At 37.1% G+C, this 57,671-nt stretch carries 57 protein-coding genes and 1 riboswitch (1 of these 58 running past the window's edge); of the genes, 48 read left to right on the forward strand and 9 right to left on the reverse strand.

From position 1 onward, the window contains the following. The first annotated feature begins 289 nt into the window (after positions 1 to 289). Entirely contained in the window at positions 290 to 754 is a 465-nt protein-coding gene (gene tnpA / locus EGT49_RS00005; protein ID WP_135370904.1) for an IS200/IS605 family transposase, read from the forward strand. 142 nt (positions 755 to 896) lie between these two features. Here the strand turns inward: tnpA and EGT49_RS00010 are convergent, their stop codons facing one another. The 3 genes from EGT49_RS00010 to EGT49_RS00020 all read right to left on the reverse strand — a co-directional run bounded on the left by EGT49_RS00010 (position 897) and on the right by EGT49_RS00020 (position 3,019). Then, positions 897 to 1,370, reverse strand: a complete 474-nt coding sequence (locus EGT49_RS00010; protein WP_135370905.1) for a universal stress protein — start codon at positions 1,368 to 1,370, stop codon at positions 897 to 899. 76 nt (positions 1,371 to 1,446) lie between these two features. After that, entirely contained in the window at positions 1,447 to 1,725 is a 279-nt protein-coding gene (locus EGT49_RS00015; protein ID WP_135370906.1) for a hypothetical protein, read from the reverse strand. 7 nt (positions 1,726 to 1,732) lie between these two features. Continuing rightward, positions 1,733 to 3,019 (reverse strand): replication-associated recombination protein A, encoded by a 1,287-nt coding sequence (locus EGT49_RS00020; RefSeq protein WP_135370907.1) that lies wholly within the window; start codon positions 3,017 to 3,019, stop codon positions 1,733 to 1,735. A 51-nt stretch (positions 3,020 to 3,070) separates the two neighbouring features. Here EGT49_RS00020 and EGT49_RS00025 point away from each other — a divergent pair, with 51 nt between their 5' ends. Continuing rightward, complete coding sequence (locus EGT49_RS00025; protein ID WP_135370908.1) at positions 3,071 to 3,670, forward strand: DUF1054 family protein; 600 nt, start codon at positions 3,071 to 3,073, stop codon at positions 3,668 to 3,670. Between the two features lie 752 nt (positions 3,671 to 4,422). Here EGT49_RS00025 and rpsD read toward each other — a convergent pair. After that, a complete protein-coding gene (gene rpsD, locus EGT49_RS00030; RefSeq protein ID WP_135370909.1) occupies positions 4,423 to 5,034 on the reverse strand; it encodes a 30S ribosomal protein S4 in 612 nt (203 codons plus the stop codon). 324 nt (positions 5,035 to 5,358) lie between these two features. On the opposite strand from rpsD, the gene EGT49_RS00035 reads away from it, so the two are divergent. The 12 genes from EGT49_RS00035 to thiT all read left to right on the forward strand — a co-directional run bounded on the left by EGT49_RS00035 (position 5,359) and on the right by thiT (position 19,561). Then, on the forward strand, positions 5,359 to 7,047 hold the full coding sequence (locus tag EGT49_RS00035) for a septation ring formation regulator EzrA (protein ID WP_135370910.1): 1,689 nt from the start codon (positions 5,359 to 5,361) through the stop codon (positions 7,045 to 7,047). A gap of 75 nt (positions 7,048 to 7,122) precedes the next feature. Then, the gene (locus EGT49_RS00040) at positions 7,123 to 8,268 is read left to right on the forward strand and encodes a cysteine desulfurase family protein (protein ID WP_135370911.1); all 1,146 of its coding nucleotides are present in this window, start codon (positions 7,123 to 7,125) and stop codon (positions 8,266 to 8,268) included. Positions 8,269 to 8,277: 9 nt separating this feature from the next. Then, positions 8,278 to 9,495, forward strand: coding sequence for a tRNA uracil 4-sulfurtransferase ThiI (gene thiI / locus EGT49_RS00045; protein ID WP_135370912.1), 1,218 nt, complete (start codon positions 8,278 to 8,280; stop codon positions 9,493 to 9,495). 657 nt (positions 9,496 to 10,152) lie between these two features. Further along, a complete protein-coding gene (locus tag EGT49_RS00055) occupies positions 10,153 to 12,801 on the forward strand; it encodes a valine--tRNA ligase (RefSeq protein ID WP_135370913.1) in 2,649 nt (882 codons plus the stop codon). A gap of 73 nt (positions 12,802 to 12,874) precedes the next feature. Further along, the gene (locus EGT49_RS00060; protein ID WP_135370914.1) at positions 12,875 to 14,140 is read left to right on the forward strand and encodes a bifunctional folylpolyglutamate synthase/dihydrofolate synthase; all 1,266 of its coding nucleotides are present in this window, start codon (positions 12,875 to 12,877) and stop codon (positions 14,138 to 14,140) included. 9 nt (positions 14,141 to 14,149) lie between these two features. Continuing rightward, on the forward strand, positions 14,150 to 14,788 hold the full coding sequence (gene radC, locus EGT49_RS00065; RefSeq protein WP_135370915.1) for a RadC family protein: 639 nt from the start codon (positions 14,150 to 14,152) through the stop codon (positions 14,786 to 14,788). A 93-nt stretch (positions 14,789 to 14,881) separates the two neighbouring features. Beyond that, complete coding sequence (locus EGT49_RS00070) at positions 14,882 to 15,883, forward strand: rod shape-determining protein (RefSeq protein ID WP_135370916.1); 1,002 nt, start codon at positions 14,882 to 14,884, stop codon at positions 15,881 to 15,883. Between the two features lie 45 nt (positions 15,884 to 15,928). Continuing rightward, on the forward strand, positions 15,929 to 16,789 hold the full coding sequence (gene mreC / locus EGT49_RS00075; RefSeq protein ID WP_135370917.1) for a rod shape-determining protein MreC: 861 nt from the start codon (positions 15,929 to 15,931) through the stop codon (positions 16,787 to 16,789). Continuing rightward, positions 16,789 to 17,328 carry a rod shape-determining protein MreD gene (mreD, locus tag EGT49_RS00080; RefSeq protein WP_135370918.1) on the forward strand — a complete coding sequence of 180 codons (540 nt, stop codon included), beginning with the start codon at positions 16,789 to 16,791 and terminating at the stop codon, positions 17,326 to 17,328. Before mreC ends, mreD begins: the two co-directional genes overlap by 1 nt. Further along, a complete protein-coding gene (locus tag EGT49_RS00085; protein ID WP_135370919.1) occupies positions 17,329 to 17,997 on the forward strand; it encodes a septum site-determining protein MinC in 669 nt (222 codons plus the stop codon). A gap of 2 nt (positions 17,998 to 17,999) precedes the next feature. Then, entirely contained in the window at positions 18,000 to 18,797 is a 798-nt protein-coding gene (gene minD, locus EGT49_RS00090) for a septum site-determining protein MinD (RefSeq protein WP_135370920.1), read from the forward strand. A gap of 32 nt (positions 18,798 to 18,829) precedes the next feature. Then, positions 18,830 to 18,931: riboswitch (TPP riboswitch) on the forward strand. 48 nt (positions 18,932 to 18,979) lie between these two features. After that, a complete protein-coding gene (gene thiT / locus EGT49_RS00095) occupies positions 18,980 to 19,561 on the forward strand; it encodes an energy-coupled thiamine transporter ThiT (RefSeq protein WP_135370921.1) in 582 nt (193 codons plus the stop codon). Positions 19,562 to 19,615: 54 nt separating this feature from the next. Here the strand turns inward: thiT and EGT49_RS00100 are convergent, their stop codons facing one another. Then, positions 19,616 to 19,744, reverse strand: a complete 129-nt coding sequence (locus EGT49_RS00100) for a DUF4044 domain-containing protein (protein WP_425456234.1) — start codon at positions 19,742 to 19,744, stop codon at positions 19,616 to 19,618. A 221-nt stretch (positions 19,745 to 19,965) separates the two neighbouring features. Here EGT49_RS00100 and mraZ point away from each other — a divergent pair, with 221 nt between their 5' ends. The 26 genes from mraZ (at position 19,966) to recD2 (ending at position 46,219) form a co-directional block, all read left to right on the forward strand. Next, a complete protein-coding gene (gene mraZ / locus EGT49_RS00105; RefSeq protein WP_135370923.1) occupies positions 19,966 to 20,397 on the forward strand; it encodes a division/cell wall cluster transcriptional repressor MraZ in 432 nt (143 codons plus the stop codon). Next, positions 20,387 to 21,337, forward strand: coding sequence for a 16S rRNA (cytosine(1402)-N(4))-methyltransferase RsmH (gene rsmH / locus EGT49_RS00110; protein WP_135370924.1), 951 nt, complete (start codon positions 20,387 to 20,389; stop codon positions 21,335 to 21,337). Before mraZ ends, rsmH begins: the two co-directional genes overlap by 11 nt. A gap of 12 nt (positions 21,338 to 21,349) precedes the next feature. Continuing rightward, a complete protein-coding gene (ftsL, locus tag EGT49_RS00115; protein ID WP_135370925.1) occupies positions 21,350 to 21,712 on the forward strand; it encodes a cell division protein FtsL in 363 nt (120 codons plus the stop codon). After that, positions 21,703 to 23,877 (forward strand): penicillin-binding transpeptidase domain-containing protein, encoded by a 2,175-nt coding sequence (locus tag EGT49_RS00120; RefSeq protein WP_167849708.1) that lies wholly within the window; start codon positions 21,703 to 21,705, stop codon positions 23,875 to 23,877. Before ftsL ends, EGT49_RS00120 begins: the two co-directional genes overlap by 10 nt. Before the next feature lie 14 nt (positions 23,878 to 23,891). Beyond that, positions 23,892 to 24,857: a phospho-N-acetylmuramoyl-pentapeptide-transferase gene (gene mraY, locus EGT49_RS00125; protein WP_135370927.1), complete on the forward strand. Its 966-nt coding sequence runs from the start codon at positions 23,892 to 23,894 to the stop codon at positions 24,855 to 24,857. A gap of 16 nt (positions 24,858 to 24,873) precedes the next feature. Continuing rightward, positions 24,874 to 26,247 carry a UDP-N-acetylmuramoyl-L-alanine--D-glutamate ligase gene (murD, locus tag EGT49_RS00130; RefSeq protein ID WP_135370928.1) on the forward strand — a complete coding sequence of 458 codons (1,374 nt, stop codon included), beginning with the start codon at positions 24,874 to 24,876 and terminating at the stop codon, positions 26,245 to 26,247. An 8-nt stretch (positions 26,248 to 26,255) separates the two neighbouring features. Next, entirely contained in the window at positions 26,256 to 27,356 is a 1,101-nt protein-coding gene (gene murG, locus EGT49_RS00135; RefSeq protein WP_167849709.1) for an undecaprenyldiphospho-muramoylpentapeptide beta-N-acetylglucosaminyltransferase, read from the forward strand. A gap of 18 nt (positions 27,357 to 27,374) precedes the next feature. Continuing rightward, positions 27,375 to 28,070 (forward strand): cell division protein FtsQ/DivIB, encoded by a 696-nt coding sequence (locus EGT49_RS00140; protein WP_167849703.1) that lies wholly within the window; start codon positions 27,375 to 27,377, stop codon positions 28,068 to 28,070. Positions 28,071 to 28,146: 76 nt separating this feature from the next. Further along, positions 28,147 to 29,475 carry a cell division protein FtsA gene (gene ftsA, locus EGT49_RS00145; protein WP_135370931.1) on the forward strand — a complete coding sequence of 443 codons (1,329 nt, stop codon included), beginning with the start codon at positions 28,147 to 28,149 and terminating at the stop codon, positions 29,473 to 29,475. A 47-nt stretch (positions 29,476 to 29,522) separates the two neighbouring features. Further along, positions 29,523 to 30,761, forward strand: a complete 1,239-nt coding sequence (gene ftsZ / locus EGT49_RS00150; protein WP_135370932.1) for a cell division protein FtsZ — start codon at positions 29,523 to 29,525, stop codon at positions 30,759 to 30,761. A 14-nt stretch (positions 30,762 to 30,775) separates the two neighbouring features. Then, positions 30,776 to 31,180 carry a cell division protein SepF gene (locus EGT49_RS00155; RefSeq protein WP_135370933.1) on the forward strand — a complete coding sequence of 135 codons (405 nt, stop codon included), beginning with the start codon at positions 30,776 to 30,778 and terminating at the stop codon, positions 31,178 to 31,180. Positions 31,181 to 31,196: 16 nt separating this feature from the next. Beyond that, on the forward strand, positions 31,197 to 31,463 hold the full coding sequence (locus EGT49_RS00160) for a YggT family protein (protein WP_135370934.1): 267 nt from the start codon (positions 31,197 to 31,199) through the stop codon (positions 31,461 to 31,463). A 1-nt stretch (position 31,464) separates the two neighbouring features. Beyond that, a complete protein-coding gene (locus EGT49_RS00165; protein ID WP_135370935.1) occupies positions 31,465 to 32,259 on the forward strand; it encodes a YlmH family RNA-binding protein in 795 nt (264 codons plus the stop codon). 12 nt (positions 32,260 to 32,271) lie between these two features. Continuing rightward, positions 32,272 to 33,009, forward strand: coding sequence for a DivIVA domain-containing protein (locus EGT49_RS00170; protein WP_135370936.1), 738 nt, complete (start codon positions 32,272 to 32,274; stop codon positions 33,007 to 33,009). Positions 33,010 to 33,184: 175 nt separating this feature from the next. Continuing rightward, the gene (gene ileS / locus EGT49_RS00175; RefSeq protein WP_135370937.1) at positions 33,185 to 35,962 is read left to right on the forward strand and encodes an isoleucine--tRNA ligase; all 2,778 of its coding nucleotides are present in this window, start codon (positions 33,185 to 33,187) and stop codon (positions 35,960 to 35,962) included. A gap of 12 nt (positions 35,963 to 35,974) precedes the next feature. After that, the gene (locus EGT49_RS00180; RefSeq protein ID WP_135370938.1) at positions 35,975 to 36,190 is read left to right on the forward strand and encodes a cold-shock protein; all 216 of its coding nucleotides are present in this window, start codon (positions 35,975 to 35,977) and stop codon (positions 36,188 to 36,190) included. A 34-nt stretch (positions 36,191 to 36,224) separates the two neighbouring features. Continuing rightward, on the forward strand, positions 36,225 to 37,646 hold the full coding sequence (locus EGT49_RS00185) for an MFS transporter (protein WP_135370939.1): 1,422 nt from the start codon (positions 36,225 to 36,227) through the stop codon (positions 37,644 to 37,646). After that, on the forward strand, positions 37,639 to 38,208 hold the full coding sequence (locus EGT49_RS00190; protein WP_135370940.1) for an NUDIX hydrolase: 570 nt from the start codon (positions 37,639 to 37,641) through the stop codon (positions 38,206 to 38,208). The genes EGT49_RS00185 and EGT49_RS00190 overlap by 8 nt, the downstream gene beginning before the upstream one ends. Further along, a complete protein-coding gene (locus tag EGT49_RS00195) occupies positions 38,209 to 38,493 on the forward strand; it encodes a hypothetical protein (RefSeq protein ID WP_135370941.1) in 285 nt (94 codons plus the stop codon). It begins immediately after the preceding gene. Between the two features lie 10 nt (positions 38,494 to 38,503). Beyond that, a complete protein-coding gene (locus EGT49_RS00200; protein WP_135370942.1) occupies positions 38,504 to 39,193 on the forward strand; it encodes a 5'-methylthioadenosine/adenosylhomocysteine nucleosidase in 690 nt (229 codons plus the stop codon). A gap of 12 nt (positions 39,194 to 39,205) precedes the next feature. Then, a complete protein-coding gene (locus EGT49_RS00205) occupies positions 39,206 to 40,357 on the forward strand; it encodes a cysteine desulfurase family protein (protein ID WP_135370943.1) in 1,152 nt (383 codons plus the stop codon). A 46-nt stretch (positions 40,358 to 40,403) separates the two neighbouring features. After that, a complete protein-coding gene (locus tag EGT49_RS00210; RefSeq protein WP_135370944.1) occupies positions 40,404 to 40,739 on the forward strand; it encodes a hypothetical protein in 336 nt (111 codons plus the stop codon). A gap of 13 nt (positions 40,740 to 40,752) precedes the next feature. After that, positions 40,753 to 41,871, forward strand: coding sequence for a tRNA 2-thiouridine(34) synthase MnmA (gene mnmA, locus EGT49_RS00215; protein WP_167849704.1), 1,119 nt, complete (start codon positions 40,753 to 40,755; stop codon positions 41,869 to 41,871). A gap of 661 nt (positions 41,872 to 42,532) precedes the next feature. Further along, positions 42,533 to 43,183, forward strand: coding sequence for a histidine phosphatase family protein (locus EGT49_RS00220; protein WP_135370946.1), 651 nt, complete (start codon positions 42,533 to 42,535; stop codon positions 43,181 to 43,183). Positions 43,184 to 43,191: 8 nt separating this feature from the next. Further along, positions 43,192 to 43,857, forward strand: a complete 666-nt coding sequence (locus EGT49_RS00225) for a tetratricopeptide repeat protein (RefSeq protein ID WP_135370947.1) — start codon at positions 43,192 to 43,194, stop codon at positions 43,855 to 43,857. Continuing rightward, positions 43,844 to 46,219, forward strand: a complete 2,376-nt coding sequence (gene recD2 / locus EGT49_RS00230) for an SF1B family DNA helicase RecD2 (protein ID WP_246013762.1) — start codon at positions 43,844 to 43,846, stop codon at positions 46,217 to 46,219. The genes EGT49_RS00225 and recD2 overlap by 14 nt, the downstream gene beginning before the upstream one ends. A 371-nt stretch (positions 46,220 to 46,590) precedes the next feature. Here the strand turns inward: recD2 and EGT49_RS00235 are convergent, their stop codons facing one another. The 4 genes from EGT49_RS00235 to def all read right to left on the reverse strand — a co-directional run bounded on the left by EGT49_RS00235 (position 46,591) and on the right by def (position 50,181). Then, positions 46,591 to 47,526 carry a diacylglycerol/lipid kinase family protein gene (locus EGT49_RS00235; protein ID WP_135370949.1) on the reverse strand — a complete coding sequence of 312 codons (936 nt, stop codon included), beginning with the start codon at positions 47,524 to 47,526 and terminating at the stop codon, positions 46,591 to 46,593. Between the two features lie 53 nt (positions 47,527 to 47,579). Further along, positions 47,580 to 49,271 carry a ribonuclease J1 gene (rnjA, locus tag EGT49_RS00240; protein ID WP_135370950.1) on the reverse strand — a complete coding sequence of 564 codons (1,692 nt, stop codon included), beginning with the start codon at positions 49,269 to 49,271 and terminating at the stop codon, positions 47,580 to 47,582. A gap of 3 nt (positions 49,272 to 49,274) precedes the next feature. Further along, positions 49,275 to 49,487, reverse strand: a complete 213-nt coding sequence (locus tag EGT49_RS00245) for a DNA-directed RNA polymerase subunit epsilon (RefSeq protein ID WP_135370951.1) — start codon at positions 49,485 to 49,487, stop codon at positions 49,275 to 49,277. Positions 49,488 to 49,620: 133 nt separating this feature from the next. Next, a complete protein-coding gene (gene def / locus EGT49_RS00250; RefSeq protein WP_135370952.1) occupies positions 49,621 to 50,181 on the reverse strand; it encodes a peptide deformylase in 561 nt (186 codons plus the stop codon). A 226-nt stretch (positions 50,182 to 50,407) separates the two neighbouring features. Between def and EGT49_RS00255 the strand changes: the two genes are divergently transcribed. From EGT49_RS00255 to typA, 8 genes are all read left to right on the forward strand, one after another. Continuing rightward, the gene (locus EGT49_RS00255; protein ID WP_135370953.1) at positions 50,408 to 51,406 is read left to right on the forward strand and encodes a D-2-hydroxyacid dehydrogenase; all 999 of its coding nucleotides are present in this window, start codon (positions 50,408 to 50,410) and stop codon (positions 51,404 to 51,406) included. A gap of 147 nt (positions 51,407 to 51,553) precedes the next feature. Then, positions 51,554 to 52,657 carry a thiamine pyrophosphate-dependent dehydrogenase E1 component subunit alpha gene (locus EGT49_RS00260; RefSeq protein ID WP_135370954.1) on the forward strand — a complete coding sequence of 368 codons (1,104 nt, stop codon included), beginning with the start codon at positions 51,554 to 51,556 and terminating at the stop codon, positions 52,655 to 52,657. 2 nt (positions 52,658 to 52,659) lie between these two features. After that, entirely contained in the window at positions 52,660 to 53,637 is a 978-nt protein-coding gene (locus EGT49_RS00265) for an alpha-ketoacid dehydrogenase subunit beta (protein WP_135370955.1), read from the forward strand. 25 nt (positions 53,638 to 53,662) lie between these two features. Further along, positions 53,663 to 54,949 (forward strand): 2-oxo acid dehydrogenase subunit E2, encoded by a 1,287-nt coding sequence (locus EGT49_RS00270; RefSeq protein ID WP_135370956.1) that lies wholly within the window; start codon positions 53,663 to 53,665, stop codon positions 54,947 to 54,949. A gap of 6 nt (positions 54,950 to 54,955) precedes the next feature. Continuing rightward, on the forward strand, positions 54,956 to 56,383 hold the full coding sequence (lpdA, locus tag EGT49_RS00275) for a dihydrolipoyl dehydrogenase (RefSeq protein ID WP_135370957.1): 1,428 nt from the start codon (positions 54,956 to 54,958) through the stop codon (positions 56,381 to 56,383). Between the two features lie 137 nt (positions 56,384 to 56,520). Next, the gene (locus tag EGT49_RS00280; RefSeq protein ID WP_135370958.1) at positions 56,521 to 56,814 is read left to right on the forward strand and encodes a UPF0223 family protein; all 294 of its coding nucleotides are present in this window, start codon (positions 56,521 to 56,523) and stop codon (positions 56,812 to 56,814) included. Then, complete coding sequence (locus tag EGT49_RS00285) at positions 56,798 to 57,577, forward strand: inositol monophosphatase family protein (protein WP_135370959.1); 780 nt, start codon at positions 56,798 to 56,800, stop codon at positions 57,575 to 57,577. The genes EGT49_RS00280 and EGT49_RS00285 overlap by 17 nt, the downstream gene beginning before the upstream one ends. Before the next feature lie 55 nt (positions 57,578 to 57,632). Next, on the forward strand, positions 57,633 to 57,671 hold the 5' portion of the coding sequence (gene typA / locus EGT49_RS00290; RefSeq protein ID WP_135370960.1) for a translational GTPase TypA. The gene runs 1,821 nt beyond the window's last position; the window shows 39 of its 1,860 coding nt (coding positions 1-39); its start codon is at positions 57,633 to 57,635; its stop codon lies off the right edge, out of view.

Raw genomic sequence — 57,671 nt, forward strand, 5'->3', positions numbered from 1 at the left:
AAAGTTGGCAAGATTATTATCATATCCAACTGAATACCAAAAAAACACGATAGGAATTCCATATTTTATGGAAATTTCTATCGTGTTTTTTTAGAATCGGGAGTTATGTCCCGAACTCTCTTTTTGTATGAATATGCCTTTAGGCCTAGTTGAGTGCGCCAAAGCGTGCGAAACAAAAATCCACCTGCTGTGCGGGTGGGCGTTAATTCGTTATACGAAAACGCCTCCATTAGTTATAAAATGTAGGTGCTGAAGCCAAACATTTTAAAAACCAAAGGAGACGCTTATTATGGCGAATAAACTCAATAGTCTTGCGCATACCAAATGGTTGTGCAAATACCATATCGTATTCATTCCAAAGTATAGAAGAAAAATCATTTACAATCAATATCGAAGAGATTTACAAGAATATATAAGACTTTTGTGTAAGTACAAAGGTGTAGAAATAATTGAAGGTCATATGATGCCGGATCACGTACATTTGTTGTTAAGTATTCCACCCAAAATAAGCGTAGCGAGTTTTATGGGATATTTAAAAGGTAAAAGTGCATTGATGATGTTTGATAAACATGCAAATTTAAAATATAAATTTGGAAATAGACATTTCTGGGCAGAAGGATATTACGTGACTACCGTGGGCTTAAATGAGGCAACAATTACGAAATATATTCGTGATCAAGAAAAGAAAGATAGAGTAACAGATAAACTGATATCTCACGAGTATGAAGACCCCTTTAGGGGTGGCAAGAAGTAAGAACACCACTTAAAGTGGTAAGCAATAGAGATAAGAGCAGTTTGGCTTTAGTGGAACACAAAAGCCAGCGCCTTGAGACGCTGGCTGGTAATAGAGGCTTATAGCCTCAGAGAAAACCACCCGTTTTACGGGTGGTTTTTATTTATTTTCTAGGTTTCTTGATAGATTTGTTATCAAGATCAGTTCTAACTACTAGTACATCACAAGCAGCTGTTCTAGTTACATATTCAGTAACTGAACCGATCAATAATCTTTCCATAGCGTTGAGACCAGTAGCACCGATCATAATCAAATCAACGCCTAACTTCTTTGGAAAATCAGTTGCGATGATTGATTTTGGAGCACCGTATTCAATACTATAGTCAATTTCGTCTAATCCGGCATCCTTAGCCGTTTTAACGTAACTTTTTACGGTTTCCTTAGCTTTTTCTGTAATTTGTTCAACCATTGTTGAATCGAAGCTAGAGACGTTCTGAAAGGCCCTAGTATCGATAACGTGAAGTAAGTGGACGGCAGCGTTATTTCTTTTGGCTACTTCGACCGCTTTCTTGAAAGCTAATTCTGCCTCAAATGAACCATCAATTGGTACGAGAATGTTTTTATATTGTTGTAACATAAGTATCACCCCGTTAGTGTAGTATTACTGCTTTTATACTTTCATTTTAGTTGATTGAGACCAATAAATACAGTCATCAGCGAATATTTGCCAAATAAATTGAAAAGGCTGCCGCAATCAAACTACCCAAGATTAAAGTAATTAGATTCATTTCCTTAGTTCCAATCAATAAAACGACAACGCCTAAAATTGATACTAATACTAGTAAGACACTAGTAAAGCGCATGATATTTTTCATCGTCAAATTTTCATTAGGCGAATAGATCAAAAACTTTTTATCACTGTGAGACCACAATGTGTATGCTAATGCTAAGAGAAAAATAATAAAAAATATCATTAGTACTTTAATTATCATGAATATTCTAACCCCGTTTTGAATTCTTTTTCCATTCTTGTATTTGTTGCAGACGCATGTTTAAGGCCTGCTCATATTTACCAGTCGCGTTTGGTTGGTAATATTTCTTATTAACCAAATTATCGGGTAAATATTGTTGATCGACCCAAGAATTAGGATAATTATGAGGATATTTATAGTCAATCCCGTGACCTAACTTTTTAGCACCAGAGTAATGAGCATCCTTTAAATCATCCGGAATTGAGTTTGCGTGACCACTACGAACGTCAGCTAACGCACTATCGATTGCTGCCATACCAGAATTTGATTTTGGACAAAGACATAAATCGATAACAGCATCTGCTAACGGAATCCTAGCTTCCGGCAAACCGACCATTTGTGCAACCTGTGCGGCTGAAACTGCTCGGGTACATGCTTGCGGATTGGCTAATCCAACATCTTCATAAGCACAAACTAGTAAACGTCTGATGGCACTAGTCAATTCACCGGCCTCAAGTAAACGAGCCAAATATAAGAGAGCAGCATTTGGATCACTGCCACGAATTGACTTTTGAAAGGCTGAAATAACGTCGTAATGGCTGTCACCATTTTTATCAGCGGAAATAGCCTTTCTTTGGATTGATTCTTCAATTGCCTGTAAGTCGATGTGAATCAAATCATTTTCATCGGGTTTAGTTGATAAAACCGACAATTCCAGACCATTTAAGATGCTTCGTAGGTCGCCATTGGTTGAATTAACTAACAAATCTAAGGCATTTTCATCTAATTCGACGTTGTACTTGCCTAATCCATTCTTATCGTCATTTAAAGCACGTTTAACAGCTTTTTTTAGATCAGCACTATCAAGTGGGTGCAATTCGAAAATTTGCACACGAGAGCGAATAGCAGGGCTAATGTTGATATATGGATTTTCAGTAGTGGCACCGATTAAAATAATTGAACCACTTTCTAGTAATGGTAAGAGAAAATCTTGTTTGGTTTTGTCTAGGCGGTGAATTTCGTCAAGCAACAAAACTACCGTGCCACTCATTTTTGCTTCTTCAGCAACGATTTGCAGATCTTTTTTGCTGTCAGTTGCAGCATTTAGTTTTCTAAAAGCGTATTTGGTGCTTCCAGCAATTGCACTAGCAATACTAGTTTTACCAATCCCAGGAGGACCGTAAAGAATCATTGATGAAAGCATCTTGGCTTCAACCATGCGCCGAATAATTTTATGTGGACCGACTAAGTGTTGTTGCCCAACGACTTCATCAATATTTGTCGGTCGCATTCGATATGCTAATGGTTTTTGCATAATTCCTCCTATATAATTAATATGTATATTTTACATCAAAGGACTGAGAACATGTTTGATAAAAAAGATTTTCAAGTTTTCAATGATGATACTTTGGACGGACGATTGAATTTGATCAAAAGCCAACTTGATCCTAAATTCGAGTTATTCGGTCAAGACTTATTGAAAGCACTCGAAACAGAATATCAGCAACAGTTTTTTATGAAGATTGCTAAGCACCAACGTCGGACAAAAAATCCACCTCCCGATACTTGGTTAGCAATCAATCAAGATAAAAAGGGCTATAAGAAGACGCCTCACTTGGAATTTGGCTTGTGGCCTGATCGATATTTCATTACGTTTAGCTTGTTGGCAGATATTCGTAATAGAAATAATTATTATCCAATATTAAATGAGTATCAAAATAAAATCATAACAGAAGGTTGGGGAGTGTCAAATGATCATACCTCCAGCACTTTGAAAAAGTCAGCTGATTTTGAGCAAGTAATTGCCCATTATCAAAAAGTTAAGTCGAGTGATTTGGTGGTTGGTTTCGAGTTACTCAAAGATGATCCAATCGTTTCAGAAGGAAACTATGATCAGATGCTAAAAGATAAATTTCTTCAATTGAGTAAGTATTTAGTTATTTTTAACCAGGAAGTAGATAGATAAATTTTAGAAAGTGTAATTCTTTTGTTATTGTAGGTGGTTAAATGCCGTCTTCCGCAACAGCTCGGGGAAACGCTGGAACGCTGTGGGCACGACTTGAAACTACCGCAAAGTGCGCGGCATTTCCAAGCTCGGCCTTCTACGTAAGCGCTGAAGCGCTAAGTAGAATTTCACGGCTGAGCATTTCCCCGAGCTGTTGCTCCAGACTGGATTTCAGATTTTTGCGGTATTTCTGTAAATTCTGAAGTGAATTCGATTCTATTCAGAATTAATGGAAAATTGGTTTATGGTCTGGATACGTTATTGTGTTTCAAATTTTAATTGATTTAATTTAGTAAAAAAATAATAGAGGGTCTTACTAGAATTGCGATAAATGCATAAGTAAGATCCTCTTTTTTATTGCTGTTACGTATATTTTGAATAGGGAAGATAATGACAATTAAGATACAAAGCTCCAAATTCGAATAGAACTACTATTTTTAAAGGAATGGAAAGCAAATAAACTATAAAAGTGAAATTCAGTCCGGAATAGCAAAGCCGATTTGGCTCAGCCGCCAAATTCTTGTTAGTGCTTTAGCACTTACAAGAAGGCCTAGTTTTGAGATTTTGCGTACTTTGCAAAAGCTCAAAATAGTGCCGGCAGCGTTCCAGCCAAAATCGGCTTTGCTATGGAGGACGGCATACTTCACGCCCCCCAAAAAAAACAACAAAAAAAATACATCCACCAATAAGTGAATGTATTTTTGACCAAAATATTAAAGAATTTGGTTGTAGTATTCAACGATCAATGATTCGTCGACATTTGGTTCTAGTTCGTCACGTTCTGGAACACGTACAAGTGAACCAGTCAATGTGTTGTCATCGAAAGTAACGAAACCAGGACGACCAACAACGTTTTCAAGGTTATCCTTAACGATTGCAAGGTCCTTTGACTTTTCACGAAGGCTGATCTTTTGACCAACTTTAACTTCGTATGAAGGAATATCAACGCGTTTGCCATCAACAGTGATGTGACCATGGTTTACAAGTTGACGAGCTTGTGGACGTGAGCTTGCTAAACCTAAACGGTAAACTAAGTTATCCAATCTTTCTTCAAGAAGGATCATTAAGTTAACACCGTGGATTCCTTCCATTTTACCGGCACGGTTAAATAGGTTACGGAATTGACGTTCGTTAACATCATACATGAAACGTAACTTTTGCTTTTCAGCTAATTGTTGACCGTATTCTGAAATCTTACGACGGCCACCGTTTGGTCCATGTTGACCAGGGGCGTAGTTTCTACGGGCAATTTCTTTACCTGTACCTGAAAGTGAAATTCCTAAACGACGTGATAATTTCCAACGAGGTCCTGTATATCTTGACATAAAATAAATTCCTCCAAAATGTTTGTCTGGAGTAAAATAATTAACTAGGACTTAGCATTCGTGCAGTTATCGTTACAAGTTTCGCCGTGCGCAGCCACAGGTTACTAATTGAACTAAATCGTCGATAACTGTTGACGTTCTTGCCGTCCTTTGCTGCATATTTTACACGAAGACTAGTGTAACGTGATTGATATCAATTGTCAAAGGTAATTTTTTTCTAATAGTTTAAAACTTTATTATGAAAATTCGATAGCACTAATAATAGTAATAATATTTGGTATAATTTCTTAAAGATAAGACTGAATTGTCATTAGGGGTGTAAAAGTGTTTGCAATTATTATTGGAATAATCTTAGTCATCTTGGTCTTCTTATGGTATATGTGGTTCTTGCAGAAGAAGAATGCCGCCACACTGAATAAGTTAAAGGATCAGACCGACCGATTAAAAAAAGCTAAATTAGATGAAAAAATTGAAAAACTTGAGCAAATGAAGCTAGCCGGAGCAAGTAGTGATCGTTTCCACCAACTAGAAACTTCCTATAGAAAACAAATCGATCAAGTTTTTCCAGATATTTTAAAGGAAATCAGAAGTGCTGAGTATAAGAATACTGAATTTAAAGTCTTTGGCTCTGCTAACGAATTGAAAAAGGTAACTTCTGAAGTTGATAGTTTTGAAAAAGAATTAAGTGAAACTTCTAAAGGATTTGAAGATCTCTTAGTCAGCAATGAACTCAATGCAACTCACAGTGAAGAATTGCAAAAGCAATATCAAACCCTCAGAAAACAAGTTTTAACACAATCCTTTAATTATGGTCCGGCAACAGAACGTTTGGAAGATGAATTGTCAGAGATTGCCAATTTGTTAGACAAAGAGAAACAATTGACTAATAAAGGGGATCACATTGAGGCAAGTCAATATTTAGATGATGTTAAGTTGAAATTAGGATTAATTACTGATCAATTAAAGGTGATTGAACCTTTGTATCATGATCTCAATGAAGTTTTCCCAGGTCAAATCGATGAAATCAAGTTTGTCTATCAAAAAATGGTTAAGCAATATTATCAATTTCAGGCTGATATCGATCAATTGATTGCCGACGTTCAAGCGGAACTCGATGAATCTAATACTAAATTAGGTGATTTAAATTTTGACGCCGTCAATACTAATAATGAAGATATTAAACAAAGAATCGACGACCTTTATGAAACTTTGACTTTGGAAATTGATGGTAAGAAGTCGGTTCTAAAGGAACAAAAACCAGTTTTAGACTATTTGAATCATGCAGTTTTCCAACACAATCGCTTAGATAAGCGAATTCGTAAATTGCAAGAAGGCTATATTTTAACGGACAAAACAGTTAAGACGTTTAATGACAATTTGCAATTACTCAATGAAGTTCGCAGTGAATATGATAGTGATGTGCAAAGTATCGCTGACAAACAAGTGATCTTTTCAGAAGTTAAGGAAGACTTCAAAGAAATTGTGAAACATTTGGATGATATTGAAGCCAGTGAAAAAACAATCAATGATGACTTGAATCAAATGTTATCAAGTGAACAAATTGCACGTGGTAGTGTTGATGATTATGCCAAACGTTTAGAGATTCAAAAGAAAATGGTCGAACAGTTGCGTTTGAATGGTTTGCCAGATGACTATTTGGATTATTTCTACATGGTTTACGATGAAATCAACAAATTGTATGACGAATTAGATGCAGATCAGATTAATATGGAAGATATCAGTAAACAAGTCATCGTTACCCAGGAAGATTTGAGCAATCTAATCGAAAAGACTAAGAAGTTGAAGTATAACGTCTTACTTTGTGAGAAACTCTTGCAATATGCTAACCGTTACGCCAATAAGAACCCTGAGTTTACAGATCAGTTAGTTAGAGCTCGAGCACTGTTTGATACCGATTATAATTATGATGAAGCTGTGGAAGTGATTTCAAAAGCACTTGAGGAAGTTGAATCAGGTTCAGTTGCTCGAATAAAAGAAACAATTAATGCATAATGGTATAGTTTTGTGTTAAGTTATAAGAGATAAAATTTTAGGCCTTCTAGGCCTTTTTATTTTGGTGAGGCAGAAATGATATATTTTGATAATAGTGCAACAACAAAAGTTAATGATTCTGTTTTGAAAACTTACAATGCTGCTAGTGAGCAATACTTTGGTAATCCTTCTAGTTTGCATAAATTAGGTTTGAAAGCATATGAATTGTTAGAAACTTCTCGTAAACAAATTGCGAGTCAATTAGGTTTTAAACAAGATGAGGTTGTTTTCACCAGTGGTGGTACAGAGGGGAATAACTGGATCATCAAAGGTACAGCATTCAAGAAGCGTGAATTCGGTAAACATATTATCACTACTGAAATTGAGCATCCTTCGGTCCTTAATACGATGCATCAGCTTGAAGAATTAGGATTTGAAGTGACTTATTTACCAGTTGATAAAACTGGTCACATTAGTGCGGATGATTTGAAGAAAGCTATCAGAAAAGATACAATTCTAGTTTCGACTATGGCTGTCAACAATGAAATCGGGGCAATTCAACCAATTCATGAGATTGCTAAGGTTTTGAAAGATTATCCAAGTATCAGTTATCACGTCGATTCAGTCCAAGCAATTGGTAAGAATCTACAGGATAAATTTATGGATCCAAGAGTTGATTACTATACTTTCTCTGGTCACAAGTTCCATGCACCACGTGGAATTGGTTTTATTTACATGAAGGAAGGTAAGCAATTGGAGCCACTGATGGCAGGTGGTGGTCAAGAATCTAACCTTCGTAGTGGAACTGAAAATACCCCTGCAATTGCCGGAATGGCTAAAGCTATTCGGTTGTTGAAGGAAAATGAAGCTCAAAAAGCTGACAAGATGGAACACCTAAAGGAAAAATTAGTTAACCACTTGAAGACTTTGGATAACGTTCACGTATTTTCACAAATTGGCGATGATTTTGCCCCACACATTATTTGTTTTACTTTAGATGGTGTTCGTGGTGAAACGATTGTCCATACTTTTGAGGAACGTGATATTTACATTTCCACAACTAGTGCTTGTTCTTCTAAAAAAGGCTTGGAATCTGGTACTTTAAAGGCAATGAATGTTCAAGAAAAAGTTGCTACTAGCGCAGTACGTGTCAGTCTTGACGAAAGCAATACTGAAAGTGAAATGGATGAATTTATTAAGAATTTGGATGAGATTCATGATCATTTCCAAATTTTGAATTAGGAGATTTAAATGGAATATACTGAAATTATGGTTCGTTACGGCGAACTATCAACTAAGGGTAAGAATCGTAAGAGCTTCATTGACCGCCTACACGGTAACGTCGCTAAAGTGCTCAAGAATTACCCAGATCTTAGAATGAAACCACATCGTGACCGTCTACACATTCAATTGAACGGTACCGATGCAAAACCAGTCATGGAAAAGTTAAAGAATGTTTTCGGAATTCAAACTTTTTCACTCAGTGTTAAAGTGTCACGTGATTTTGAAGATGTGAAGAAAAAAGCCGTTGAAATGATGCATGAGGCTTACAAACCTGGCATGAGTTTCAAAGTTGGAACTAAACGTGCCGATCACACTTATGAATTCGATACTAATCAAATCAACTTACAACTAGGGGATGCAATTTGTGAAGCCTTTCCTGGTATTGATGTTGAAATGAAAAAGCCCGATATCAAAATTTCGGTCGAAGTCAGACAAGATGGCATTTATCTGTCTTATTTGACAATCAAGGGTGCCGGCGGTTTGCCAGTTGGTACAGCTGGAAAAGCTATGTTAATGCTATCTGGCGGAATTGATTCACCCGTTGCAGGTTACTTAGCTATGAAGCGTGGTGTTGACATCGAAATGGTTCACTTCTTTAGTCCACCATATACTTCAGAACAAGCTTTGAATAAAGCCAAGGAATTAACTTCTAAATTGACTGCCTTTGGTGGCAACATTAAATTTATCGAAGTTCCTTTTGCCGAGATTCAAGAAACTATCAAAGCTGGAGTTCCTGAAGGTTACTTGATGACAATTCAACGTCGTTTCATGTTGAGATTGACTGATTTGATCCGTGAAAAGGAAAATGGTCTAGCAATCTTTAATGGTGAGGCAGTTGGTCAAGTGGCTTCTCAAACACTTGAGAGTATGGCAGCTATCAATGACGTAACGACTACACCAATTTTGCGTCCCGTAGCAACGATGGATAAGACAGAGATCATTCGTTTGGCTGAAAAAATCGATACCTTCAATTTGTCGATTCAACCATTCGAAGATTGCTGTACCGTCTTTGCCCCACCAGCACCAAAGACCCGTCCTAATATCGAAAAGACTCGTAAATTTGAAAGTTCTCTCGATATTGACGGCTTGATTCAACGAGCAATGGACGGAATTAAGATCACAACTATCGAACATGGCGACAAGTTCATGGAAAGTGATCAAGAAAACATCAATAGTTTACTGTAAAAATTAATTGACGTTTCACAAAGAATGATTTATCATCAGTTTATCAGCTATGACCAGGAGGGTTGATTAGTCAGATTTCAGAGAAGGCATGTGGTTGCGAATTGCCGAATCAAGCTAATCAATTGTTACCTGTGAGCTATCTAAATGATCGGGCCACCGTTATCTGTTGAGTGAAGAGTCAATTTGACTCTTAATTTAGGTGGTACCGCGAGTCTTCGTCCTATTGGGATGAAGGCTCTTTTTTGTATAGTAGGTTTTTTGAGGATTCTTTTTAAGTTAAGACCGTACTAGTTGGAATCAACTAGATTGCAATCTTTTAAACTTTTATTTTAAATTTTTTAAATTGTGTTCAACATTAGGATAACTTCTCTCTTATTGAATTAAGTAAAATTAAGTAATAAGGGATGTTATCTAGTCTGGAGCACAAGCCCTGTGATGACTCAGCCGCCAAATTCTTGTTAGTGCTTTAGCACTTACAAGAAGGCCTAGTTTTGAGATTTTGCGTACTTTGCAAAAGCTCAAAATAGTGCCGGCAGCGTTCCAGCTCATCACAGGGCTTGTGCGGAAGACGGAATCTTACGCTATCCAAAATAAAGAAAGAATCTATAAATACATACATACTTTTTAATTAATATAATCAAACACGGAGGAATCAACATGAGAGAAATTGATATGGATACAAAATACAACCCTCAAGAAGTTGAAGCTGGTCGTTACCAAACTTGGTTAGATGACGATGATTTCAAACCTTCTGGAGACAAGAAAGCTAAACCTTATTCAATCGTTATCCCACCACCAAATGTTACTGGTAAATTGCACTTAGGACATGCTTGGGATACAACGATTCAAGATACTTTGATTCGTTATAAGAGAATGCAAGGTTTCGATACACTTTATCTTCCAGGAATGGATCATGCCGGTATCGCTACGCAGGCTAAAGTTGAAGCAAAATTACGTGAACAAGGTGTAACTCGTTATGACCTTGGTCGTGAAAAATTTGTTCAAGAAGTATGGAACTGGAAAGATGAATTCGCCAAAATTATCAAATCACAATGGGGTAAATTAGGTTTATCACTTGATTACTCACGTGAACGTTTTACCCTTGATGAAGGTTTATCTAAAGCTGTTCGTAAAGTCTTTGTTAAGTTGTACAACGAAGGTTTGATCTATCGTGGCGAATACATTATCAACTGGGATCCACAACTTCAAACAGCTTTGTCAGATATTGAAGTTATTCACCAAGATGATCAAGGTGCCTTCTATCACGTTAAATATCCATTCGCTGACGGTTCAGGTTTCATTGAAATTGCGACAACTCGTCCCGAAACAATGTTTGGTGATGTTGCTGTGGCTGTTGCACCAGATGATGAACGCTACAAGGATATTGTTGGAAAAGAAGTTGTTGTGCCACTAGTTGATCGTAAGATTCCAATCATCACTGATCACTACGTTGATAAGTCATTTGGTACTGGTATGGTTAAGATCACACCTGCTCATGACCCTAACGACTTTGCTGTTGGAAATCGTCACGATCTCAAACGAATCAACACAATGAATGCTGATGGAACAATGAACGAAAATGCTGGTAAATACAATGGCATGGATCGTTTTGACGCCCGTAAGGCAATCGTTAAGGACTTACAAGACCAAGGCTACATGATCAACATCGAACCATATGTTCACAGTGTTGGACATTCAGAACGTTCCGGTGTTCAAGTTGAACCAAGACTATCAACCCAATGGTTCGTTAAGATGAAGCCACTTGCTGAAATGGCTTTGAAGAATCAACAAGGCGACAATAAGGTAAACTTTGTTCCCGATAGATTCGAAGATACATTCACGCAATGGATGGATAACGTTCATGACTGGGTTATCTCTAGACAATTGTGGTGGGGACATCAAATTCCTGCTTGGTATAACAAGAAGACTGGCGAAACTTATGTTGGTGAAGAAGCTCCTAAGGATATTGAAAACTGGGATCAAGAATCAGATGTGCTTGATACATGGTTCTCAAGCGCTTTGTGGCCATTTTCAACGATGGGTTGGCCTGATACTGACTCAGCAGACTTCAAGCGTTACTTCCCAACTAATACCTTAGTTACTGGTTACGATATTATCTTCTTCTGGGTTTCTCGAATGATTTTCCAAAGTTTGAAATTCACTGGTGAAAAGCCTTTTGATCATGTAGTTATTCACGGTTTGATTCGTGACGAACAAGGTCGCAAGATGAGTAAGTCATTAGGTAACGGAATCGATCCAATGGATGTTATCAAAAAGTACGGTGCCGATGCACTTCGTTGGTTCTTACTAAATGGCTCAACTCCAGGTCAAGATACTAGATTTAGTTATGACAAGATGGATTCAGCTTGGAACTTCATCAATAAGATTTGGAACGCTTCACGTTACGTTATCATGAACTTAGACGATGATACTCCAGCTATGGATGACCTTTCTAAAGTAACTAGTTATGACTTATCAGATAAATGGATTTTAGCTAAGTTGAATCAAACTGTTAAAGAGGTTAACCGTTTGATGGATAGCTTTGAGTTTGGTGAAGTTGGCCGTAATCTTTACAACTTTATTTGGAACGATTTCTGTGATTGGTATATTGAAATGAGTAAAGCAACTTTGACAGGGGATGACGAAGCTGCTAAGAAGCAAAAGAAGATGCTTTTGACTTATGTTCTTGATCAAACTCTACGTTTGATGCACCCAATCATGCCATTCGTAACTGAAAAGATTTGGTTAACGATGCCTCACAATGGTAAGACTATTATGCATGCTAAGTATCCTGAATATCAAAAGGACTTAGACAACGCCGATGCTATGGATCAAATGGATGTTTTGATCGACTTAATCAAGTCACTCAGAAAGATTCGTTTGGAAGCTAATGCACCAATGTCTAAAGCCGTTGATATTTTGATCAAGCCTCAAGATGAAAAAGTTAAAGATGTTATCTTGAATAATAAAGAATACATCGACCGCTTCATGCATCCAAAGGACTTGCAAGTTGATACTGACATCAAAGCACCAGCTCTTGCGATGACTTCCGTTACAAACGGGGCTGAATTGTACGTTCCACTAGCAGAACTAATCAACATTGATGATGAAATTGCTCGTCAAAATGAAGAGAGTCAAAAACTAGATAAAGAGATTGAACGTATCAACAAGAAATTGTCTAACAAAAACTTTGTTGCTAAAGCTCCTGAGAAAGTTGTTAATGAGCAAAAAGAAAAATTAGCTGATTATCAATCACGTCAAGCAAAAGTTCAACAAAGAATTCAACAATTGCAAGATAATAAGTAAAAAATGAGTATATAATATTGGGGTTGGCAGATGTCCAACCCTTTTTCTTTAATAAAAATTGGAGATTTTCGAATTGTTAAATACTTATCAAGAAGCAATCGCTTATATTCATGGATTGCCGAAATTTCATCGCACTAATAATTTAGATAATATTAAAAAAGCCTTGCATGAATTAGGTGATCCGCAAAATAGTTATGAAACGATTCACGTAACAGGAACGAATGGCAAGGGGACAACTAGTAATTTTTTAGCCAATCTGTTTGAAGCAGACGGCAAAAGAGTTGGATTGTTCATTTCACCGTATGTCAAAGTTTTTAATGAACGGATTCAAATCAATCATCAAAATATTCCCAACGATGATCTGTTGAAGACGGTTAATTATTTGATTACTAAAATTGGTGAAATTTCTCTAGCAGAATTCGAGTTTGTCACCGTTTTGGGCTATTATTACTTTCGTGATCGGGTTGATATTGCGGTAATTGAAGCGGGTATCGGTGCTAGACATGATAAAACCAATGTCATCGTACCCCAAGTTTCAGTCATCACTTCAATTGATTTGGATCATGAGAAATTAATTGGGCCGACCTTGCGAGATATTGCTTTTGAAAAAGCAGGCATTATTAAACCACAAAAACCGATTGTCACAGGATTTCTACAAACTTCAGTCAGTGATATTATTGAAGATGCTGCATCTCAAAATGAAAGTTTATTATTAAGATTCGGTCAGAATTTTGACATCAAAAAAATAATTATAAAAAATTTGAAAATATCATTTACATATTATGACGATAAGGTAACAATTGAAGATATACATTGTGATGGTTTTGAAAAGACAACCGTGATGAACGCTGCAATTGCCATTCAAGCTTTTATTCAATATAAAAGAAATCATAATCAAACGATAGATTCTGAATTAATTAAAGCTAGTCTTGATAAGAATCATCTGTTAGGTCGAGCACAAATAGTTCAAAAGCAGCCTTTGATTATGATGGATGGAGCACATAATATTTCAGCCGTTTACAATTTAATAAATTCTTTGAATACAATTTATGAAAATAAAGATATAATTGTTTTGTATGCTGGAATGAAGGATAAGGATCGAAGTGATATCTTGGAGGAATTGACACCCAAGGTAAAACACGTTTACGTTACGACTCTTGATATGCAGCGTTCGGCCGACATGAGTGATTATGATTTAGCAAGTTATAACAATGTCACTTTTGTTGAAAATTACCATCAAGAATTACAGAAAATAATTGAAAGTTTGACTGACCAACAAATGTTGTTGATCACCGGATCTTTTTATTTGATTTCAGAGCTAGAGAATTATTTTGCGTAATTTCAATGTATGATGATAAATTTAAGAGAAAAGATTTTACTACATGGTGCTAGCACGTTAAAAAACGAAGAATTGCTAGCCGTTATAATAGGTAACGGGACGAAGAAAAATAATGTCTTAGACTTGGCCAGAAAAATAGTTGTTGATTCGGGTAGTTTAAATTTGAATTTGGAACAGCTTATGGCTTTTAATGGTATTGGAGTGGCTCAGGCATGCAAAATTTTGGCCGCAATCGAGCTGGGTACTAGAAAAGTCGAGTCTGACACGATTTCTAAAGGCGTTGTTTCAGTCGACGATGTTGGCAAACACTTAATAAATAAAATAGGTAACGCTCCACAGGAAAAATTAATTGCTGTTTACTTGAATAATAGCTATCACTTAATTGATGAGAAGGTTATTTTTATGGGAACGGTTGATTCCGCGACAGTCCATCCTCGGGATGTTTTGCGCGAAGCCTTGAAGATTTCGGCGACACAAGTCGTGATTGCACATAATCATCCGAATGGTTCTTTGATGTTTTCCAAAAATGACTGTGAATTCAGCCAAAGACTAAAAGAAGGCTGTTCGATAGTAGGAATTAATTTGTTAGATCATCTGATTATTACAAAAAAATCTTATTCGAGTTTAAAGAGTTTAAATTTAATTTAGGATATGATTTCGTCATACTTTAAATCAGTATTTTGTATGATATAATTTTGATTAGCGTAAAATGTGGTGTGTACTTTAAAGGAGAGAAATAAATTGTTTGGTATTGGATCAAAGAAGCTCGGCATAGATTTAGGAACGGCAAATACTTTAGTTTATGCTGAAGGCAAAGGTATCGTGTTGAACGAACCTTCAGTTGTCGCAAAAAATAATAATACAGGAGAAATAGTTGCAGTTGGATCAGATGCACGTGAGATGATTGGACGTACACCTGGTAGTATCTCAGCTATTCGTCCAATGCGTGATGGTGTAATTGCCGATTACGACACAACGGCAGCTATGATGAAGTACTTCATTGAAAAGACTGCTAATAACTCCAAACCATCCGTTATGGTTTGTGTACCAAGTGGTGTTACAGAAGTCGAAAAGAGAGCTGTTATCGAAGCTACTCAACATGCTGGAGCACGTGAAGCTTATGTGATCGAAGAACCATTCGCCGCAGCTATTGGTGCAGGACTTCCAGTTATGGATCCAACTGGTAACATGGTCGTTGATATTGGTGGTGGTACTACTGATGTTGCTACAATTTCATTAGGTGGTATCGTTTCATCACGTTCGATCCGTGTCGCTGGTGATAAGTTCGATGAATCAATTTCAGCTTACATCAAGTCAAATTACAACTTGCAAATTGGTGAAAGAACCGCCGAAGATGTTAAGATCCAAATCGGTTCTGCCTCAATTGAAAAGGCTAAAGAAATTGATTCAATGCAAATCCGTGGTCGTGATTTAGTTACTGGATTGCCTAAGACAGTTCAATTAACTGGCGTAGATATTGCGACTGCTATTCATGAAAATGTCGAAGAGATCATTGAAACAATCAAGGAAACTCTTGAAGAAACTTCTCCTGAAATTGCTGCCGACGTTATCGATCATGGTATCGTCTTAACTGGTGGTGGAGCACTATTGCATCACTTGCCAGAAGTTATTTCAGAAGCAACTGGAGTCCCTGTATTCATTGCTCAAGACCCACTAGATTGTGTGGCCATCGGTACTGGAGAATCACTTAAAAATATCGATGTAATGCGTCGCCAAAAATAAGCGGGTTAATCCCGTTTTTTTTATTTGATCTACTAGGAGGAAGCAATGCAAAAATTTTTTTCAAATAAAAAATTAATTATTTTAATGATACTTATTATTGTGACTTTTGGTTTATTGGCGATCACTGTAAATATTCGTGATAAAAAGAATACACCGCCAGTAGTCCAACAAGTCGGTAATGATGTCGTCAGTGTCGTCGGAGGAGTCTTTGCCTATCCAACGAATGCTGTAAAAAATGCTACCTCAGAATTCTCTGATTTATATAACACTTATTCTGAAAACAAGCGTTTGAAAGAAAGAATCGGTGAACTAGCTCAAAATCAGGCTAAACTAGAGGTAGTTCAAGATGAAAATAAGAAATTGAAGCAAGAATTGAAGTTAAACAGTACCTTGACGGATTACAGTACAGTCAATGCTTCTGTTTTGTCACGCTCACCAAGTAGTTGGCAAAATTATTTGACGATCAATCGTGGAACAACTAGTGGTATTAAAAAGAATATGCCGGTCATGTCTGGTAAAGGATTGATTGGTCGAATCGTTGAAGCTGATAAGATCAGTTCTAAAGTTGAATTGATTTCAACAAACAATGAATTAAACGATAAGTTTGCTGCCGAAATCATTGGTAACAACAAGAATATTACTGGTGTTGTCAGTCGTTATGACAGTGACACTGGTGATTTAGTTATGGAAAATGTTAATTCCACAAAAGATATTAAAAAAGGCCAAAGTGTTATTACCTCTGGATTGGGTGGTTTAACGCCACGTGGACTATACATTGGTAAAGTTTATGGTATTAAAAAAGATAATTACGGGATGACAAATTCAGTTTACATTACACCAGCAGCTGAATTGAGAAACTTCACAGTTGTGACAGTTATCAAGTCTTCTGTACACGGTGAAGAGTAATGACAATAAAAAATCGGAAGATTTTTGGACAAGTATTATTCATTTTAATAGCATTTTACTTAGATGGTTTGATGAAATGGGCCTTTTTGAATAATATGAATCGTGGAACTGTCATAATTTTGCCGCAACTAATGTTGATGGCAATCGTAATGTTGACAATGCGAATTGAAGATCGTCGACAATTGATTATTTATGGAGTAGTTTTTGGCGTGATTTACGACTCTTACTACTATGGGATTATTGGATTGTATACAGTTTTATTGCCACTTTTGATGGTAGGAATCGATCATTTTAGATTCCTTTTGATCAAAAATAATATGGGTTATGATCTATCCATTTATTTTTTGGCTTTGACTTTTTTACAATCTGGTATTTATTTGTTAGAAAAATTATTGCAACAAACTAGTACAGATGCATTAGATTTCATCACTTTCACTTTGGGACCAACTTTACTTTGGAATATTTTGGTGTTCTTTCTCCTGTATGTTCCACTGGCTAAGTTGTCTGAATGGTTGGTGAAATATCGGAGGGATAAGTAAATGAGTGACATCATTTTAAAAGGTGGTAAAGATGGTTTTTCAGTCATATTTAGTGATTTAGCCAACTATGACTCGGCGTTTAAGGAGTTAAAGGAATTGATCATGCAACAAAACGTTAAGTCAACCAACGAAAATGATGATGTTATTTCTTTTACGATCAAAACGGGAAATCGCTTATTGACCGATGAGCAGAAACAAAAGATTACTGAATTTTTTGAAAAATATCCGCAATTGGAACTTAAAGATATTGAATCAAATGTTGAAGCAAAGAATGTCGTTGAGGAGTTATTAGATAAAAATAAAACTAATGTTGAATCAGGTATTGTCCGTAGTGGACAAAAACTTGATTACAATGGAGATTTGATTTTTCTAGGCACATTACACCGCGATGCTCAAATTTGTGCGACAGGTTCAATTTACGTCTTAGGTCAAGTCGATGGCGTGATTCAAGCTGGGTACCCTGATAATACCAATGCCATTATTTTTGGTAATCTCAAAGATGTTGATCAGATTAGAATTGCTGATGTGGTTGAAATCGTGACCGATGATAATAAGAGTGATTTTGACAATGGTAAGTTTGCTTTTATTGATGACTTACATGCTATCAGCGTGGATGATTTACAAAATTACAAAGATAGAATGAACGATTTAAGAAAAAGGACAGGTTAACTATGGGGATATCAATAGTTGTAACTTCAGGTAAGGGTGGTGTAGGTAAAACTACTACTACCGCTAATGTAAGTACTGTCTTGGCAAGTCTAGGTAAAAAAGTTTGTATGGTTGATTTGGATATTGGCTTGCGTAATTTAGATGCAGTCATGGGATTAACCAATCGGGTCGTCTACGATATCGTGGATGTCGCACAGCATCGAGTGGTCGTTTCACAGGCTTTAGTCAGAGATCCTAGATTTGAAGACAATTTGTATTTATTAGCTGCTTCACAATTTGCGGATAAATATGTCTTAGACAAGGAATCTTTAGCCATGATCGTCAATGAATTAAAACAACGGTTTGACTTTGTGATGATCGACTGCCCAGCGGGAATCGAATATGGTTTTCAAAATGCTGTTTCTTCTGCTGACGGAGCGCTGGTGGTCACAAATCCAGAAGTGGCTTCAGTTAGTGATGCTGATCGAGTGGTTGGTATTTTGGAAAATATGAATATGCCGATCACACCGCATTTAATTATCAATCGGATTCGCAAAAACATGATCAATGATGGGACTTCAATGCGGATCGATGACATTGTTAATCATTTAGGAATTCCACTATTAGGCATCGTGATCGATGAAGATCGGGTGATTTCAGCATCGAATGCTGGGCAGACTGTTGCTTTTGACCGTGATAGCGATGCAGGTCATAGTTATCAAAATATCGCCCATCGGATGCTTGGTGAAAATATTCCTTTAGATTTATCGAGTCAGACAAAAAAAATTGGCTTTTGGGGCCGAGTTTTTGGCAAAAAATAAAACCTATGGTAGAATTTACTTGAATTAAATAAAGTCAACACAGGGGGAGCCAGTGGCTGAGAGTGAACGAATCGTTCAGACCCTTTAAACCTGTTATGTTAATACATGCGTAGGGATAGTGTTGTTCAAGCAAATGCTCGAACTCTCTTGTGATGACTAAAATCAGAAGGGAGTTTTTTTGTATGATCAATAAAGTTAGTAGCCAAGATAGCTTGGTGGTTTTAACTGAAGGTGCAATCATTGCAGCTTTGGCAATGGGATTGTCATATATCCCACATTCAACCGGAATTTCCTCAATTCAAGTAGTTTATGGGTTGATTCCGATGTCAGTTTATGCGCTAAGACGAGGTGTGAAAGCTGGATTGTTAGCTGGTCTTGCCTGGGGACTTTTGGACATGTTCTTGCGTGGACTTGGCGGTGGTGTTTTAAATCCATTGCAAGGTTTCGTTGAATATCCATTGGCTTTTGGAGTCGTTGGTTTGATAGGATTAGGTAGTGTCAGCGTTCAACGAGCAGTGAGAAACGGTAAGAATGCTATTGGACTGATTATCTTTTATTCAGCAATTGGTTTCTTTGCTAAATACTTCTGCCACTTCTTGGCCGGTGGTATTTACTGGGGTTCATATGCGCCAAAAGGGATGAATCCTTGGATCTATTCGTTGGTCGTTAATGGTGGTAGTTTTATTGCTAACATGATCATGTTAGTTGTTCTAGCATTTTTATTGAACCGTATTTTTAAGCAATTAGTAATTCCAAGAAATTAAATAAAAAAAGCGGGATTGATTCGAATTTTCGAATCAATCCCGCTTTTTTGCGTTTTAGATAAAGCTCATAACTGAACCAAGAACTACACCGCCGATTGTGACAATAATCATTAACCATACAACTATTTGAATAATTTTAGTTAATGTGCTTTTAGGCTTTTTTTCGCTCAAAACTTCCACCACCTAATTAATATATAGTGAAATGTTACTTCACAAACTCGAAATATGCAATATTTGTAACTGCTTTCTTTTAAATTTTGGGAAAATCCCCCACCGTTATAATTCTTTTAATACCAACACTTTACAAGTTTTTTGAAGACTTAGTACTGATTGTAAAATATCGTGTGGTTAATTGTGGTGATTTGTGGTAAATTAGGAAGTGTTAAAGAATCGAGGTGATTTCCATGTTCATGGGTGAATTTCATCACGCACTTGATAATAAAGGCAGAATTATTATTCCTGCTAAATTTAGAAAATTGCTTGGTGATGAGTTTGTAATCACCCGTGGAATGGATGGGTGCCTATTTGGTTATCCAATGGAGCAATGGGACAAGTTGGAAGGTCAACTTGATAAATTACCATTGACCAAAAAGGATGCTAGGGCATTCACAAGATTCTTTTATTCTGCAGCAGCAGAAGTTGAATTTGATAAACAAGGTCGAATCAATTTATCGGCTCCGTTGATCAAGTTCGCTAAGTTAACGAAAAATTGTGTCATCGTTGGTGTTTCAGATCGATTTGAGATTTGGGATGAACAACGATGGAACGACTTTAGCCAGGAGGCTGAAGATAATTTTGAAGAAATATCGGAGAAAATGACAGACTTTGACTTCTAATGAATATAAACATAAAACAGTACTTTTGAAGGAAACTATTGATGAAGTGAATCCACATGACGAAGGAGTCTATGTGGATGCAACTTTTGGGCGTGGAGGACACACTAAGGAGTTGTTGAGTCGAGTTCATCATAGTAAACTTTATGTTTTTGATCGTGACGAGGCTGCTATTGAGGTCGGTGAAAGTATTCAAAATGATGCCGAAATAATTGGTGATAATTCATTAACGTTAATACGTGATAATTTTGAGAATATGCAAGAACGTCTATTAGAACTTGGTGTAACTGAGGTTGATGGGATAGTTTATGATTTGGGAGTTTCCTCGCCACAATTTGACGATGCTGTACGTGGCTTTAGCTACAAAAAAGCAGCACGTTTAGATATGAGGATGGATCAAAGACAGGATCTTGACGCTGAAAAAATTGTCAATGATTGGTCTTATAATGATTTAGTCAGTATTTTCTATAAATACAGTGATGAAAAATTCTCCAAACAAATAGCACGAGCAATCGAAAGAACTCGTGCCGATCATCGAATCACTTCGACATTGGAATTAGCAGATATTATTAAAAATGCTATTCCAGCTGCCAAGAGAAGAACGGGTGGTCATCCTGCCAAACGTGTCTTTCAAGCTATTCGAATTGCTGTCAATGATGAATTAGGATCTCTTGAGAGATCACTTGAACAAGCAATTCAATTGCTAGCACCACATGGCAGAATCAGTGTTATAACTTTTCAATCCAAAGAAGACAGAATTGTAAAACATATATTTAAGAATAATTCACACGTTGATGTACCAAGAGGGCTCCCTGTGATTCCGGATGACATCAAACCGGTTTTGAAACAGATTACCAGAAAACCAATCCTGCCTAATGATGAAGAATTATCTGAAAATAATCGAGCACATAGTGCGAAATTACGTGTCGTTGAAAAGATATAATGGAGAAATAATATGAGAGAAGAAAGTACGGCTAGAAACTTACAAGAATATCAAGAAGTTCAACCAAAACCGGTTGAACAACCAGTTGTAAAAACTCATAGTGTCAGTTTGTCAAAATTTGAGACTGTTTCAATTGTTGGTCTCGCTCTTTTGACGTTGGCATTAATGGTTGCTGTCGTGAGTTTGAAAGTATCTATGACTTCTTCTCAAAATGAATTAGATAGTCTCACTACCCAAATATCAAAAACAAATACAAGCACCGTAAATTTAAGACAAGAAATTTCTGAGTTAAGTAGTTTTGATCGATTTTCTTCTTTCGCCAAAAAACATAATTTAAAAATGAGCGACAATAACGTAAGGAATATATCAAAATGAGTAAGTTCAGAAAATTATTAAAAAATAAGGCAAGACGCAATCATTATATAGTTGGTATATTAATTTTGATTGCGACTGCCTTTTCTTTTATCCTTTTTATCCAGCGGTTCGCCTATATTGCAATTGAGAAACATTATGATGGTGCTAACTTAGTTGAAAAAACAAGGGCTCAATACGTTAAAACTTCAAAAATTAACGCCAAACGTGGTGATATTTTAGACGTTAATGGTGATATGATTGCTGGAGATTCAACCGTTTATAATATCGCTGCAATTTTAGATCACGACAGTAAAACAGCTAGTGGCAAACCACGATATGTTGTCAATAAGGAAAAAACTGCTCGAGAATTAAGTAAATATTTAGCTCTTTCACAAAAACAGATTTTGAAATATTTGAATCCTAGTAACAAAAAGCAATATCAAGTGGAAATGGGGCAAGCAGGACGTAATTTATCAATTGAAATCAAACGAAAGATTGATGCTTTACATCTACCCGGAATCACTTTCACAGCTTTGCCGTCACGTTCTTATCCTAATGGAGTTTTTGCGACCAATTTAGTTGGTATTACTAAAGCTGATAATGATAACGATAAGAATAGTAATATCAGTGGTGTGATGGGAATCGAAAAATACTTTAATAAAATGCTATCAGGAAAAGATGGTAAAAAGATTACTAAAGTTGATGGTAATGGAAATGAATTACCGAATTCTCAAAAGAATGAAATCGAATCTGCTGATGGAACCAATATTTATCTAACGTTAAATAGTAAGATTCAACAGTATGCGGAAATTTTAGCAGAAGAAGCAGATGAGAAGTATCAACCGGAAAATTTACAAGTTATTGTGATGAATGCTAAGACAGGGGCGATTGAAGCGGCCACTCAACGACCAACTTTTAATCCCACCACTGGTAAAGGTTTGTCCAATAGTTGGCGTGATACCTTAGTTGAAGATCAATATGAACCTGGTTCAGTCATGAAAATTTTGACACTTTCGGCTTCAATTGATTCCGAAAACTATGATCCTAATGAGCTGTATCACTCCGGTTCTGTTGAAGTAGGCGGTCGGACGATCAGTGATTGGAATAACGCTGGCTGGGGTTATATTCCTTTATCCGAAGCTTTTCCAAGATCTTCCAACGTCGGAATGGTTAAACTTGAAGAGAAGATGGGTTCAAAAACTTGGATGAAATACATGCAACGGTTTAAAATTGGGACTAAGACTGGGATTGAGCTTCCCGGCGAAGTTTCTGGCGGTATTTCTTACAAACATGTCAGTGATCAAGCAATGACTTCTTTTGGTCAAAGTGTCAACGTCAATGCAATTCAAATGTTACAAGCTTTTTCAGCGATTGCTAATGGTGGTGAAATGATCAAGCCACAAATTATTCAAAAGACAGTCAATCCTGATACTGGAAAGACTATCAAGAATTTTAAGCGGACAGTCGTGGGACAGCCAATTAAAAAATCAACTGCTAAAAAGGTTCAAAAGGCTATGCGTCAAGTTGTTACTAAGAATTATGGGACTGGTATGGCTTATAACATTCCAGGTATCAAGGTTGGAGTTAAGACGGGTACGGCTCAGATTGCTTCACCAAATGGTGGTTACTTGACTGGTTCAAATAATTATATTTTCTCGGTTGCGGGGATGATTCCTTATGATGATCCTAACTACATTGTTTACATTACTTTGAAGCAGCCTCAGAAAATGACGGAATCGCCTGAAAAGATTCTTTCAGAAATTTTTAATCCACTCGTTAAAAGATTAGTAAATCAAGGTAAGTCGCCAACTAGTGTGACTGAAGCAGGTAGTCAGTATGTGAAGATTCCAAGTCTGTTGGATGATTCCACAACCGATGCCCAAAGTAAGATCAAGAGTTTGAATTTGCAATCCGGTGTCATTGGTACAGGTAATAAAGTTGTCCAACAATTACCATCAAGTGGCGAAAAAGTTATGCCAGGTCAAAGAATGGTCTTGTTAACTAACGGTGCAATGACGATGCCTGATTTATCTGGTTGGTCCAAAAACGATGTTTTGAAGTTTGCGGAGATCACTGGTAAGACGGTCAAAACTAAAGGTGACGGTTATGTTACAGAACAGTCAGTCAAGGCTGGTCAGGTGATAAATGGCAGTGGTAAAATTGTAGTTACATTGAAAAATAATTAATTAAGGGGATTTTCATGGAAACTAGTCATATTGTTTTCGACATATTAAGTTCGTTTCTAATCGTGGCAATTTTAATGCCGTTCATGATTAGATATTTAATCAAGCACAAGGAAGGCCAGTCGATTCGTGATGAAGGACCGAAATGGCATGAAAAAAAATCGGGTACACCAACTATGGGTGGACTCTTAGTTATCTTGGCTACTCTGATTACCAATATTTGGGTTGGAGCTTGGCAAGGTCAATTGACCCATTCATTATTGATTACGACCTTTGTGATCGTGTTGTACGGCTGTATCGGTTTTATTGATGACTTCATCAAAGTTTTCAAAAAACGTAATTTAGGCTTGCGTGCTTATCAAAAAGCCTTGTTACAAGTAATTGTGGGATTGATTTTTCTTTATGTTTACAACAACGATCAATTACCAATGAACTTTACAATTCCAGGGATTCTTTCAGTCAACTCAGTTGTGATTTTCATCCTGTTCACGCTTTTCTGGCTAGTTGGATTTTCTAACGCCACTAATTTAACTGACGGACTCGATGGTTTGCTTGGTGGCCTAGGAACTATTTCTTACGCTACTTACGGAATCATTTCCTTGAATCAAAATCGCATTGACTTAGCAATCGTTTGTTTCTCAGTAGTCGGTGGCTTGTTAGCTTTCTTACTTTACAACCACAAACCAGCCAAGATTTTCATGGGTGATGTAGGTTCATTAGCACTTGGAGCCGGCTTAGCAGCTATTTCCATTCTTTTAGGTCGCTACTGGTCATTATTGTTGATTGGTTTTGTCTATGTAGTAGAGACTACTAGTGTTATGTTACAAGTCTTTTCATTCAAAGTTTTCCATCGTCGCATCTTCAAGATGACACCTATTCACCATCATTTTGAAATGCTCGGTTGGACGGAATGGAAGATTGATATTGTCTTTTGGATCGTTGGTTTAATTTGTTCGGCAATTTATTTAATTTTATTCGTATAGGAAGTAATTGATAGCAATGAAAACGAAAAGTAATTATTCAAATAAAAAATTCTTAGTTTTAGGTTTAGCCAAAAGTGGTTACGCAGTAGCTAAACTTTTGAAAAAAATGGGTTCTGAGGTTACAGTCGTTGATTCTAACCCCTTAGAAAAAAACACTGAGGCCAAAGCCTTGATCGATGAAGGATTCAAAGTGATCACTGGTAGTAATGATAAAAGTTTGATTGATAACTCTTATGACTACTTAGTTAAGAATCCGGGAATCTTTTACTCAAATGAGTTAGTTCAAGCAGCTGAAAAGTTGAATATTCCAGTTATCACTGAACCAGAGATTGCTTATAGTTTCTCTGATGCCACGATGGTTGCAGTTACAGGGACTAATGGTAAAACAACCGTAACAACGTTGATTCAATTGATGTTGAAGCATTCACCTAAATTTAAGAATGCTTATTATGCTGGTAATATTGGTATTCCGATTTCAGATGTGATTCAAAAAGCAACTAAAGACGATGTTGTTGTGACAGAGTTATCTAGTTTCCAACTCCAAGGTACAATTGATTTACATCCTCATGTTGCCGTCTTGAATAATATTTATTCAACTCATTTGGATTTTCATAAGACACGTGCTAATTACATTAAAGCTAAAATGCATATTACTAAGAATCAAACTAAGAATGATTACTTCGTTGTTAATTGGAATACTGAGGAATGGCGTAATCTCGCTAGCGAATCCGCTGCCAAAATATTACCGTTCTCAGATAATCAAGAATTAAATAATGGTGCTTTTGTAAAGGATGACATTATTTATTGTAATGGTGAAAAGATCATGAATGCCTCGGATATTAAGATCCCCGGCGAACATAACGTTCAAAATGCCTTAGCTGCTATCAGCGTTGCGAAGTTATATGATGTAAGTAATCAAGATATTATCGAAGTCTTAGCTACTTTTACTGGTGTTAAGCATAGAATCCAATATGTCGATACCTTCGGTGGGCATAAATTCTATAATGATTCCAAAGCAACTAACGTTGAAGCTACTATCGTGGCTCTGACGGCCTTTAAGACACCAATTACTTTGATTGCGGGTGGCCTTGATCGTGGTAACGGCTTTGACGAATTGATTCCTTCTTTGAAGGGCAAAGTCAATAATTTGGTTGTCTACGGTCAAACTGCCGACAAAGTGATTGAATCAGCACAAAAAGCTGATGTTGGCAATATTGTCAAAGTTGATAATTTAAAACAAGCTGTACCTGAAGCTTATAAACAAAGTGATGCTGGGGATGTTATCTTACTTTCACCAGCTGCTGCTAGTTGGGATCAATTTAAGACTTTCGAACAACGTGGAGACCAATTCATTGATGAGGTTGAAACTCTAAAGGGAGAAGTTAAGTAATGACAAAAATGCGTATAATTGTTTCCGGTGGTGGTACCGGTGGTCATATCTATCCAGCAATGGCTCTAATTAAGCGTTTAAAAGAACGAGACATGATTGAAGATGTTTTATACGTTGGTACAGAAAAAGGCTTAGAAAGCAAAATAGTCAAGAATGCAGGCATTGCTTTTAAGACGATTGAGATTCGTGGATTTAAGCGGAAGTTGACCATAGAAAATGTCAAAGTAGTTGAATTGTTCTTGTCGAGCATCCGTAAATCAAAGAAGATTATCAAAGACTTTAAACCAGACATTGTTATCGGAACTGGTGGTTATGTTTCTAGTGCGATTGTTTATGCAGCACATGCGATGCATATCCCAACAGTAATTCATGAACAAAATACTATTGCTGGTGTTACGAATAAATTCTTGGCTCACTTTGTTGACAAGATTGCGATTGCCTTTCCAGATGCAGTTGATCAGTTTAGTGAGAAAAAGAAATTGGTCTTTGCAGGTAATCCTCGTGCCCAAGAAGTAGTCAATATTCAAAAAAATGATCGTTTGAAAGAATTTAATTTAACGCCTGATAAACCAACCGTGATGATTTTTGGTGGTTCAAGAGGAGCCAAGCCAATTAACCTTGCGACTATCAGCGCTTTGGAAAAATTTGCGGCAACGGATTATCAAGTTTTGTTTGTCACTGGTCGGGTCCATTACGACGGCGTGATAGAAAAAATTGATAAAAAGTACCTTAACTGTGCAAATATTGCCGTTTTACCATATATTGATAATATGCCGGAAATTTTACCTGATCTTAATTTAATCGTCGGTCGTAGCGGCGCTACAAGTATCGCGGAGATTACAGCATTAGGCATTCCTGCAATCTTTATTCCGAGTCCTTATGTAACGCATGATCATCAAACGAAAAATGCTCAATCTGTTTCTAAAGTGGGTGCGGCCCGCGTGATAGCTGAAGCAGAATTGACGCCTGATTCACTTTTCAAAAATGTCGACGAGATCATGGGCGATAAGAAACTTCAAAGTGAAATGTCAGAGAAGTCGAAAAAAACCGGTGTTCCTGATGCCGCTGATCGCTTGATAAAAGTTCTAAGTGACTTGGTAAATAAGTAATGTAAGGATTTGATGGTGTTGAAAAAAAGAATTAGGATAAGTAAAAATAGTCTGATATTTTTGATAGGCTTTATTATAGTTATCATTGCTTATTTTGGTTCACCTTTAAGTAAAGTCAGAAACATCAACGTTGAAGGTGTTAACGACTTAGGCGCACAGCAAATCATCAATGCTTCAAAAGTAGATGATCATTCAGTTTTGCTGCATGTTTTGATACACCATAAGTCTATTGCGCAACAGACAGAAAAAAAGTTGCCATCAGTTGAGTCGGTCTCAATCAAAAGTCGAAACTTTCGTGACTTAACGATCAAAGTCAAAGAGTTTCCAACTTTAGGATTCATTTATAAAAATGGTTCGTATTATCGAATTATTAAAAATGGGCAAGTTTTGAATCAAAAAATGAATGCACCGATTGGTAATTATCCAGTCTATAGCAACTTTGGTTCAAAACGTTTAAAGCAGATCTCAAAACTTTATGCTGATTTGCCAAGTAATGTCCAAACTAATATTTCTGAGTTTTATAACGCTCCAACTAAATTGAATCCGTATCGGATCAAGATTGATATGAATGATGGTAATAAAGTTGTTGCGGATATTCGTACGGTAAAATCCAAATTGAAGTATTATCCAGGTATGGCTGCCCAAATGAAAAAAAAGGGCGTTATAGATTTGGAAATTGGTGCCTATTCTCATCCGTATAAAGACAAGAAATAGGTTTAATATAATCATATTTGTGTTAAAATTTTTTAGTGAATAGATTTTTTCTAGGTAAGGGAGGCTGCCACGATTAATGGACAATTCAGAGTTTTTTGTAGGTCTTGATATTGGTACAAATTCGATAAAAGTAGTGGTTGCTGAATCGTCAGATGATCGTTTAAGTATCGTCGGCGTTGGAAGCGAACGATCACAAGGAGTTAGCCGTGGCGTTATAGTCGATATAGATAAAGCTGCGGGTGCTATCAAACGGGCTGTTAAGCGAGCTGAAACACAAGCAAATATTTCGATTCGTGACGTTGTAGTCGGTATATCGGCTAATATGTTACAGATTGAAAAATGTCAAGGGATGATTGCCGTAGGTTCTTCATCTAAGGAAATTACAGAAAATGATGTCAGACAGGTTATGCTGGCAGCTATGGTTCAAAACTTACCCAGTGAGCGAGAAGTAGTTTCTTTAATTCCCAAGCAATTTTCTGTTGATGGATTTAATAATATTCGTGATCCACGCGGTATGATCGGTGTTCGTTTAGAGATGAACGGAATTATCTATACCGCACCAAAGACAATCGTCCATAATACTAAAAAGGCGATTCAAAAAGCAGGATTGAATATTATCCACAAAGTGATTTCACCGATGGCCTTGAGCCAAGTTGTTTTGAATGACGGTGAAAGTGATTTTGGAGCTGTAATTATTGATATGGGAGCAGGTCAAACGACTGCTTCGGTTGTCCATGATCATAACTTGAAATTATCGACTGTTGATTTTGAAGGTGGAGATTACGTCACACACGATATTTCCGTCGTTTTAAATACTACAGTCGAGAATGCTAATCAGTTGAAGCTTTATTATGGTAACGCGTCATCAGCAAAATCTTCTAAAGAAGAAAACATTAATGTTGAAGTAGTTGGCAAGAGCGAACCAGTTATGATTTCAGAAGAATATCTTTCTGAAATTATTGAAGCAAGATTGGAACAAATTTTTACAAGACTTCAAGCACCACTTGAGGATGCTGGTGCACTGTCTCTTCCTGGTGGTATTGTTTTAACAGGCGGAGTGGCTGCAACACCGAATATTGAGGATCTAGCAAAGAGAATATTTGATGTGAAAGTAAGAAGCTATGTACCGACACAGATGGGTATGAGGTATCCTTCATATTCATTAGGTTTAGGTTTGGTTACTTATGCTTCAAGGTTGAATGATATTGGTGTGATTGCCGATAACGTCGTCAATGGTGCAGTTGTAAATCATAATCAACAAGTACCAAAGACACCTGTCGATCCAACGCCTCAACCACAGCAACCACAACAGCAGCCAAAAGAATCTGAGGAACAGACTTCTGAGGAACCAAAACCAAAGAAGACATCTAAACTCAAAGACTTTTGGAGTAAGTTTTTTGATTAAATAAAAAGTAAATTATAATAACAATTTAAACTAGGAGGAACTCCTTAATGGAATATACTTTAGACTCAACCAATAATAAGGGAGCGGTAATTAAAGTTATCGGTGTTGGTGGCGCCGGTGGTAATGCCGTAAATCGAATGGTGGAAGCAGGCATCAAAGGTGTGCAATTCATCGCCGCTAACACTGACGTTCAAGCGCTAGAAAGTTCTAACGCTGAAACAAAAATTCAATTAGGACCTAAATTAACTAGAGGGTTAGGTGCTGGCTCAAATCCCGAGGTTGGCCAAAAAGCCGCTCAAGAAAGTGAAGAAGCCATTAAAGAGGCCCTTGAGGGCGCAGATATGATCTTTGTTACCGCCGGAATGGGTGGTGGTACTGGTACTGGTGCAGCACCAATTGTTGCCAATATTGCTAAAGAAAGTGGTGCCTTGACTGTTGGGGTCGTAACACGTCCGTTTGCTTTTGAAGGAGCTAAACGTTCTCGTTTTGCTGCTGATGGTATTACTGAACTTAAAAAAGATGTTGACACTTTAGTTATCATTTCTAACAGTAAGTTACTTGAAATCGTTGATAAGAAAACACCAATGGGTGAAGCCTTCAGTATTGCTGATGATGTTTTACGTCAAGGTGTTCAAAGTATTTCTGATTTAATTACTTCACCAGGATTTGTTAACTTGGACTTTGCCGATGTTAAGACCGTTATGTCTGATCAAGGATCTGCCTTGATGGGTATTGGTACTGCTAACGGTGAAAATAGAATTACCGAAGCTACTAAGAAGGCTATTTCTTCACCATTACTTGAAGTTTCAATTGATGGTGCTAAACAAGTTCTTCTTAATATTACTGGTGGTCCTGACTTGTCGCTATTTGAAGCTCAAGATGCAGCGCAAATTGTTTCCGAACAAGCTACATCTGATGTTAATATTATCTTTGGTACTTCCATCGATGATACTTTAGGTGATCAAGTTAAGGTTACGGTAATTGCTACAGGCGTTGAAAGTGAAGATAAGAAGCGTGAGCCTTCAAGACGTCCACTAAACAATCCTCGAGCTACGTTGAACAACAATAATAATGCTCAACAAAAAGCTCCAGAACAAGCCAAGAAACCGGAAACTTCAAATGATCCGTTGGCTGATTGGGACATCAATCGTGAAGCTTCTAAGTCTAAAGATGTTACTGGTGAAAAAGGTGATTTTGAAATTTTCCAAAAACCAGAAACTATTGATTTAAGCGATGATGATGACGATTCAACTCCACCAATCTTTAAACGTCGTAACAACAAATAAAGGGAGATTTTCTTATGGCATTTGAAAAGTTAAGCAGTTTTTTTGGAATTAATGATGAAGATGATCTTGAAGAGAACAAGGTCGATGCTCCAGTCCAAAAAAATTATTCAAATAATGAAAAGGTCGTTTCTATGAGCGCTGCTAGTGAGAGTCGAAGTGCAGTCAACAGTAAGATTGCAATTTATCAACCAAGAGTTTACTCAGATGCAAAAGTTATCGCTAAACAACTTTTGAATAATAAAGCTGTAATCGTTAATTTCAACAATGTCAACGATGAACAATCAAAGAGAATCGTAGATTTCTTAACTGGTACTATCTTCGCTTTGAATGGCGAAATCAAACGTGTTGGAGAAAAGATCTTTCTTTGCACACCACCGAAGTTTGAAATCGATGGAAGCATACCAGATATAAACGAATAGTTAGTCGAGGAAAGATATGGATCGAATTTTAAGTGGATTACCATTTATTATTGGGACGGCATTTGAGTTATACGAATTTATTTTGTTCGTATACTGTTTAATGTCATTTATACCGTCACTTTATGGTTCTAGCTTTGGAAGGTTTGTGGCCTCTTTGGTTAATCCATTGTTAGATCTAATTAGAAAAGTTATTCCTACAACGATAGGATTTCTAGATTTTTCTCCAATAATTGCTATTATCTTAATTCAATTATTGCAGAAAGTGATATTTATGATAATTTAAAATGGAAAATAAAAATGGAGTCGTAGGTGGAGGTTATTTCCGGCCTGAAGAAAAACCGTTTATCGATAAGATGAGCGATATCTTGTTGAAGGCACAGACGATGTATACTCCACAATTAACGGATTTTTTGAATTTACGAGAACAAACAATTTTAAATAATCTGATTAATAAGTATGATGACTTATTTGTACATTATTTTGGTGGTTATCATAACGCTGAAAGAGTCAGGGGAATTATTGCTCCTGACTATTTTGTGCCTCAAGAATCAGATTATCAGGTGTCAGTGTTAGAGATTCGCTATCCAGAAAAGTTTGCTAATTTACATCATGGACAGATTCTCGGTTCCTTAACTGGATCTGGAGTAGATCGTGATCGATTTGGAGATATCATCACCGATGGACAAAATTGGCAATTTTTCATGTTTAAATCAATGGTTCCCTTTATTGAGGAACAAGTGAAAAAAGTTGGTCCGTTTAAAGTTCATATACTGGAAAAGAATTTTAAAGATTTATTGTTGCCTAAAGACGATTCGACCGATGAAACAGTGAGTGTGCAGTCACTACGATTGGATACCATTGTCGCCACGGTTTACGATATGTCACGGCAAAATGCTAAAACATTAGTCGAACACGGACAAGTACAAATTAATTGGGCTGTGAATAAAAATGCCAGTTCATTTATTACAATTACTGATACACTTAGTGTAAGAGGTTTTGGTAGAATAAGAATCAATGACATTTTAGGACGGACAAGAAATAGTAAATATCTTCTTAGTGTCAATGTGATTAAGAAATAGGGGCGTGAAGTTATGGTATTGTCACCAGTAGAGATACATGATAAAGAATTTGATAGCAAATTTAGAGGCTATGACCGCGACCAAGTGAATGAATTTTTGAAGCAAGCAGCCCAAGATTACAATTTAGCTTTGCAAAAAAATGCTGAACTGGAAAAAGAACTTAAAGATACAACTGACCAATTGAAATATTTCACTGATATGAAAGATGCTTTGAATCAATCAATTTTGGTAGCTCAAGAAGCTGCCGAAAAAGTTAAGACTGAATCGGAGCAAGAAGCACAAATTATCGTTGAAGAGTCACAGAAAAAGGCGCGTGACTTGTTGAATCAATCAACCCAGAAGTCAAATCAGATTTTGCAAGATGCTTCTGAACGGGCTCGTCAAGTGACGATTGAAACGGATAATTTGAAGAAGTCAGTCAGTTCCTTTAGAAAAGGTTTACAAGGAATGTTGCAACAACAGTTGGATATGGTTGACAATCCAGAATGGTCAAAACTTGATGATGGAACTTCAACTGAAAAATTGAAGGAAAAAGTTGGTGGACAAGGGTTTGATACTAATCCAAGTAATCAGGCTGAACAATCAAATCCTGAAAATCAACAAGATACGGTTTTCAAGAACGACCAAATGAATTATAATAACAATATTCAAGAAGATCAGTCTGGCGAATCTTATACGATCAATCATCAACAAAATGAACCAACGTTTAATTTTAAAGATGATCAGACAAAAGATACTTCGAGTAATTAAAAGACTTAGTACTTAAATGTTTGTTTTTTTCAGCGAGCTAGTGTTGGTGTGAGACTAGTAAAACTATTTTAGGTATATCAACTTTTATACAATTTATGTGATTTACCAATAGGTGGTATAGCGATAACTCGTCCTAAATTGGATGAGTTTTTTTTATTTTAGAAGGGGTGGAAAAATGCGAGTAAAAGACACATTAAATTTAGGTAAAACTAAATTCCCAATGCGTGGTAATTTGCCAAACAAGGAAGCTGAGTGGCAAAAGGCTTGGGAAGATAACAAACTTTATGAACAAAGACAAAAATTAAACGAAGGTAAACCAACTTTTGAGTTGCTAGATGGCCCTCCATTTGCTAATGGTGACATTCATATGGGACATGCCTTGAACAAGATTTCAAAGGATATTATCGTTCGTTTTAAATCAATGGATGGTTTCCGTTCACCATATGTTCCTGGTTGGGATACTCACGGTCTTCCTATCGAACAACAACTTGCTAAAAAAGGTGTTAAACGTAAGGAAATGACAATGAGCGAATATCGCCAAATGTGTTACGAATTTGCTCAAGGTGAAATCGAAAAGCAAATGGCTGGCTTTAAACGTCTAGGTATTTCTGCTGACTGGGATCACCCATACATTACTTACCAAAAAGAATTTGAAGAAGCCGAGATCAAGGTCTTTGGTGAAATGGTCGATAAAGGTTACATTTACCGTGGTAAAAAACCTGTTTATTGGTCACCATCTTCAGAATCAACCTTAGCTGAAGCTGAAGTTGAGTACAAGGATATCAAGTCACCATCAATTTTCGTTGCTTTTAAAGTACGTGATGGCAAAGGTGTAGTCGATAGTGATGCCTCATTTATCATCTGGACAACTACTCCATGGACAATTCCATCAAATGAGGCTATCTGTGTAAATCCTAAGTTCATTTACGCTGAAGTTAACGCTGATGGTAAGAAATACGTTGTTGCTCAAGAAAGAATCCAATTTGTTCAAGAACAACTAGGCTGGGAAAATGTTGAAATTTTGAAGACTTTCAAGGGTGCGGAACTTGAAGGCTTAACAGCAACACATCCATTCTATGACCGTGAATCAGAATTAATTCTTGGTTTCCACGTTACTTTAGATGATGGTACTGGTCTAGTTCATACAGCTCCTGGATTTGGTGCTGATGACTTTGTTGTCGGTATGAAATACAAGTTGCCTGTTTTCTCTCCAATTGATGCCCAAGGTCGCTTTACTGATGAAGTACCTGAATATCAAGGTGTCTTCTATGATGATGCTAATAAGATGATTACTGAGCGTATGAAGGAAAATGGTTCACTTTTGAAGTTGAGCTTCTTCACTCACAGTTATCCACATGATTGGCGGACTAAGAAACCAGTTATTTTCCGTGCTACACCACAATGGTTTGCTTCAATCGATAAGTTCAGACAACAAATTCTTGATGCTATCGATAATATTGACTTTAAACCAGCTTGGGGTAAAACACGTCTTTACAATATGATTCGTGATCGTGGCGACTGGGTAATTTCTAGACAACGTGCTTGGGGTGTTCCATTGCCAATTTTCTATGCTGAAAATGGCGACCCAATCATGACAAAAGAAACAGTTGACCATGTAGCTGAATTGTTCGGTAAGTATGGTTCTAATGTTTGGTTTGAAAGAGATGCTAAGGATCTTCTACCAGAAGGATATACTAACCCAGGTTCTCCAAATGGCAAGTTTACTAAAGAAACTGATATTCTTGATGTTTGGTTTGATTCTGGATCGGTTCACGCTGCGGTTGCTAAACAACGTGATAACTTGACTTATCCGGCTGACTTGATTCTTGAAGGATCTGATCAATATCGTGGTTGGTTCAACTCAATGTTGGTAACTTCAATTGCGGCCTTTGGTCAAGCTTCTTACAAGTCATTGATGTCACAAGGTTTCACTTTGGATAAGAACGGTGTCAAGATGAGTAAATCACTTGGTAACGTCATTGCCCCTAGTGATATTGAAAGACAATTCGGTGCCGAAATTATTCGTTTGTGGGTAGCTTCAGTTGATTCAAGTTCTGATGTGTCAGTTTCAGTTGACTCATTCAAGCAAGTTTCTGAAACTTACCGTAAGATCAGAAATACTATTAGATTTATGTTAGCTAATACAACTGATTTTGATCCAAAGACTAATGCTGTTGCTTACAATGATCTTCGTCCAGAAGACAAGTATATCAAGGTTAAGTTGAATGACTTAGTTAAAAATGTTTTGGCCGACTACGACAAATATGATTTTGCTGATGTTGAAAAATCAGTCGTCAGCTTTATCGTTAACGAAATGTCAACCTTCTACTTAGACTTTGCTAAGGATGTTGTTTATATTGATGCCGAGGATTCACATGCTCGTCGTTCAATGCAAACAGTTATCTATGACGCAGTGGTTAAGTTAGCGAAAATGTTGACACCAATCTTGCCACATACGATGGAACAAGTTTGGGAATACCTCAAAGAACCAGAAGATTACGTTCAACTAGCTGAAATGCCAGAAGTTGAAGATATCCCTGATCAAGCAGAAATTCAAAACGATTGGGAAATCTTTATGAACTTTAGAGACAATGTCTTGAAATCACTCGAAGTAGCTCGTGGTGATAAGATGATTGGTAAGTCACTAGAAGCTAAAGTAACAGTTCATCCTAGTGCTGAATTAAAGGCTGTCCTTGATAAGATCGACAGTAATTTCGGTCAATTGTTGATTGTTTCTCAATTTGAGTTAACTGATCAAGAATTAGACGGTGCTGATAAGTATGAGTTAGCTGATGTGCTCGTTGAAAAAGCTCAAGGAGACGTTTGTCAAAGATGTCGTATGATCAAGACTGATGTTGGCAGCGACAATGATTATCCAACATTCTGTGCTAGATGTGCTAAAATAGTTGCACAAGAGTATCCAGAAACAAAGTCAGAAGACTTTGATGATTAGGAATGGTGAATAATGTTCACAGGTAAAATTGTTAGATTTAATAAAAATCGTGGCTTTGGTTTCATAAATAATGGTGAAGAAGATATTTTCTTTTTTGCGGACTCAATTCTCAATCGAAATGACTTTTACATCAAAGAAGGTTTAGTCGCTACGTTTGAAATTGCACCAGGGTTCAAGGGACCACAAGCTGTTAATATAAATATCCAAGAAGAAGAAAGCGCTGAATAGTGCTTTCTTTTTCTTTGGCAGTGAGGGAAAAAAGATGGATGAAGAAGTAAATCCAAGAAGATGGCTGATATTAATTTCAGTGGGAATTTTTACGTTGATGTCAACACTTGATGGCTCAATTGTAAATATTGCGTTGCCGATTATTAGTAAAAATTTGAACATCGGGATGAATATGGCTGAATGGGTTGTTTCAATTTATTTGGTCACGATTTGTATTTTTTTACTGATGTTTGGTAAAATTGCTGATTCGATTGGAAAAATAAAAGTTTTCAAAATTGGTTCGATCACTTTTATTGTTGGTTCAATTATTTGTGGATTAAGCAATAATTTAATTTGGTTATTGATTGGTCGAGTTGTCCAAGCAACTGGAGCTTCAATGGCGATGGCAACTAACAATGGTATCATTACGCAAACTTTTCCTAGAAGTGAACGTGGTTATGCTTTAGGCTACATCGGTTCGTTTGTTTCAATCGGGGCCATTGCTGGACCGGGAATCGGTGGTTTAATTTTAGGACATTTTCATTGGAGTTATATTTTCTGGATCAACATTCCAATCGGTATCGTGGCACTGATCTTAGGTTACGTTAATTTACCTAAGCAAGAACCGAAAAATCCAGTTAAATTTGATAAAAAGGGCTTCATGGTGTATTTTGTAACTTTATTACTATTCTTTGGCGCTATCTTTATCGGTCAAGCAGTTGGTTTTTCAAATCCTTATATTATTGCAGCTTTTGTGTTATCAATTGCTTTCTTTTGGTACTTTTTACACTTGGAAAAGAAAATTAGTGATCCGATGATCGAGTTACGGATTTTTAAAAATCATAATTTCACTTTAGGCTTAGTGGCAGGTTTCTTTATCTTTGTAACTAACTTTTTCTTCAATGTTTTGTCACCATTTTATTTGCAAAATGCATTAGGAATTGCTGCGTCAACCGCAGGCTATATTTTGATGGCTTTTCCCTTGGTTCAAGTTGTAGTTGCACCAATTTCTGGTAAAATATCAGCAAAGGTTAATCCAATTGTTTTAACGATCATTGGATTAACAGTAATCGAAATTGCTCAAATTGGTTATTTGTTCTTTAATTTACAGACTCAAATTTGGTTCATTTTATTGTGTATCGGACTCAACGGACTGGGTAACGGTCTTTTTCAGGCACCGAATAATACTATGATCATGAGTTCAGTTGAGCCCAAGGATTTAGGAATTGCGGGCGGTTTAAATGCCTTGTCTCGTAATTTAGGTATGATAATTGGAGTCTCACTTTCAACTACGATTCTGTTTTTGTCCATGAGTCAGTTTTATGGAAAATCAGTCACAACTTATATAGACGGTCGAGCTGATATTTTTATCGATGGAATGCGTGTTACAATGACATTTGCAGTAGTAATTTGTTTAGTCGCAATTTTGATGTCAGTAATTAGATTAATTAAGTCAGGAAGGTCTCAAAATGAATAAAGAAGATTCAAGATATTATGAAGAGATTGTTGAAAAGAAACGGATGTTTGGCGGGAAAATTTTTAACGTCGATGTTGAACAAGTAATTTTGCCCAACGGAATTCCAGATATTCGTGAAGTCGTTGAACACCACGGTGCTGTTGCAATTATTCCATTTACTGATGATGGTAAGATGGTCTTTGTTAGACAATGGCGAACTCCTTTGGAACAAGAAACTTTGGAGATTCCTGCCGGAAAAATCGATTCTGATGAAGGCAGTGACTTAAAAGAAGTTGCTTTGAGAGAAATGAATGAAGAACTTGGTTTAACAACTGAAAAATTAGAAAAAATTACCGCTTTCTTCGCTAGTCCAGGTTATTCAAATGAGAAGTTAACGGTCTTTAAAGCCACTGACTTGCAAAAAGTTGAATTCAAACGTCCTTTGGATGCTGACGAATTTTTAAATGTTGAGGAATTGACTCTAGAAGAAGCTAAGAAACAAATTGAGGCTGGAGTTATTTGTGATTCCAAATCAATTTATGCAGTAACTTATTGGGAGTTATTACAAGCAAAGGAAAAATAAATGTTCTCGAAAATAAAAGACTTTTATCATTCAAAGGTTAAAAAAGATCAACCTCAGTCGGTCATGCGAGCCGATCAAGTTGAAAAGCAACAATTAAAATATCGTCAACAACAGCGTAAAGCTGCTGAGGACACTTACGCTCAAGAGCATCCAGAACAAATTTTGAAAGAAAAAATGCAAGATTTTGAGTATAAGACAAATCGATTGAAAAAAAAGCTAAATATTGCCATCATTACAGTATTCGGCTTAATTATTTTAGTATTTCTAATATTATTTTTTATTTAAGGAGTAAAGTATGAAAATTGGCGTAATCGTTCCCATGGAAGAGGAAATTAAATTAATGAAGGAATCTTTAACGGATATTAAAAAAGATTCAGTAGCTGGGGTAGATATTACGATTGGTAATTATAAAAAACATCAAGTTTATCTAGCTCAAAGTGGTATTGGTAAGGTTCAAGCGGGAATGACAACGACAATTATCAATGACCGTTATCAACCAGATTTTGTAGTTAATACTGGTTCAGCTGGTGGTATCGGAACTGGTTTAAAAATTGGTGATGTAGTGATTTCAGAAAAGTTGGCTTATCATGATGTTGATGCAACTGGCTTTGGTTATAAAGTTGGTCAATTACCTCAACAAGACTTGTATTTTGAAGCTGATCCAACTTATGTTAAGAAAATTGCAGCTGCTGCAGAACGTACTGGTTTGAATCATCATGTTGGTTTGATTGTCAGCGGAGACCAATTTATTGACGCAGCTGAAAAAATTGCTACAATTAAAAAGTCGTTCCCAGATGCCTTAGCATCTGAAATGGAGGGCGCAGCTGTGGCTCAAGTCTGTGCACAATTCAAGACACCGTTCGTTGTTATTCGTTCAATGAGTGATGTTGGTGACGAAAATGCTAGTGTAAACTTTGACGAATTTGTTCTACAAGCCGGACGCAAATCAGTAACAATGTTGCTGAACTTTTTAGACCAAGAATAGAGGGGATTTATTGTGGCATTTGTTTATTTAGATAATGCCGCTACAACACCAATGGCTACATCCGTAGTCGATGTTATTAGCGATCAAATGGCGCATAATTTTGGTAATGCATCTGCAACCAATTATTTTGGACGTCAAGCTCGTAAAGTGTTAGATGAAAGTCGACATGTGATTGCACAAAGTATCAACGCTAAAGACTCAGAAATTGTCTTCACTAGTGGTGGTACTGAAAGTGACAATACGGCTGTAATTGAAACAGCTTTGTCACGTCAAAAATTAGGTAAACACATCATTACGACTGCCATTGAACATGAAGCTGTACTAAAACCAATGGCTTATTTGGAATCACTTGGTTTTGAAATTACTTATTTGAAACCAAATGAACGTGGTGAAGTTACAGTTCAACAAGTTAAAGATGCTCTACGTGATGATACAATTTTAGTTTCGATCATGTATGGTAATAATGAAGTTGGATCGATGAATCCAATTAAGGAAATTGGTGAACTTTTAAAAGATCATCAAGCCTTTTTCCACACAGATGCCGTGCAAGCTTTTGGTATGGAAGATATTGATGTCAAAGCTGAACATATTGACATGTTGTCGACTTCAGCACATAAGATCAATGGACCAAAATTTATTGGTTTCTTGTATATCAATGATGATATTCATATTCCATCTTTTATTAAGGGTGGAGACCAAGAGACTAAACGACGTGCTGGAACGGAAAATGTACCCGCAATTGCTGGTTTTAGTAAAGCAGTGCAATTGTTGACACCAGAAGTAAAAAAAGATCGTCAAAATCGTTACTTTGGCTTTAAACAAAAGATTCAAGAGATTTTAAAAGCAAATAAAATTGCGTTTGGAATCAATGGTCCAACTGATAAACATGCCTTAAATCATGTGATGAACTTGTATTTACCAGGTGTTGATCGAGGGGTCTTATTGACGAGACTTGATTTGGAAGGATTTGCCATTTCTGGTGGATCAGCATGTACAGCCGGAAGTTTGGAACCATCTCATGTTTTAGTGGCAATGTTTGGTGAGGACAGTCCTAAAATTAATGATTCGGTTCGAATCAGTTTTGGTAAAGATAATACTGAAGCAGAAATTGTTAAATTTACTAATAAATTGGTGGAAATCGTTTCTGACTTGACTAATCAATAATTATTATTCAAACTTATCTTATGATTACTGATAAGGGATGATAAAGATGGATAAAAAACAAGCTCAAGTTTTAGGGGATCAAGAAGTTTATACTTTAAGCCCTGACGTTAAACGCTATTCATTGATGGATAGTGGATTTATGGAGACTAATAAAGGTGGTTTCCGTTTGGAACATCCTTTGAATGGAACTTCTCCATATGCTGCCAGATTTTATCTAAAAGCCATCGTCAATAAAGATTTAGATAGTCTGAAGTTGTCGATCACTGATAAAAGTGGGATGCACAATATTAATATTTTTAAATTAAAAGATTCAGAAGCCGAGATTAACGATTATCGTTATTTGATGAACTTCTTGAAAGAAAAAAACGTATTAGCGAAATAAATGAGGTTTAATAATGGAAAATAAAAAGAAGCGTGTTGTAGTAGGTATGAGTGGTGGCGTTGATTCGTCAGTTAGTGCACTTCTTTTGAAACAACAAGGCTACGAGGTTATCGGAGTTTTCATGAAGAATTGGGATGATTCTGATGACTCTGGTGTATGTACTGCAACTGAGGATTATGAGGATGTTGCTAAGGTTGCCAACAAGATTGGTATTCCTTACTACTCAGTTAATTTTGAAAAAGAATATTGGGATCGTGTTTTTGAATACTTCCTTGACGAATATCGTAAGGGTAGAACTCCAAATCCTGATGTTATGTGTAATAAAGAGGTTAAGTTCAAGGCTTTCTTGGACTATGCTAACAAGTTAAATGCAGATTACATTGCTATGGGTCACTATGCACAATCATTCCGTGATGATAACGGTGTAGTTCACTTGCTTCGTGGTGGCGATGCTAACAAGGATCAAACTTACTTCTTGAGTACCGTTCAACAAGAACAATTGCAAAAGGCAATTTTCCCAATTGGTGGTATGCAAAAGTCAGAGGTTCGTCGTATTGCTGAGGAAGCTGGTTTGGCAACTGCTAAGAAGAAGGACTCAACTGGTGTATGTTTCATCGGTGAGAGAAACTTCCGTAAGTTCTTGAGCGAGTTCTTGCCTGCACAACCTGGTAAGATGATGACACCTGATGGTGAGATCAAGGGTGATCATGCTGGTTTGATGTATTACACAATTGGTCAAAGATCAGGACTTGGAATTGGCGGTAACGGTAAGTCAAACGAGCCTTGGTTCGTAGTTGGTAAGGATATGAGTAAGAATATCCTTTATGTTGACCAAGGATATGACAATCCTAGACTTTATGCTGATCATCTTGATGCATCAGATTTGTCATTTATTACCGGACTTGACTATGGTGATACATTCCATGCCACAGCTAAGTTCAGATATCGTCAACAAGATACTGGCGTTACAGTTCACGTCTTAGACGATGGCAAAGTTAACGTTGAGTTCGACAATCCAGTTCGTGCTATCACACCTGGACAAGAAGTTGTCTTCTACGATGGTGAGGAGTGCCTTGGTGGTGCTACTATCGATGCTGCTTATATGGCAGAAAAGAAATTACAATATATTTAAAACTAACTAAAACTAACTAAATTCAACTGAAAAATGGAGAGCGGGACAGGACATGGTCAACTCTCGAGCATTAAGGCAAATAGGCCAAGATAATCGCTTTTTGATTACCTTGGCCTATTTGTTTTAAGCGGAAAGAGTTATGTCCTGTTCCGCGTTTATGCTGCAAGTTTAGGAGTTAAAAATAGTTATGTCCCAAGCTCTATTTTGATTTAATGCTTGAAAGCTGGCTATGCTCTGTTCGTTAACTGAAACGAGTTACACAAGCCCGGTGTGCAATTCGTGGAATTAGGCTATCTGTCTGAGTCTAACCGGCTTGTTTCACTCTCTAGCTGAAACGAGTTGCACAAGAGCAACTCCCTCCGAGATAACAAAATTTCAGGAATCACTCGCAAAGTTCGACGAGCAATTCCTGAAATTACGTTATCCTCCGGGAGCTGACCGCTCTTGTTTCACTCTCTAACAAAAACGAGTTACACAAGCCAGACTCAGCCATATAGCTACATTTCCCAAATCACACACAAAAGCGGTGTGCAATTCGTGAAATTAGGCTATCTGTCTGAGTCTAACCGGGCTTGTTTCACTCTCTGTTTTATCTGACTTGAAAAAATTTCTGAAAAAACCGATAATTGTACTTAATTAACTTTGTAAGGTGAGAAGAAAAATGGATTTGTATTTTGTCAGACACGGTAAGACTCAATGGAACTTAGAAGGAAAATATCAAGGTGGTCATGGTGATTCACCACTCTTGGATGAAAGTTTACATGATATTAGTTTATTAGCGAAACGTTTGAAAGATGTTGATATCGATCATATGTATACTAGTCCGTTGCCACGAGCAAAAACGACTGCGGAGACGTTGATTAAAGATTTACATCGTCAGATTGCCTTGACCGTCGTTGATGGCTTGCGTGAATTCGATTTAGGTATTATGGAGGGTCGAAAGTTTTCCGAGTTGGAACTAGAAATGCCTGAAGTCATTTATGCGTTTCGCAATGAGCCTAAGGACTACGACTACAGTTTGATCCGTGGGGAATCGTTTGAACAAGTCGCCAAAAGAACTACCGAAGCGGTTGAAGAAATTGTGAATGAAAATAATGGTCAAGGAAATGTTGTCATTGTTAGCCACGGAGCCGCTTTAGTAACGTTGATTCAGTCGCTATTGGGGACTAGTGTTAAGGATATTCGCAAAGATGGTGGTCTTTCAAATACGAGTCTGACGCATTTACAATACAAAAATGGTCAATATAAATTGATCGAATGGAACGAAACAGGTTATTTGCATAAAAAACTTGAAAGTTCAGATACAATTTGAGGTTATAAATGAACAAAGAAGCAGAGAAATTATTTAATCAAAATAAAAAAGAAGCAGCTATTAAACTTCTAGTTGCAGATTTAAATAAAGATGCACATCAATTGCCCAAAATTTTACAATTGTCGACTTATTTGGTTCAAGCGGGTGACTTAGAACAAGCTGAAGAGTTGTTGGCCAGAGCCTTAGAGATGTTCAAGAATAATCAAGATTTACTTTATAATCTAGGAAATGTTTACTACTTGGCCGATAAATTTGATAAGGCTAATCAAATCTTTAAGGATTTAGTCGATGATAATTACGCTTTTGAAGCTTATTTCATGTTGGCAAAAACTCTGGATCAACAAGGAAAGCGGCAATTAGCAGTCATGTATGCTTTGACGGCGGTTGAAAAAGCTCCGCAGGATTTACAAGCAAATGAGCTATTAGCGGATTTATTGCTTGCTAACGGCAATTTTCAGGAGTCACTGGGATTTTATCAACAAGCAAATAAAATCAAGCCAGAGGCTAAGCATTACTTTAATATGGCATTGTGTGCGATGAATCTTAAACAAGATTATCAATCATACTTGAATGAATCGAAAAAACTAGATGAAGCTTATTATTTGAAACACGAGAAAAAATTAGCTGATTTACAAGAATTTATTAAACAAGGAGATAGCAATGGCGAGCGATAAGCAATATTTTGTTGGAACCGTTAAAGCCATCTTTTTTGAAAATCCTGAAAATCTGTTTAAAATTTTTACAATCAAAATAAAAAAGACTAATACCGATTGGGATGCTTCAGACATCGTCGTTACCGGCAGTTTTGGTGAAATTTCTGAAGAAGAGGAATATCGTTTCGAAGGCCACATGGTTGACCATCCCAAATACGGAAAACAATTTCAAGCTGATTCTTATAAAAGAAGCTTGCCAAATGGTCGCAAGGAATTGATCAGTTTCTTTTCGAGCAGTGAATTTCCCGGAATTGGTAAGAAAAAGGCGGAAAAGATTGTTGATGAACTAGGAAACAATGCGATTGAAAAGATTTTACAAGATCCTAATGCGTTAGATTTTCTCAAATTAGGTGAAGAAAAAACTAAGGCAATCGTGGAACAAATTTCGGCTAATCATCAAACTGAACAAGTACTTTATCAGTTGAACAATTTTGGCTTTGGAACGACTCTGAGTGCGCGAATTTTTCAAAAATACGGTGTTCAAACATTGGAAAAACTGACTGAAGATCCTTACCAATTAGTTTTGGATGTTAAAGGAGTTGGTTTTAAAAGAGCTGACGAATTGGCTAAGAAACTAGGTATCACCGGGGACGACCCTCGAAGAATCAAAGGTGCTTTGATTCAGATGGTGAGCTTGATGATCAACGAGACTGGAGATACGTATGTTTCCGGAACTGAATTGATCAAACGAGTTAGTAGCGTATTAAATGCCAATTCAACTCCAGATTTAGATAAGAAATTACTCGATGGTTTGAAAAAATTGGTCAATGATGGAGCTTTTCTAGTTGAAGATGGACGGGTCTATGATAAGACTCTGTCTGACAGTGAGTGGTCAATTGCTCAATCCTTGAAGATGATCACCGATACCTTTAAAGAAGTACCATTTAGTTTAAAAGCGCTTCGTAAAGAATTAAAGCATATTGAGAGGGATTTCAAAGTTCAATATGATCAGTCACAGCAAAAGGCGATTGAGCAATCTTTGACGCATCCAATCTTTCTTCTAACTGGTGGTCCCGGAACTGGTAAAACGACCATTATCAATGCAATCGTTTCGGCTTATGCCAAGTTAAACGATGCAACGCTAGATCCATCTTCAGAAGACTATGCCATTGCTTTAGCAGCTCCTACAGGACGTGCAGCTAAACATATGGGAGAATCGACTGGATTGCCGGCAATGACGATTCATCGCCTGCTAGGCCTAACTGGGACAGAAGATGATGAATATGCTGAACCAACTTTGGATTGCAAGTTATTGATAATTGATGAGATGTCGATGGTCGATACGAAACTGTTTAGAACTTTGATCGACGCAGTTCAACCAGGTACCCAAGTTGTTTTAGTAGGTGATAAGGATCAATTACCTTCAGTTGGACCAGGCCAAGTTTTCTCAGATTTAATTAACAGTGCCGCCTTTCCGACAACGATTCTAAAAGAAATTCACCGTCAGGATGAAGACTCAACCATTATTCAGTTAGCTCATGATATCAATGAAGGAATTGTTGACGAAACCATTTTTCAAAATAAAGCTGATCGCAGTTTCATTGGCTGCAATAGTCGCAACGTACCGGACGTCTTGTCGCAGATTATTAACAAATCAAGTGACAAAGGTTTCGATATTGCTGATGTTCAAGTGTTAGCACCGATGTATCGCGGCCAGGCGGGAATCGATAATTTAAATGTTGTGATTCAAAATGTTGTCAATCCGATGAAACCAAAGAGAAAAGAAGTTTCCATTGGTAACACGAATTATCGCATCAATGATAAAGTTGTTTATCTAGTCAATTCTCCGGAACAAAATGTCTTTAATGGTGAAATTGGTAAAATTATTGGAATTCTTTTAGCTAAGGAGAATACCGATCACGTTGACAAATTGGTTATCGATTTTGACGGCAATGAAGTCACGCTGGATCGAAAAGATTGGGTCAATATTTCATTAGCTTATTGTACTTCGATCCATAAAGCCCAAGGTTCTGAATTTGAAATGGTGATTTTGCCCTTAGTCAATGAAGAATCACGCATGTTAAGACGAAATCTTTTGTATACGGCGGTAACTAGATCCAAACGACTCTTGATCATGGTTGGAGACCGCAGTGCCTTTGAACGTTCAATTAAAGATCAATCGAATGAACGTCAGACGACATTAAAAGAACGAATCTTCACAACTTTTAAGATTAAACAAAAACCAGCAGAAGAAACAAATGATGAAGAAAAGCCGGTTCAAGATTATCGCTTAACTTTAGATATGATTATGAATAATTCCATCAGTCCCATGATTGGAATGGAAAATGTTACACCGTTTGATTTCATGAAAAAACGAGCGTAATTTAATTTTTGAGCATTACAATAGATTGGGATGTAGCATAGTAAAACAAATAGCTCCAGGCAAAATCGATGTACGATTTGCCTGGAGCTATTTGTTTTATGATTGCTTTGTATTTGAAACGAGTTACACAAGAGCAACTCCCTACAAGATAGCAAAATTTAAAGAATCACTCGCAAAGTGCGAAGAGCAATTCCTGAAATTACGTTATCCTCCGGGAGCTGACCGCCCTTGTTTCACTCTCTAACTGAAACGAGTTGCACAAGCCAGACTCAGCCATATAGCTACATTCCCCAAATCACACGCAAGATCGGCGTGCAATTCGTAGAATTAGGCTATCTGTCTGAGTCTAAGCAGCTTGTTCCACTCTCTGATTAATCAATCGGCAACCAAAATGGATGTTGACTGGTTTGGAAGTGAAAATCGAATTCATGTTGACCTAATTCTTCACCATCCATCTGCCCGTGCTGAGCAGTGTAGTTTTTCAAAGTAAATTGATCTTCTTCAATGTGCCAAACATTTTTATCGTTTAAGTGGGAACCGTCAGTTAATAGTTTGATCATTAATTTGACAAAAGTTAAACCAGTGATCTTTTTGACGACAACCAAGTTTAAGTGGTGGTTAAAAGGTGTTGCTGTGGGATCGATGGCAAAACCGCCACCAAAGTAAGGATGATTAGTTGCAACCACAATATAGGCATTGTCAAAATGTTTGTGCTGTGAATCATCAACGTCCAGTCCAAAGGATTTCTGCTTTTTGATGACTTTCAGTAGATTAGTGAAATAAGACAATGTTCCCATTCCCAGATTGTTCAACAACTCCTTACGTTCGGAGTGATTCGTGTAATAAACCGTGCTAGCGTCAAAACCAATACCAATATTATTAATAAAGTAATGGGAAAATTTTGCACCCGAAACTTGTCCAACATCGATCACGCGAGGCTGTTGGAGTGAAAGGATTGCTTGCATCAAAATGACAGGATCTTTGATCTTCATTTTAATACCACGACAGAAGTCATTACCTGAACCGCCAGGAATATAACCAAGTGCCGTATTAGGGTAATTGGAGTTTTTAACGCCGTTGACGGCTTGATTGAGCGTGCCATCCCCACCGATAACGACGATTTTTGCATTTGTCTGATTCAAATCAGCGATTTGTTTAGCGATACGAAAGCCATCTCCATCACATTTGGTTAAGTGGACTTCGTAATAAATATTTTCTGTTTGCAAAAAATTAGTGACTTTTTTACAAGCACGTTTGGCACGACCGTTACCAGCATGATGATTTAAAATTATTTCGATTTTTTCCATTTTGAGACCCTTAAATAAAAAAAGTAGATCAATTGATCTACTTTAAAATTAAATTAAATTGAAGTACCAATTAACATTGGTAAAATAACAGGATTTCTTTCCGTACGTTTGTACAAGAATTCTTGTAATCCTTCAATGATAACGCGTTTTAGAACTGCTTCGGTAACTTTAGTATCTTCATCATCAAAAGCATTTTTGATAAGGTGGAAGACACGTTTTTGAGCTTGATTAATCAACTCGCCAGATTCACGCATGTAAACAAAACCACGTGACAAGATATCTGGACCAGCTAAGACGATGTGTTTTTGATAATCAATTGTTGCTACGACCACAACCATTCCTTCTTCAGAAAGAACTTGACGGTCATGAATGACAACATTACCAATATCACCGACACCTTTACCGTCGACATAAACATCACCAGCAGGGAAGTGACCAGCAACTCTAGCACTGTCTTTAGTCAATGCTAGAACGTCACCATTTTCAAGTAAGAATGAATGATCTTGAGGGACGTCACACAATTCAGCTAATTCAGTGTGAATCTTCAACATTCGATATTCACCGTGAATTGGCATGAAGAACTTAGGTTTCATCAATCTCAACATTAACTCTTGTTCCTCTTGACCACCGTGGCCAGAAGTATGGATGTTATTAACTTTACCATGAATTACTTCGGCACCAGCTTCAGAAAGTTGGTTGATCAAGTGGTTAACACTAATTGTGTTACCAGGAATTGGGTTACTTGAGAAGATAACCGTGTCACCAGGTTGAATTGTAATTTGTCTATGAGTTCCGTTAGCAATACGACTCAAGGCAGCTAAAGGTTCACCTTGGGAACCAGTACATAGGATCAAAGTTTCACTGGCGGGAGTTTGGTTTAAAGCATGTGGATCGATCAACATGTCATCAGTAATATTCAAATAACCAAGTTCACGACCATTTTCGATGGCTTGTTCCATACTTCGTCCAAAGACGGCAATCTTTCGACCTTGTTGAATAGCAGCATCTACAGCTTGAGAAATACGATAAATATTTGAAGCGAAAGTAGCGAAAATGATTCTGCCACTGATAGTTTCAAATATTTGATGAATCGTCAAACCAACTGAACGTTCTGATTTAGAAAATGTCGGAATTTCAGCGTTAGTACTATCTGATAAGAGACAGAGAACACCTTTTTGTCCTAAAGCAGCCATCTTTTGAAGATTAGGTGATGGTAAACCAGCAACTGGTGTTAAATCGAACTTAAAATCACCAGTTTCGACAATGATTCCTTGTGGTGTGTGAACGGCGACACCGAGTGTATCAGGAATTGAGTGAGTTGTTCTGAAGAATGAAACGCTTGTCTTAGGGAATTTGATGACATCATCTTCATGTAAGACGTGCATTTCAGTTGTTCTAAGTAATCCATGTTCTTCCAATTTACCCTTGATCAATGCACATGCTAATGGACCGGCGTAAACAGGGATATTTGGAAGTTGTTGTAGTAAATAAGGGATACCACCAATGTGGTCTTCGTGACCGTGGGTAATGAATAGACCTTTGATCTTATCCTTATTTTCTACTAAGTAGCTATAGTCGGAAATGACATAGTCAATTCCAAGAAGTTCGTCTTCTGGAAATTTAATACCAGCATCAATGACGATCAATTCGTCTTGATATTGAACTCCATACATATTTTTACCGATTTCACCAAGGCCCCCGATGGCAAAAACGGCAACTTCATTATTTTTAACTTTAAATGACATTAACTAAAACTCCGTCAATTTAAAGTCAGGGCTCTTCTTTTCGTACTCAAGGTGCTTTTCGTCGAGTTCCTGAATAAATTCAATGTTGTAATCAGTATTTTTTTCAACAGCGTCACGCACTGCAATACTTGATTCAGCATCCATGTAAAGTGAATGTGTAAATTCACGACGGGGGTTATCTAGTTCGCTTGTTTGATATAAAACTTTGTAAATCAATATAAATTGCTCCTTTGATTGTATTAAATGAAACAGGTCAGTCTCATTTGTCTTTTTTCTAGTCCATTTGCGCATTAATCAATAGATAGCACAATTCTACCATATATAAGAAAGTAAGTATACTTTGCTACTATTAGGAAATAACGACTGTACTTGGGTCAAGTGTGAATGGTTCCTTCTTATTGATCTTGTCGTAGTAAAGGTGACCATTTAGATGATCAATTTCATGTTGGCAGACAATAGCAGGATAACCCTTGACGCGTAAAGTTTGTGAGTTTCCTTCAAAATCATCATATTTAATAGTAATTCGATCAGCTCTTGGTACGAAACCAGGAACGTCTTTATCAACTGAAAGACAGCCTTCACCTTCAGAAAGAGCAGCTCTTTGCACTGAATTTCTAACGATAACAGGGTTAATTAAAGTAATCTTCAAAAGTGGCTTGTCAGGATCTTCTTCATTTGGAACGAGGACGGCAGCCATCATTTCTGAGACGCCAACTTGAGGAGCGGCCAAACCGACCCCAGCTCTTAATTGATGTTTTTCAGCATATTCTTCATCTTGACTCTTTACAAGATATTCCATCATATTAGCAGCTAAAGCTTTATCTTCATCACTCAATGGGAATTTAACGTCTTGGGCGACTTTTCTTAGTACGGGATCGCCATCACGGACGATATCTTTCATAAAATACATAGTTTCCTCCGAATGTTTAATTGTTTAAAAATACTTCAGTATTTCTATTATAGATTATTTTTCTATAAAAATAGTAGGATTTGGAAAAAAACATTCAGATTGTCTTGAAAAAGCGGTTCCAGTCACAGCTATTTTTGCCTATATAATCCATATCATGATAAAATGATAGACGTATATGTTATCGGTTTCATTCTGATGCATAAATAAATGCTACTGGAGGTTTTTTATGAAATTAATTGATTTTGGCGTGCGGGAAGATGAGAAGAAATACATTCAAGAATGGTCAAAAGAAAACGATATTGAAGTAAAGATCGTCTCAGACCTATTGACTCCTGAGACTGTTCAGTTGGCAAAAGGATATGACGGTATCGTTGCTTATCAACAGTTACCTTATGATGAGAAAATTTTTGACACTATGAATGAATTTGGGATTCACGTCTTGTCATTACGCAATGTAGGGGTGGACAACGTACCATTTGATGCATTAAAGAAGAATCAGATTCGTTTAACGAATGTTCCAAGTTATTCGCCAGAGGCAATTGCTGAATATTCAGTAACTGGACTGATGGCTCTATTAAGAAATATGAAACATATGATTAGAAAAATCGATACACATGATTTCAGATGGGCTCCAGATATCGGTCGAGAACTAAATGAGTTGACTGTTGGGGTAGCTGGAACCGGAAGAATCGGTCGAGCCGCAATAAAAATTTATCAAGGTTTCGGTGCAAAAGTTGTCGCATACGACAAATTTCACAATCCTGAAATTGAAAAACAAGGACTCTATGTGGATGATTTAGATACCTTACTCAAAGAGTCGGATGTCGTGACGCTACACATCCCAAGCCTTGGTAAAGGTCACACTTTGATCAATGAAACTTCAATTAAAGAAATGAAAGACGATGCTATCGTCGTTAATACAGCCCGTGGTGACTTGATCGATACTAAGGCACTCTATGATGCCGTTGCATCAGGAAAATTATACGGTGCGGTGCTTGATGTTTATGAAAATGAAGTTGGTATCTTCAATTCAGATTTGAGTGGGAGCCAACTTTCAGATGACTTATTGGACAAAGTTATTAAGAGTCCAAGATTTATTTTGACACCACATATTGCATTTTATACAACAAAAGCCGTTAAAAATATGGCCACCATTTCTTTGAATTCAATGGTGCAAGAATTACAGAATGGAACCTCAGATAATGAGATAAATTTGGATAAATAGTGACTAGGTTCACAAGCTTTATAAAAAATTTAATAACGAAAGAATGCCTAAAGCGCTTGTTTTTTGGCTGATCAATGATAGACTAAAAATATATGAAAGCCCTTACAGATTCACAAGGGATTAGTTTTTATGAAAGGACTGTGGAGAATGGCAAATAAACCAATTGTTGATTTTGAAGCAATAAAAAATAACTTATCGAATGTTTCAAAACCAATTCAAATTTTGAATGAAAATGCTGAAGTTGTAGATCAAGAAATTTTTGATTCATTTTCAGATGATGATTTAGTTGAGTTTATGAAAAAGATGGTGTGGGAGCGTGCTTTGCATGAGCAAACAATGAACTTTTCACGTCAGGGACGCATGGGATTCTATGCTCCTACTGAAGGTGAAGAGGCTTCCGAAATGGGGACCGTCTTAGCAATGAAGACAAACGATTACTTATTACCAGCATATCGTGACGTTCCACAATTGATTCAACACGGAGCTACTGTTACTGAAGCTTATCTTTGGTCACGTGGTCATGTAGTTGGAAATAAATTTAAAGCTCGTTCACTAATGCCTCAAATTATTATCGGTGCTGCATATGCAGAAGCTGCTGGTGTTGGTTTGGGAATTAAGAAGAGTGGAGAAGAAGATACAATTGCCTTCACTTATACTGGTGATGGTGGTACTTCACAAGGTGATAGTTATGAAGGAATGAATTTTGCTGGTGCTTTCCAAGCTCCTGTTTTATTCATCGTTCAAAATAATGGCTTCGCTATTTCAACACCTCGTGCAAAACAAACTGCTGCTCCAACACTTGCTCAAAAGGCAGTCGCTGCTGGTATTCCAAGTGTTCAAGTAGATGGGATGGATATTTTGGCTTGCTATGCTGTTGCCAAAGCTGCACGTGATTATATGGTAGCTGGAAATGGTCCAGTTATGATTGAAACGTTAACTTATCGTTACGGTGCTCACTCAAGTGCTGGTGATGATCCTAAACGTTACAGAACAAAGGCTGAAGAACAACCTTGGTTCGATAAAGATCCATTGATCAGAATGAGAAAAGTTCTTGAAGACAAGGGTCTATGGTCTGAAGAAAAAGAAGATCAATTAGTTGATGAATATAAAGCTTCATTTAAGGAAGCAATCAAAGAGGCTGATGCAGTTCCTGCCGAAAAAGTTTCTGATATGTTGAAGCGGACATTTGAAATTCCAACTCCAGAAATGAAGAAAGAAATCGCTAAATTTGAAGCAAAGGAGTCGAAGTAAAAATGGCTAAGAAAACTTATATTCAAGCAATTACAGACGCCTTAGACATTGTTCTTGAAGATGATCCAAAAACTTTGATCTTTGGTGAAGACGTTGGTAAAAATGGTGGTGTATTTAGAACTACTCAAGGCCTCCAAGATAAATATGGCGAAGAGAGAGTTTTTGATACTCCACTAGCTGAATCAGGTATTTTAGGATTGGCAACTGGTTTAGGTTTAACTGGTTGGCGTCCAATTCCAGAAATTCAATTCATGGGCTTCTCTTTTGAAGCTATGGACCAAATTGCTGGACAAGAAGCACGTATGCGTTTCCGTTTTGATGGAGTGAAGACTTCTCCAGTAACAATCCGTACACCTTATGGTGGTGGTACACATACTGCTGAAATGCATGCTGATAACTTGGAAAACTTCTTTACTGGTGTCCCTGGTCTGCGTGTTGTTATGCCAAGTAATCCATATGATGCTAAAGGTTTGTTGATTTCATCAGTTGAAAACAATGATCCAGTATTATTTATGGAAAATCTAAAATTGTATCGTTCAATGAAAGATGATATTCCTGACGGCAAGTATACCGTTCCATTGGATAAAGCTAATGTCGTTCGTGAGGGTAATGATATTACGATCGTCGCTTATGGTGCTGAAGTAAATGAAGCTATCAAAGTGGCTGATAAATTAGCTGAAAAGAATGTCTCAGTAGAAGTTATTGATTTAAGAACAGTATCACCAATTGACAATGAAACAATTTTCAAATCTATTGAAAAGACTCATAAGGTTGTCATCGTCCAAGAAGCTCAAAAAATGGCTGGTGTTGGAGCTCAAGTAGCTTCAGCTATTGCCGAAGAAGCGGTTCTTTCTCTTGATGCACCAATTGGTAGAGTTGCTGCTCCAAACAGTGTTTATCCATTTGCTCTAGGTGAAGACATTTGGATTCCACGTGCAGACGAAATTGAAGAAAAAGTAAATGAAATCCTCAACTACTAATTAATCGAAGGAAGGGAATCCAACTATGGCTTATAAATTTAAATTACCAGAATTAGGCGAAGGGATGGCCGAAGGTGAAGTTTCAAGTTGGCTAGTTAAAGAAGGAGACACAGTTAAAGAGGATGACTCCTTAGTAGAAATCCAAAATGATAAATCTGTTGAAGAACTACCTTCACCAGTTTCTGGTACTGTAAAACAAATCGTTGCCAAAGAGGGTGACACAGTAGAAATTGGCGACACATTGATCATTATTGACGATGGTTCTGCTGACACAGGTGACGATGAACCTGCAGCAGATGAAAAGAAAGAAGACACACCTGCAAAATCAGAAGAGAAGGCAGAAGAAAAACCTGCTGCTGGTCCTGCTACAGGCTCAGCTAATACTAACTACTTAGCAATGCCTTCAGTTCGTCAATATGCTCGTGATAAAGGTGTTGACCTTTCACAAGTTACTCCAAGTGGCAAACATGGCCAAATCACAAAAGCTGATGTTGATTCATTCAATGGTGCCGCTCCAGCTGCTAGTGCTAATACTAATAATGCTAGTGCACCTGCTGCTGTTGCTGCTGAACCAAACAAGGTCACACCTTATGTTTCAGCTACTCCAGAATTAGAAACACGTGAAAAGATGACAATGACTAGAAAAGCAATTGCGAAAGCAATGCTTAATAGTAAACGTACAGCACCTCACGTAACTAGTTTTGATGACGTTGAAGTAAGCGCTTTGATGGCTAATAGAAAGAAATACAAGGCACTTGCTGCTGACAAGGGTATTCATTTAACATTCTTGCCATATATCGCTAAAGCTTTAGTAGCTGTATTGAAAGCTTATCCAGAACTCAATGCTTCAATTGATGATTCAACTGAAGAAATCGTTTACAAGCACTACTACAACATCGGTATTGCTACAAACACTGAACATGGACTCTACGTTCCAAACGTTAAAAACGTTGATTCTAAGGGTATGTTTGAAATCGCCAAAGAAATCACTGAAAACTCACAAGCTGCTTATGACAACAAGTTGAGTCACGACAAGATGAGTGGCGGTTCAATTACAATCAGTAACGTTGGTTCAATCGGTGGCGGCTGGTTTACACCAGTTATCAATTACCCAGAAGTTGCAATTCTAGGTGTTGGTAAGATTGCTAATGAACCTTATGTTGACGAGGATGGCAACATTCAAGTAGGTAAGATGTTGAAGTTATCATTGAGTTACGATCACAGATTGATCGATGGAGCTTTGGCACAAAATGCCTTAAATCTATTGAAGAAATTGTTGCATGATCCAGATTTGTTATTAATGGAGGGCTAGTTTAACATGGCAGAGAATGTAATAGAAAAAGATACCGTTATTATTGGTTCCGGCCCTGGTGGTTATGTTGCAGCAATCAGAGCTTCAGAATTAGGACAAGATGTAGCGATTATTGAAAAATCAGATACAGTTGGTGGTGTTTGTCTAAACGTTGGTTGTGTGCCATCAAAGGCTTTGATCACAGCCGGACACAGACTACAACAAGCTAAAGACTCATCAACTTACGGAATTTCAACGAGTGACGCTGTAATCGACTTTACCAAGACTCAAGCTTGGAAAGACGAAAAAGTCGTTGCTAGAATGACAAATGGTGTTCAAATGCTTTTGAAGAAACACCACGTTGAATTGATCAATGGTGAAGCTTATTTAGACAGTGATACACAACTTCGTATCATGCCTAGTGGTGAAAGACAATTCATGGACAACGGTGGCGGTCAAACTATCAAATTTAAGAATTTGATTTTGGCAACTGGTAGTCGTCCAATTGAAATCAGAGGTTTCAAGTTCCAAGACCGCGTTATCGACTCAACTGGTGGTTTGAACTTGAAAGAAGTTCCTAAGGAATTCGTCATCATCGGTGGTGGATACGTCGGAACTGAATTGGCAGGTGCCTATGCTGATCTTGGTTCACACGTAACAATTCTTGAAGGCTCACCAAACATTATTCCTAATTTTGAAAAAGATATGGTCTCAATTGTGAAGAAGAACCTTGAAAAGAAAGGTGTCACAATCATTACTAATGCAATGGCAAAAAGTAGTGAACAAAAAGCTGACAGCGTAGACGTCACTTATGAAGTTGACGGCAAACCTTCAACAATCACTGCAGATTATTGTATGGTGACAGTTGGTCGTCGTCCTAATACTGATAACTTTGGTCTTGAAATGACTAATGTTAAGACTAATGATCGTGGACTCGTTGAAGTTGACGAACAAGGTAAGACTTCAGTTGATCACATCTATGCTATTGGTGATATCACACCTGGACCTGCATTGGCTCACAAGGCTTTCTTTGAGGCAAAGACGGTTGCTGGAGCAATCTCAGGTAAGAACACAGCTAACGACTATATTGGCGTTCCTGCCGTTTGCTTTACTGATCCAGAACTTGCTAGCGTTGGTTTAACTGAAAAAGATGCTAAGGACAAGGGTATTGAAGTGAAGACTGCTAAATTCCCATTTGCCGGAAATGCACGTGCCGTTTCACTTGATGCTGCCGAAGGTTTCGTTAAATTAATTGCTCAAAAAGATACTGGAACACTTCTCGGTGGTCAAATCGTTGGACCTGGTGCTAGTGATTTGATTTCTGAATTGAGTGTAGCTATTAATTGTCAATTGAATGCCGAAGATATTGCTTTGACAATTCACCCACATCCAACTCTAGGTGAACCAATTCAAGAAGCAGCAGATATCTTGATTGGCTACCCAACTCATATTTAAGCAAAGTAAAGGTAATGGAATGTAAGTTTAGAAACCGAAAAAACGTTTTTTCGTATACTAAATCATTAATTTCAAACAAAAAGCGATGCAATTGCACCGCTTTTTTTGTATAGTAGAGTAAATATGGAGGGATGATCATGCAGAGCAATTATAGCTATCCACTCAATGAAGACTGGAATCAAGCTGAAATGGTCAAAGTAATTGACTTGTATAACGCAGTTGAATCGGCTTATGAGTCTAGTATTAAGAGTGAAGTTTTTTTAGAAAAATATCGAGCGTTTCAACAAGTAGTTCCAATGAAGATGGAACAAAAACGGCTTGATAAAGAATTTGAATTGCAATCAGGTTATTCTATCTACCAAGTTTTTAAAAAGTGTCGTGCAGCAAAAAAAGGTGAAAAGGTCAGGATTCATAATGAAAGTAGACAGTAAACAAATCGATGAATTTTTAGTTAAATTATTGGATACAGTCGGACAAACTTTAAGAACTGACGCAATTAAGAAGAAATCAGTCGGGACGAAGAAAAATCGCAATGACTTAGTAACGAATTTTGATAAAAAAACTGAACAATTTGTTAACTCTGAAATTAAACAGGCTTTTCCAGATGCCACGATTGTTAGTGAAGAAGGCTATGGAGATGCAGTTCAAGACATGTCAGGATTAGTTTTTTTCGTTGATCCAATCGATGGAACAATGAATTTTGTTAAACGACAAGATGATTTTGCCTCAATGATTGGCGTTTACATTGACGGTGAACCACTAAATGGTGCTATTATAAATGTTATGGATAACGAGATTTATCATGGTGGTAAGGAAATTGGATTGTTTATCAATGATAAAAGAATCGAAAATCCAAAAAACTTGCCTTTGATAGAAGGACTCGTGGACGTATCAGCCCCTATGGCGTTGGCAAATAAGTTCAATGTTCAAGAGGTTATTAAAAAGAGCAGTGGCTTTCGAGTTTATGGAAGTGCCGGAATCATTTTTGGTCATCTTCTGACTGGAAAAGAAGTTATGTATATGTCATACTTAGCTCCGTGGGATTTAGCTGCTGGACGTGTTTTGTGCGAAGCAGCTGGTATGAGCGTCGTAAGTATTGACGATGCCCCAATAAATATGCTAAAATCACAAGTCGTAATAGTTGGTACTTCAAAAGTTGTTTCAGAAGCGCTGACAACAGTCAAAACGCGTTAGTGAACTGTGACCAGCTTCACAGTTTTTTTATTGCAAGTAATTTAAACATGTATTTATGGAAGGAAGAACTAATTTGACTAAGAGAAGAGAAGAT

Origin of the sequence: Companilactobacillus suantsaicola (genome assembly GCF_004745525.1) — a bacterium.
GTDB classification, from domain to species: domain Bacteria; phylum Bacillota; class Bacilli; order Lactobacillales; family Lactobacillaceae; genus Companilactobacillus; species Companilactobacillus suantsaicola.

Coding starts and splice junctions, on each gene's coding strand:
- tnpA (WP_135370904.1), top strand. CDS start 290: ATGGCGAATAAACTCAATAGTCTTGCGCATACCAAATGGTTGTGCAAA.
- EGT49_RS00010 (WP_135370905.1), bottom strand. CDS start 1,370: ATGTTACAACAATATAAAAACATTCTCGTACCAATTGATGGTTCATTT.
- EGT49_RS00015 (WP_135370906.1), bottom strand. CDS start 1,725: ATGATAATTAAAGTACTAATGATATTTTTTATTATTTTTCTCTTAGCA.
- EGT49_RS00020 (WP_135370907.1), bottom strand. CDS start 3,019: ATGCAAAAACCATTAGCATATCGAATGCGACCGACAAATATTGATGAA.
- EGT49_RS00025 (WP_135370908.1), top strand. CDS start 3,071: ATGTTTGATAAAAAAGATTTTCAAGTTTTCAATGATGATACTTTGGAC.
- rpsD (WP_135370909.1), bottom strand. CDS start 5,034: ATGTCAAGATATACAGGACCTCGTTGGAAATTATCACGTCGTTTAGGA.
- EGT49_RS00040 (WP_135370911.1), top strand. CDS start 7,123: ATGATATATTTTGATAATAGTGCAACAACAAAAGTTAATGATTCTGTT.
- thiI (WP_135370912.1), top strand. CDS start 8,278: ATGGAATATACTGAAATTATGGTTCGTTACGGCGAACTATCAACTAAG.
- EGT49_RS00055 (WP_135370913.1), top strand. CDS start 10,153: ATGAGAGAAATTGATATGGATACAAAATACAACCCTCAAGAAGTTGAA.
- radC (WP_135370915.1), top strand. CDS start 14,150: ATGATGATAAATTTAAGAGAAAAGATTTTACTACATGGTGCTAGCACG.
- mreC (WP_135370917.1), top strand. CDS start 15,929: ATGCAAAAATTTTTTTCAAATAAAAAATTAATTATTTTAATGATACTT.
- mreD (WP_135370918.1), top strand. CDS start 16,789: ATGACAATAAAAAATCGGAAGATTTTTGGACAAGTATTATTCATTTTA.
- EGT49_RS00085 (WP_135370919.1), top strand. CDS start 17,329: ATGAGTGACATCATTTTAAAAGGTGGTAAAGATGGTTTTTCAGTCATA.
- minD (WP_135370920.1), top strand. CDS start 18,000: ATGGGGATATCAATAGTTGTAACTTCAGGTAAGGGTGGTGTAGGTAAA.
- thiT (WP_135370921.1), top strand. CDS start 18,980: ATGATCAATAAAGTTAGTAGCCAAGATAGCTTGGTGGTTTTAACTGAA.
- mraZ (WP_135370923.1), top strand. CDS start 19,966: ATGTTCATGGGTGAATTTCATCACGCACTTGATAATAAAGGCAGAATT.
- ftsL (WP_135370925.1), top strand. CDS start 21,350: ATGAGAGAAGAAAGTACGGCTAGAAACTTACAAGAATATCAAGAAGTT.
- mraY (WP_135370927.1), top strand. CDS start 23,892: ATGGAAACTAGTCATATTGTTTTCGACATATTAAGTTCGTTTCTAATC.
- murD (WP_135370928.1), top strand. CDS start 24,874: ATGAAAACGAAAAGTAATTATTCAAATAAAAAATTCTTAGTTTTAGGT.
- murG (WP_167849709.1), top strand. CDS start 26,256: ATGCGTATAATTGTTTCCGGTGGTGGTACCGGTGGTCATATCTATCCA.
- ftsA (WP_135370931.1), top strand. CDS start 28,147: ATGGACAATTCAGAGTTTTTTGTAGGTCTTGATATTGGTACAAATTCG.
- ftsZ (WP_135370932.1), top strand. CDS start 29,523: ATGGAATATACTTTAGACTCAACCAATAATAAGGGAGCGGTAATTAAA.
- EGT49_RS00155 (WP_135370933.1), top strand. CDS start 30,776: ATGGCATTTGAAAAGTTAAGCAGTTTTTTTGGAATTAATGATGAAGAT.
- EGT49_RS00160 (WP_135370934.1), top strand. CDS start 31,197: ATGGATCGAATTTTAAGTGGATTACCATTTATTATTGGGACGGCATTT.
- EGT49_RS00165 (WP_135370935.1), top strand. CDS start 31,465: ATGGAAAATAAAAATGGAGTCGTAGGTGGAGGTTATTTCCGGCCTGAA.
- EGT49_RS00170 (WP_135370936.1), top strand. CDS start 32,272: ATGGTATTGTCACCAGTAGAGATACATGATAAAGAATTTGATAGCAAA.
- ileS (WP_135370937.1), top strand. CDS start 33,185: ATGCGAGTAAAAGACACATTAAATTTAGGTAAAACTAAATTCCCAATG.
- EGT49_RS00180 (WP_135370938.1), top strand. CDS start 35,975: ATGTTCACAGGTAAAATTGTTAGATTTAATAAAAATCGTGGCTTTGGT.
- EGT49_RS00185 (WP_135370939.1), top strand. CDS start 36,225: ATGGATGAAGAAGTAAATCCAAGAAGATGGCTGATATTAATTTCAGTG.
- EGT49_RS00190 (WP_135370940.1), top strand. CDS start 37,639: ATGAATAAAGAAGATTCAAGATATTATGAAGAGATTGTTGAAAAGAAA.
- EGT49_RS00195 (WP_135370941.1), top strand. CDS start 38,209: ATGTTCTCGAAAATAAAAGACTTTTATCATTCAAAGGTTAAAAAAGAT.
- EGT49_RS00200 (WP_135370942.1), top strand. CDS start 38,504: ATGAAAATTGGCGTAATCGTTCCCATGGAAGAGGAAATTAAATTAATG.
- EGT49_RS00210 (WP_135370944.1), top strand. CDS start 40,404: ATGGATAAAAAACAAGCTCAAGTTTTAGGGGATCAAGAAGTTTATACT.
- mnmA (WP_167849704.1), top strand. CDS start 40,753: ATGGAAAATAAAAAGAAGCGTGTTGTAGTAGGTATGAGTGGTGGCGTT.
- EGT49_RS00220 (WP_135370946.1), top strand. CDS start 42,533: ATGGATTTGTATTTTGTCAGACACGGTAAGACTCAATGGAACTTAGAA.
- EGT49_RS00225 (WP_135370947.1), top strand. CDS start 43,192: ATGAACAAAGAAGCAGAGAAATTATTTAATCAAAATAAAAAAGAAGCA.
- recD2 (WP_246013762.1), top strand. CDS start 43,844: ATGGCGAGCGATAAGCAATATTTTGTTGGAACCGTTAAAGCCATCTTT.
- EGT49_RS00235 (WP_135370949.1), bottom strand. CDS start 47,526: ATGGAAAAAATCGAAATAATTTTAAATCATCATGCTGGTAACGGTCGT.
- rnjA (WP_135370950.1), bottom strand. CDS start 49,271: ATGTCATTTAAAGTTAAAAATAATGAAGTTGCCGTTTTTGCCATCGGG.
- def (WP_135370952.1), bottom strand. CDS start 50,181: ATGTATTTTATGAAAGATATCGTCCGTGATGGCGATCCCGTACTAAGA.
- EGT49_RS00255 (WP_135370953.1), top strand. CDS start 50,408: ATGAAATTAATTGATTTTGGCGTGCGGGAAGATGAGAAGAAATACATT.
- EGT49_RS00260 (WP_135370954.1), top strand. CDS start 51,554: ATGGCAAATAAACCAATTGTTGATTTTGAAGCAATAAAAAATAACTTA.
- EGT49_RS00265 (WP_135370955.1), top strand. CDS start 52,660: ATGGCTAAGAAAACTTATATTCAAGCAATTACAGACGCCTTAGACATT.
- EGT49_RS00270 (WP_135370956.1), top strand. CDS start 53,663: ATGGCTTATAAATTTAAATTACCAGAATTAGGCGAAGGGATGGCCGAA.
- lpdA (WP_135370957.1), top strand. CDS start 54,956: ATGGCAGAGAATGTAATAGAAAAAGATACCGTTATTATTGGTTCCGGC.
- EGT49_RS00280 (WP_135370958.1), top strand. CDS start 56,521: ATGCAGAGCAATTATAGCTATCCACTCAATGAAGACTGGAATCAAGCT.
- EGT49_RS00285 (WP_135370959.1), top strand. CDS start 56,798: ATGAAAGTAGACAGTAAACAAATCGATGAATTTTTAGTTAAATTATTG.